Below are 55787 nucleotides of genomic sequence, written 5' to 3'. Positions count from 1 at the left end.
CTGAGTATCAGTCTGAGCTGTAACAAGAGGAAAAACCTTTCCCTTCCTGGCCGCTATAAAAAGCTTTAGCCAAAAAGTTTGCAAGATATTTTCAACCTCAGTAGGCGGCAAGATTAAAGCCAAAAGAGGCTGCCACTCACCTATCTCCTCAAGGAGTAAGGTGATAGGAAAATGATGGTAAGTTCCCTCATCATCATTCTGATATTCATCGTATCGCTTGGATAAAATCTCAAGAATTTTATTCAAGCCATCCAGCAAGCTTTTCGCCCGTTCCTTGTCACCCAAACCAATACCGTAAATCTTCGTCCCTTTGATGAGGAATTTTTCAATTCCTCGGTACATTGATTTACGCTTGTGGGAGTTTATAATTATCAATCGATGTCCTCGACTGATGCGACAACGAATCAACGCGCTCGTTAGAGTAGTCTTTCCCGATCCAGGGGTTCCAATAAGCTTCAAAAACCCTGCAAAAACTGCGCTACTGATTTGGCTTTTCAGCAAAGATTGAGTCAGGGAATCACCGGGTTCGATCGCACTTTTAACTTGTTCTCCGACATCAATTTTGTCACCTGGATTTGTAATGTCATCCAGTGTTCCCGGCTTACCGTGAGGTAACGCTGGCTGGGATGGCACTGGAGTAAATCCGATCGCCTCCTTGAATTTTTGCTGAAGCTGCAAAGTAAAAAGATCGATATCTGCCTGCGCCTCAAGTTGTAATTTTTTGAGGCGAACCCCTGCACCGATTTCGGCCGTTGTCTGATTTTCTTTTTGCTGGATATCGTCGCTGGCAACCTGTCCAGCCCAAAATAGCCGCTGTTCGCGTTCGTCACTGCCAGCGAAGTGTAGAGCAGCCCCAAAGCTAGCGAAGCTAGCTAACCCACCAAGCAGCCGAATCAAGCCGGAAGCGCCCTCAGTTTTGACAATCTTGCTATCGGGCTGGACTAACCAGTGAGGATAAGTTCGCTTGCCAAGTTTGGTGCGAATCGTTAGTTGGGTGTCAACCGGAAGGCTTGCGCCGGCAAGAACAAAGCCAGCGCAACCAGCAAGCAGAGCAAGTGAAATCTTAAGTCGAGACATTGCGACCTCCCCACAGCCACGCCACAAGGACACACACCATCAACAACCCAACCACGATCGACCCCCCGTACAAAGAGAGGAAGTCACCAACAGCACCAAAGATTGCCAAAATTGCATCCCACTCACCAGCCGCAGAGCCGAGAGCGATCGCGGTGGCAGCCGCCTGATATCCCTGATATCCAGGACGATCGTCGTCCGCGCCAAAAAGAGCCTCCTTGCCAACCACCGCGATCGCAATTATTCGGATAGCAAAACTGCCAAACGACAACCAGGGAATCATTCTAAAAATAAGTACCGCGGATGCAGTGCCACTGGCTATCAAGCCAAAATGAGCTACTCTGTAAGCATTCCGAGAAAATGCGATCCGCTTTTCTCCCGGCTCGGCAACTTGTGGTTTCGGTTGCTGAGCCTCCCAGTCCTCGTAAGCTGCGTACCCTTCAAGAGTTCCGTCCATCATCTTGCTCCAATACTTTTTTAGCTAAATCCATGCCGTCGTTGCCACCGCACCACCGTCGGCGTTTAATGTGTCCAAAACAACTGACATTTGACCAGTTATTTGGGTCAGCGTAAGCTTCCAAGACTCTGCGATAAGCCTCAAGCTTTTCGCGATCGCGATCTCTAAAAAATGGAAACTTCATACTTTAAACCATCCAGCCAAAGATTTAGAAATCGAGCCAAACAAGCCGCCACCCAAAGTTTTTTGGCCTCCAGAAGTAGTGGTTTCGCCTTTCCAGTAAGCTTCTTGCTGCTGGCGGGCGATCGCCTCTTGATTTTTGGCATCCGCACTGGCTTTAAGCTGTGGTTCTAAGGCGGCCGACTGAGTTTTAAAGCCAGCTTGGAGAAACTTGATATCAATGCCGTAGCGATCGGCTATCAAGCCGATTTCTCCGCCTGTCTTCGCTTGCGCGAATCCCATGTCGGCAGCAAATTGAGCCTCGGTTTTGAGTACAGAAAGCCTTGCTTGCTCCTTGCGGTAAAGTACCGCAGCCTTATATTTGGCTCCCCCTTCAATGCCCTTGGCAACAAGCCCCGTTATTTTTTCATCTGTATCAAATCCGTATTCAAGAAGCTCCAGCGCAAGCTCTTCGATCCTTTTGATGCAATCCAAAATCGCCTTTTGATTCGCAACATAAATCTTTGAGCGTCGGGCTTGCTGCTGCCACTTCTTCTTGTTAAGCGAGCTTTCGTGAACTTCTTGATCCGTGCAATTTGCTACTTTGGCGAGGCCGATGTCGCCTAAGTTTTGTCGGAGAACCGGCGACATAGGATTGTGACCGACAACCCGAGAGATACCACTTGTAATCATTTCTGTCCCTCGATTGGTTTTACTTCCGTGCTTCTTTCTCTTTCGTATTCCTTTCTCTCTTTTGTCGCTATCTCACCTTCGGACTCGTAAGAAACAGACCAACTATCTACTTCGCCTCTATCCGCTAAAGATCGGAAGCTCGCGTTGCCTATCTGCTCGACAACACCAGCGGGCAATAGATCCAATATTTTTCCGAACATATTCAACCTCTTAAACTTTGTACTTGACCTATAACCTCCACACCCTTAGCGTCAGTAATCCCCTCATCTCTCAATTGCAATACTGCTACTTGCAGAGCCTCCTGAGATTTGCTGGCAACAACATTGAGATGCTTTGGTGTATTACTTTCGCGCTGTACCCGAACCTTGTAAAAAGCCATCTTAAGAATCCTGTAAATCCGAAAGGGCTGCTTTAACTTCCTCAGTAAATCCCAGCTTTACTTCTGCTGCTGCCTGCTTGCCAAGCGCCCGCCCCAACTCGCGGTAGTTGTTCAACAAACCAGATTTAAAAGAAGCAATTTGAGTCAAATTACTATCAGCAACAGTTGCCGCAGTTTGGGCAATGGCATTGTGTTGGTCAACGAACACAATCGCCGTTGATGCTGTGGGAGATGGTACTACGGGTGCTTGCTCTACCAACTGGCGCAATTGAGTAAACTTGCCGGCATTGAGCAGTTTAGTTGCATCAAGAGCAAGCTGCGAGTATTCGGTTGCCCGGGCAGCACCACGGCGTAAAGTAGCAAGATTCAATCCGTAGACATCCTGAAGTTTGCAAATCGACTTCTGCAAGTCAGCTTTGCTCAACCGGAGGAGGGACATCATATACTGCGCCGAGTACCATTGTTCAATCGATTCAGGGAGAGAGGAATCGATTAATTCGCTGTCTACGTCAATCACGGCTTGGTCTTCAGGTTCCATTTTTCGCCTTTTTGCCTTTGAGTTTAAATCGATTCAAATCGATTGAATCGATTTGAATCGATTCGTATAGACAAAAAATAACCCGCCTTTGAGGGGCGGGTATACTATGCAGAGCATAATTTTACGCGGTGCATAAAACTTTGTGCAGTAATCCAAACAGAAGAGTTATTTGAGGCTTGGGTTCGCGATATCCAGGGGCTCCGGGTTCTCTCAGATAACAATAAAGGGTTTGTAAAGGAATGCCAGTTTCTCTGCTAATTTTGTAAACCGACCAGCCAGTTAATTTACGAAATTCCTGCGGCGAAAGTGATATTTCTGATATGATTTTCATACTATCCTCTGCTTGAAACTATTGGGATGGTCGCGCCCCTGGCTGTTGATGCAGCGCAGGGGCATTTTAATTTAATTAGTTCACTCAAAAGTAGAGCTTCAACTCATCGGCGAGACAAAAGCTGTCTTGGCTCACAACCCTTCTCTTTTGGCGGCTAAAATCGAGTAACCTTCAACGATCGCTACCTGTAAGATAGCCAATAGCTTCAGCCCCTCATTTCTCCCGACTCCAGCAGAGGTAAAGATGCCACAGGGCATATCTAGATCGCCGTTTACCACATTCCGCAAGTTATCGCGAAATGCGCCTCCTACACGCAGGCTATAAGCGATCGCTTCCACTAAGACTAATCGCTCCTCCTGAGTGGCGTCGCCAAAATCAGAGCCGTAAACATCACTCAAGACCTTAGAGACTGGGGGCGAAGTAATATCGCCGACGCGCTCATAATCAATGCGGGTATCTTCGGTAATCATGCAAACTCCTAAAAAATAAGCGATCGCACTTGAAGCAAACACGATCGCAAGAGACAGATAGGGAGAATAAACCCGTCTCTCTGGGTTGTCACACCACTTTTATTTATCTGGCAGGTGTCGCCAGTTCGTTAAAAGGGAATTGGGTCACAAGCCTCAGAGTCAGGATCAGAATTCGTATCTTTCTCTGAGGCTGAAGGTTTTGGGTTTGTCGTTTCTCGCACCTCACGCTTCACTTCGTCGTCGAATCGAACCACCAAGATAGCTGTCAACCTGATAGCGGCTTCGGCGAGCCTAGGGTATTCTTCGAGTTCGTATTTGCCGGAGGCAATCATTGCCGCCAACAATTGCGTTGCGACAAATTCACCGTGGGGTTGTGAGTAATTGGGGTCGTCAAAATAGTCACGGATTTTTAGTTTTTGTTCGGTAGTGAATTCTTCCATTTAGATCGAAACTCCCAAATACTATGCTTGTGGTCGTACTTAAATCCACAAGCTTTGATTTCGGCAAATAACTGATAAATCCTGATTTGACTCTTTGTAGGGTACAAATCTAACGCACCTAAAATCTTGACTCTGAGTGCTGGAGTAACTCTCCTGCCGATCGTGATTACATTAGGTGGCAATGGGAGGTTATTGGTAGGCGATGGCAGACCTTCCCGATCGGGGTCATCATCCACGAAGGGCTTCGATCGATAATCAGCAGAACAAATCAACCGCAGGTATCGCTTGGCGGCGAGCTCGCCGGAACCCAGATCGAGGTATTCGCTGTCGTCGTCGAAGAAGCGGGGGTGGTTGGGTAGGTCTGCCATGGCATCACTTCAGCAACCACTTACGATCGCTACCACTCCACCGATAACCGAGAGTCTTGAGATTGGCATAAAGGATTGATGGATCCCGATCCAAGCCCTTGCATCCTGGGAGGAGAGCAAGAGCCTGCTCGTATTTTTTGAGCTTGATTTTAGGCATAGGGTATGATTGTCAGTAGCTGGAAAAGGAAGGGCGATCGCCGGATCTACCCAGAGCGATCGCCCGTGTGCTTGGTTAGAGCGTTAATCTTGCGGTGTCACCCGCAAGTCTGGAGAGGCGTGTAGCGAGCCTCAGTATCTAATTGTCAATAAGCTTGGTTATCAAAAATGTCCCATTTTTGGGACATTTTTGTATGAATCATTCTTTTCAGACAAGGCTAAAAAACTGGAGCAAGAGCTTGAAAAACAGAGCTTTTGCTATTTCAGCATCGAGGAAATGCCTGATTATTTTCGCCACGGCCGCAGTAAAAATCATTGCCGCCACCGAGAGAGCGAAACCTTGATTGAGAAAGGTTCACGAAAAATGTCCCACTTTTGGGACATTTTTCGTAAACCTGCGTTATTTGCGTGGTTGCGCGGTTCCGCTGGTGGCTGAAATCGCTATAAAATCCAGAAACTAATACCTGGGTTTTAATATGAACTTCAAGAGACGAATCGAATGGCGCAAATGGCTAGGGGTGGCGGGATGGGTAGCGTTGGGCTACTTCATCGGGCGGCCGGAACAGCTCAGCCGGATGGCGCGGAATCTAGAGAATCACTTGGCGGGAAGTCGGACGCAGTATCTTGTACCAACTACCACAGGGACAGCGCCTCGACTGGTTCAGATATACCAGCAACCCCGGCAGTCCTTCAGTTCCACTTCCGAGCCTGGGCAGCAGGGATGGAACGATTTTTATGACCAAGACGGTCATTTTTCGATAATGGTGCCACCATACAAGGTCAAACAAGTAACAGATTCCAACGGCACAATGTACTCCATTGAGCAAGAAGGCGAGTCTTATACTTTTGGGTACACAGCAGTTGATGGGTCTCAATTTATTGCCCAAGACCGCAAGCTGACTCTCATGACGGAAGTCATCAACAAAAGATGGAATTCAGGTACTGCTTTTGGCGAGCAATTTTCGATCGTCGCGCAAAGACACTTTGGTCTAAATGGAAACCCAGGAATAGAAGTTCACTTGCAGCATAGGTCTAAACCACTCAAAATGACATTCCGAAAGATGATTGTCAGAAATCGCCTGTACATAATGGGTGTTGCCAGTCCTCACTCTCAAAACACGCAGACATTCCTAAACTCGTTTCGCCCGCACTAGGCACAACACTAAACAAGTGAAGTGAATAGCCGAGTCGGTAATATCAGCCTCCCCAGACACTAACTGGGGAGGCTTAACTATTTAGTTTTCAAGGTTCATACGAACGCCGGAGAAGCAAGCTTTTCGGACTTAGACAGACTTCCATGACCTAAGTAGTCAGGGAGTTGATCTAACGTTTTCCCGGTCAGCTTACATAAGCGTTTGACTTGCCAGAGTGTGAGCGCTATTTCGCTCAGACCACGCTCACATCGGCTAACAGTGGACGTGTCTATGCCTAGCGCAACAGCGAATTGAGCCTGAGTCATATCAAGTTCTTCTCTTATTGCTTTCAACGGCACAGACATTAGCTCCTGTTGTGATTGACTTTTTCGTTTCTTTAGCATAGCATAATAACTAGGCAAATTCACTAGGAGTAATTCCTAATTTCTTTGCCTAGTTGGTAGAACAACAAAGTAGGTGGGCCCGTGACGACAATCCTGGCCTGCCTACCTTAAATATAAGAGTTTCCGGCAGTCAGGCAGCCTCACAACTAGCCCCGTAAGTCTTGAACAGCATGGGCGGTAAGAAGCGGTTGGCTCCGGCAACTCACAGCATAACCAAGTCAAAGATAGCCTCTCACCTACGTCTTTCCACGTAGGCAAACCCTGCCTTTTAGAGGGTAATTCCGTGAAAATGCGGATTTTATTGATCGGGTCACGTGCCATTGCGGTATCAGTAGCCCTGATTTTCAGTGGGCGATTAGCGACGAACACCCCCGACACACCGCCACCACCGGGAAGCGGTCGCAGGGATTCCACAAAAGCAGAGGTGATGCCTATGACCTAATACCTGGACTGCCTATAAACTTCCTTCCTATCATTCGCCGGCGATCGCGCGGCAGGACGTGCGATCGCCTTTCCTTCCCCATTATTCAGGAACAAATAATGACCACACCCACATTCGAGACAGTCAAGACAACTCTCCACATCAAGCTCCAAATGAGAGACTTATCAATAAAACGTGTAACTATAGCCGTCCGCAGACCTCCGCGAATCATCCAGTGGAAAGACCATTACTTCTATCAAATTTGCGATACCTACTACGAAGAAGTAAGCGGGGAAGATTTAGACAATATCAAAGTCTAGCAACCGACAAAGTTAGCGATCGTGCGGCAGGACGTGCGATTGCCTTTTTTATCAACGAGCTAACCCATGGAAACAGCAACAAACACGACTAACTGGAATTGGTACGGAATGTGGTTTTGGGACTATCTAAATCTTGACAGAGGCGATTTCCGTACTGAGGCTTGGGAGGCTTTTGACATCTGGAAGCAAGCCTACACAAAAGATCACCCCGACCTGGCAGATCTTGCCGACTTGGACTTAGTAGAAAGCTACATGAACGCCATGAAACCCGTATTCGACTCATGGCTTTTCAAGGCGTGGGGCCTTTTTTACCTTCCAAGCAAAACGTTTCGGGCGATCGTCTGGAGACTCAAAGTACACCTGGTTTTACACATCCCCACTATCGAAAACCCATGAACACAGGACGAAGCATCGCCAACCACATAGCAATCAACGAAATCAGAAGAAAGGACATCTTAGAAATCCTCAAAGACGGCCCTAAAACAGCCTACAAAATCTCTCTCAAGATGCCCGGATTCTACTCCACAGGAACAACCATGTGCCGCCTACGCGAGTTACAGGCAGCAGGAAAAGTAACAAATTTCGGAGACGTATGGGAAATCAAATGAGTCAAGTCAACCCACTAGACACTTTCAAAAGCACCTACGACATAGACGACGAATTGGTCAAGATCCTTGTGCGAGATAGAACCACTCTCGGCTTACTTTTTCTCACGCTAGAAAAGCTCGCCTGGAACGAAAGAATGGCAGTGGGCTTAGCCGCCTATCACAGCATCGACCAAACCTCCGCGCAATTGATAGAAATCAAGCCGCGTCACGGCGAATTTGCGACACCTGTCGCGGAAGCAATGGAATTATTGAAAGCCCTTTCCCCGTCGGCACTGGCCGAATTAGCCGGGGATATTCTGCAAGATGACTTTGAACTTGAAGCGTAGTGCCAAACAGCATGGCGTGCGATCGCGCTCTAGTCGGTGCGATCGCCTTTCCTAATTACTAATAACCAACAACCCATAACCAATGGAACAACTAGAAGAAGATATCTACTATTTGTACAAAATCAAGATCGACTAACAGCAACAGAGGACGATCCGATTCACAAGAGGAAGTATGACGACTGGAACAGTATTTGCCGTCGGCGAATCAGTATCAATGCTGGTCAATAAAACAAAAAAGATAGGATTTATAGAGGAAATTTGTGGGGATTTCCTATTTGTCAGATGGGTTATATCAGGGACAAGAAAAATACGTTCATGGGGCTGGATATCAAGTCGCTGGGCATTAAAGAGGCATCCTTTAATCGTCCAGACAGATGAATTATCGATAAAATGGAGGCTTTAACATGACAATTACAACTGTCGATCGACCAGCACGCATCACCGAAATGGGGAGAGCAGAGGCAGATTCAATCACGCAGGATATCAAGGGTAACTTTGACAGCCTGGGTTCAATGCTCATAGAAGCAAGAGATCGAAAAGCCTACAAAGCCCTCGGGTACAGAACCTTTGAAAGCTACTGCAAAACTGAATTTGGCAAGTCAAGTTCCAGTGCTTACAGATTGATTGAGGACGCGAAAGTAGTAGCACGATTAGAGGCTGAAATTGCCAAACAATACGACGAACCGATCACCTTAAATATCCCCAGCGCTTGCCTTCGCCCCCTAAAAGAAATTCCAGATATCGGCAATAAACTTAAAGCGATCGAATATGCAAAAAATTTAGCGGCAGCGGAAGGTAAAAAGGCTACTAAAAAACATTTAGAAATAGCAGTATTTGAGATATCCGGTAAGCGCAGTCAGGATTACAAAGCCGCAATTCAAAGCTTAGGCTTTACGAAGGGCGTGCCAGTCGAGATAGTCGAGACAAAAGACGTAAAAAGCGACAGAGGATTAGTCAAAAAAGTAGACAAATTAGGCAAGATTCACGTCGCACTTTACAGCGGAGGAGTCTACCCAAAACCACTTGGCGCCAGTGACCTGAGAATACTAACGAAAGCGGAAAAGCCTACCACTCCACTGAACGAAATCACTGCCAGCAAGGGCGATAGAGTGTTGATTTTTGCCAAGGGGCTAGAAGGCAAAAAAGGAATTATTCACAAATGGAAAGATGAATGCCAAGCACTTGTCACAGTGGACGGGGAAGATGAGCTATTTACTATCGCCTATGCAGAGATGGAGTTGATTCGACGCGAACAAGAAGAGGCTAACTGGGAATCGGAATTGGTGTGGGAAGCCGGGAAAAACAGATATTATTATTTCCCGCAAGAAGACACAATATACAGCGATACATGGCCACAGGGCTTAGCTCTAAAACCTCACTCCCACGAACAAAGCCCAACTGAATTCATGAGGGAATGGGAAGATAAATTCGCGGGCGATTTACTCGAAAGCCTTACAAATCCGGCACGATTGAAGACACTAGCACTCGCGCAGGCGATCGAGCTCCCAGAGGATGAAGGTAAGGAATTCGCTGCTGATTTGATAGCCAGTCTGAATCAATTATTTCCCCAAGCGTCCAAGCCCAAGGCCATGGGAATAAGCTTTGCCTTGACAATAAACGAGTTGACTTCCGGCAAAAAAACGCAAACTCGGCGTGCGTGGCAAGATGATTACGCCAAAAACTTCATTAGATATTTCGACAAAAATATTGCCATCCCAGCACTAAATAAGGGCCGCCACCGTGGGGGGTACGAACTGGGATTTATTAAGCTTACTCAGCGCCCATACCAACAGTATCTGTCAGAAATGTCACCCATCGACCTGCAAGAAGAAGGTGGCATGGTTGCGACAGCACAAGAATTTATTGACACATATTTCGAGGGGCAGGACAAGTTAGTCTGGGTGCTGCACTTCGAGTTTCTGTCCACACCTGCCGGCGGTAACACATCTTTATTAACAGAGGAAAACCAGCGGCTGCGGGAACAATTGGCAGAGGCAGAATTAACAATTCAGACAATGAGAAATGTGGAAGCTGCATTTCTCGCGGACACCGCAGCGCACACCAAATTCTTAGTAGAAAATGCAGCTTCCACAGATTCAGTCGCGGACACCGCAGCGCACACCGAATTCTTAGTAGAAAATGCAGCTTCCACAGATTCAGTCTCGGACACCGCAACGCACACCGAATTCTTAGTAGAAAATACGACCGACAACTTAGCGCCAGGGGACACAGCAGACGCCGATTGGAAATCAATATTAACCTCAAACAACTTCACCCCCAATTATCACTACACTGACAACTGCACAGAAGAGTATCGAGGCTGGAAAATCTACCTCGATCCAAATGGAGGATTTAGTTATGTGGATTTAAATCATCCCGAAAAAGGTGCTTTCTGTTGCGACACACACTCCTTGAACATCGAGTCAGAAAACGAAGACGAAATCATCAAGTGGGCGAAGGAAGTTATCAATCAAGTCGAAACATTTTGTCCCGGTCAACTTTCACTAGATTTGAATCTAGAAGTCGAATCATTCCCACAGGCACTTTTGATTGCTATTTCGGCTGAGGAGGAGAAGATTTACAACATTATCGACAGAAAGGAATACCAACATCACAGCGCAAAGCTCACGAAAAGAGAGATAGCCGCTATTACGAAGAACAATTTACAAAGGTTGAGAAACTCGCTTCAAGAATTGATAGATTTTCGAGATTTGAGAATAGGACAACTTGTAACAAAGCGATTTCACCCAGAGTCAAAAGGAACAATTACAGGATTCGAGTTATCGGCAGGCGGGATGCCCTTAGTTTGGGTGAATTGGTTCCGGGATGAAGGGGAAGAGAAACGATCAACCGAACATTATCCACTAAAAAGCCTCATAGTGGAATCATAGTCAATGCTCCAAGTTTTACCAACACTACTATCACTCCCCGAACATTGGCCACTCGTACCAGTTCAAGGCAAACGCCCCTATCAAAAAGGGTGGACTTCCAGTCAACTTAACCGCCTAGAAATCCTCACCGAACTGCAAGCTGGCAAAGCTACAGGTGTCGGATTAAAACTAGGGCATGGACTCCTGGCAATCGATATCGACGGCGAATCAGCAGATAAATTACTAAAAAAACTAGCCGGAGAAAACAGCCTCGCAGATTTCTCTCGGACGACGGCATGGACAAGTGGCCGCCCTGGTAGAAAACAGTGCTTATTTTTAGTACCCGAAGCTGACTGGGACCGCATCAAGTATCGAAAAATACTAACCGGAGTGTCGGGCGATGATGGTAAAGAGGAATGTTTGGAATTTCGCTGGGGTGGTGGACATCAAAGCGTTCTGCCACCAAGCATTCACCCATCAACAGGTAAACCCTATGAATGGATCAACAGCCCGCTGCAATCGCCCCCGGTGCAAGCCCCGGAATGGTTGATCGAACTTTGTGAAAACTGGCATAGCGAGTATGTCAGCGACAAGGAGCTAGATTTGGTGCGCTTCCCGGCACGATTATTCCCGCATTTTGGCCGCAAACTAAGCGTCTGGCTGCTCGCGCGTCGCTTCGATATTTCGCGTTGGAGCCACGGCGGAAAATCCAAAGGATCGGGAATCGGGAAATTTTCGCTGGCAGCGGCGAGTAAAATTTTGGATCGCAGCCAGGGACATATCAGGAAGTTACTGTGCGTCGCGAAAAGATCGGGATTGATTCGTGACTATTCGCAGTCGGGGAACTGGGTCACAGTTTATTATGCAAGCTTGGAAAAAGCGATCGCTCTCACCGGGATAGAGAAACTCGGCCCGATCGCCGCCATAAATATTGATGATTTGGCTAACATCCACATACTCGCTACAGAAGTGGAAGCCCAGAATTTGCAACGAGCATCTCTCCACCGTCAGTGGCAGGAAGAGATCGAGCAAATAAAAGCTCAGGGTTTAGATCCTGGGCAAATTCCGAGTCAAATCCTGAAACCGATCGACCTGCACACCTGCGATTATCCGGCGCGGGTACTGGGAAAGGGCGATCGGTTCATTTATTGCAATTCGGATTTTCGATTCTATGGTGGGAGTCAGGAGGCGATCGCTAATTTTCGAGGAATTAGTCAATCGACTGTTAGTCGCCACCTTTCAAATAGTTACCGATTGGTAGCAGCACCGGTGCGAGGATATCGCCAGGAATTACCACCAATCGTGAAAAAGCAACTGGTAGAGAAGCTGCCACATCTCAAAAAGATGCCGTCGGCGTTGTGCATGGAAGATGGCTTATTTTCCATGCATGGCGACTGGTGGAAACCTCATTGCAATGTTTATCTATTGGATCATCGCCTGGTATCGGCCAGACGGCGGCGAGCCCAAATTCAAGGGCAAATAGATAAGGGTGACTTATTGTTTGAAAAAATTTCGCAGGACTTTTTAGAGGATAAGTTTCCTTTATGTATTTGTCTAAGAGCTAAGAAACAGCAAAGTTTATCCGGGGAAGAGCAAAGTCGGCTGCGCGAAAAAACTCAACAAAAAAACCGGAACAAGGAAAAGCAAAAATGATCATGGCTCAACAGTAAGCAAAAAACGTCCCATTTTTGGGACACTTTCCCTTGTCCAATTAGCACCCCTCGATCGGCGGAACGAAGCATTTTACTGTCTCAGCAACCCCATTCGTGCCGAGCTGTGCGATCGCAGCGCGAACACAGCGCACCGATCGAACTGCCGGATTTAGTTTGACCGCGCCGCCTTTTGTTATCCGCAGCTTACCTTCGGAAACAGACAAACCATCTATCAAATCTAGAATCCTTTCCGCCTCTTCCTCTGTCTCGGCACGCACACCAGATTTGATTTTGGAAGAGCCCCAAAGTAGTCGGCCGTAGACATTCCCCTTTGTGTAAATCAAGTTGTCGAAATCGCGGCACCATTCCAAATCCTCGCGGGGATTCGGGATTTGAGTGTGCCACAAACTGCCGGTTTGCTTGGGATAATTTTGCCCCCAAGTGAGCACCAATTGCCTCGGTACGTCAAACTCTGCGAATTCATCCCCGGGCTGGACTGGGTAGCAAGTCGGAGGCTCGCAGGCTTTGGCGTAAGACAATTTTTGCAGCTCGGTAAACGCTGAAATTTGGCTCGACAAGCCGGCAATCCCATCGCCGTTATAAAGCAAAACCTGTGTACCGCCATTGCAATCCACAAAATCAATTTCGCCAGCAATGTCAATATCGTCGCCGCAAACCTCCGCCAGTATTTTTTTATTTAGCGCCGTCAACTCTTCAACTTGGTCGCTCAATCCAAGCAAGCCAGCGCCGGAATAATCATAATTAAAAACAGTGCTACCACAGGCGTAAGTTCCGCCACCAAAAATATCAGGAAACGACGCCGAATATTCTATATCGCAAATTTTCTTGAGTGCCATCTTATTGACACCTAGAATCACATCTAACTGTTTGTGCAGCCCTACCAAACCCGGGCCAGAATAACTGTAAGGAATCGTCACGCCGTCGCATTCGATGGAACCCGAGTTTTTGAATTCTGGGAACCTGTCATCATCTTCTTTTTTCTTCTTCTTCAACTTGTCGGCAATATCTTTGCAGCATTTTTCTAATTCTTTCTTAGTCTCCTCCGCCGTTTTCTGAAGCTTCTTCAACTTAGTTTCAATGTCCGGATTAGGTAAGTCTGTCGCCACAGTCAAAGTCTGCGGAACTTCCACTTGCATCGCTAAGCCTTGGGGAACTTCTACTTGCATCGCCAAGCCTTGGGGAACTTCTACTTGCATCGCCAAGCCTTGAGGAACCTCCATTTGCATCGCCAAGCCTTGAGGAACCTCCATTTGCATCGCCAGCCCCTGCGGAACTTCCATTTGCATCGCCAGCCCCTGCGGAACCTCCACTTGCATTGCTAAGCCCTGCGGAATTTCTACCTGCATTTTTAGGTTTAACCCCTTAATAGTGTCTGTCAGATTTTCAAAAAGCGATTCTAGAATCAGAAGACCTAAAAGCAGGGGAGCTATTGTCTCAATCATAGCATCAGCATTCAACTGAGGAATTTTGATTACTCCTTCTAACGTGGTAGTAATCAAGCCGACAATAGGATTAAGCAGTTCGGTGATTCCAGACAAAATAGTTTTAGGTAGTTCCTTTACCTGTTCTGATATTGGATTAATCATTTGCTGGATTTGTTCCAACAATGGGCTAAAATCTGGATTTTTTAATTCTTGGATATCTAAATCTAATCCCTTCAGAAAGTCAACAATTGGAGTCAATAAATTAATCCCACCTTTCTCGACCTGATCGAGAGATGTAGGTGTAGACAGTCCTTGCCTAGAAGAGTCGATCGCACCTAAGTTTATCCGGCCTCCTGCTTTGCCACCGGGAATACTCAGCGCTCCTGCGGGTGTTGTATCGAGGCCCTTGATGGGAGACATTTTCGGCGATCGCGACCCAATCGTAGGCTCATCAAACTCAGGGGCGATCGGCGCGAAAGGATCTGCCCTTCCAATAGTTTGAGGCTGGGGTTGAGTTCGATTCGCTTGTCTGGGGTCGCTGATCGGCGATCGCGTTTGAGGCTGAGTTTGAGTTCGATTTGCTTGCCTGGGGTCGCCGATCGGTGCGCGCGTGGCAACTTTAGGTTTCTGATCTCCCTTCAAAGCTTGGTCTACTTGAACCGCCGCGACGCCTTTTAAGGCAGCGATGCCGAGCACCTGTCCAATTTTTCCACTACCAAGTCCAGCGGACACTTTGGCCGTCATGCCTGTTACAGCCGCACTTTTCAAGCCAAGCGGTACAGCACCGGTGACAACAGATACTTTGGCAGCGGCCGCCCCCGTGGCGACAACTTTCGCTACAGGGACGATCGGTGCCGCCGTCAGCGGGAGCACCCCAAGGCCGACTTTCGCTCCCACACCGGCGGCAGTCGCCACCTTAGTTGCAGTAGCCGCCTTAGCAGCACCGACACCGAGCTTAATTGCTAGCGGAATGAAAGCGAGTGGTGCTGGCATTTATACTCCATTAATTCCATTCCAAAGGTTTTTCTCAACCCGTTTAACTTCGTCAATTACGGGCTGCAAATCGAGATCCATATCAATATCTTGAAGCATTTTATTAATATGTTGCAATTGCTCGACAGCTCGGCTATCAATGTGCCCTTTAATAGCGTCAAGCAGTCTTTGCTTTTCTGCCATGTGTTCGGCAATTATCGAAGCAATAGTGTTACAGTCGCATCCGCACATTTTTCTAGGAGGGGGGGGAGGGGGTGAAGCAGTACCGCGGAGAATAAGAGAAGGAGGGGGGGTAGGAGCGGAAGGGGAAAAACAGCGAATTCTAGTATCAGGGTCGATCGTGAAATAATCGTCGGTAGAGCTTGCCCAATCTTGGTAGGCCCGCTGACATTCACCCAAGCTCGTGTAGCTATCGCCCTCATGGACTCGTTCTATGTAGCCAAACTCCCATCCCCATTCTATTTTGCCAGTGGGGAAATCAAACACAGTTCCATCAGGACGAAACCTAACTTCGTCGACGGGACGACCGCAGTAACACATAGGCTCTACCCTGCCTTGGACGCCGTCATAAGGATCGTTATAATGCCAGTTTACACAAAATCCGTTAGGGCAGGGATTTACCATAAAGCCATAACCGAATCAACGTCGGAGCCGTCGAAATATTTAGGTGGCAAAGTCGAAGGGGGAACGGAAGAGATCTGGGGAAAACACAGCAATCTAGTATTTGTATCTACAATGAAATAATCTTCAGGCATTCCAGTGCTGTTCCAGTAGAAAGATCCGTACCACGAATTTAAGGTGTCGTGTCTGACTCCATCATTCCAAGTGTCAGATACCCAGCCAGAAGAGTTCCAGCAAATACGCTGAGTAGACCATTGCCCCTCCCAGAGATTGTACAAAGTAACGCAAAAATCTCCACAAGATCTAAACTCCATTGCCCTATCAATTTGAGTTGCAGTTAGGCTTCCTAGTGGCAGGGAAGGAAAAGAAGTCAGACTAGAAGGAGAAGGAGAAGGAGAAGGAGAGGGATTAAGCAAAGGGGTGAGATCGGCAATATTTCCGCCCCATCCCTGACGAATCATTCCCTCGAAATCCTTACTAATATTATTGATTCTATTTATCAGGTCAAGGCCGACTTGACTAGACCGCTGCACACTCCCTTCGTTAGGGTCTATCAATACCTGAGTAATGCCCAGTTCCCTACCTGACTGGATATTGTTGAGTCTACTCATTAAATCAAGATCGACCTGTGTAGACCGCCGAATACTATCCCCCCCAGTTGGGGGCGCATAAACCCCAAGATTTCTATTTCCCTGCCTCCTCATACTCTCTCCGCTGAACTTACCCTCAACTGCGCCGTACCAGCCGAGCAAATAGCAGAAATTGCATTTGCAGCCTGACCAGAATCAACAATCAGTAAATTCTTAAAAAGTAAAGGATGCGAAGAATCAAGCAATGTCGCACCAGTTCCATATCTGATCCAAACCTCAGCCGAAGGGACTGTCAAAGACAAGCAATAAATCTTAATTATCCTTCTGTTAGGATTTGCAGTCAAAAGAGTTGTTGAGGATGTCGAAACAGTAACTGTCGTAGGAAAATCATCCGTCAAGCGTTCTATTGGACGCTCGCCAACAGAAACAGACGGGACACCAACACCTCGGTTAAGATTATTACAACAATTCATACAACATAGTTATAAACAATATTGTTGTGGTCTTGCAAAAAACTCGACTTCTCTACGACGTATCCGGTAATCGATACCCAGTCATTCTGCTGTCCGCCGGTATTATTTTGGAGCAATCCATGCCCTCGATCGACTACCATTGCATGGATTCTCCAACCGAACCTAATACCGTAGAATTCTAAATCAGTGAAAAATTCGTTAATCCCAGTAAGAAAAATTGGCTTCACATTGTAGAGGTCAATCATTCCCACTTCAAAGTTTTGACCGCTTGGATTTTGTAAGGAAACAAGCAGCCCTTTTTTGGGATTTGCACGAAACATCTGATTCTTTTGCTCTTTCTGTGCCAGCGTATCGGTAGCAAGGATCATCGGCGCAAAAGTTGGAGGTACTGAATCGAGATAGCAGGCTACTCGAATCACCGCCATATGCCCTTGGTAATTGATGTTTGTTCCGAGTACAGATGCGTTGCTTGGGGTATATAAAATCGCTTCCTGATTGCTAGTTGCCGGAGTGATTCTGGCTGCAATTTGAGAAAGGCGATCGGGCATATCGATCGCCATTTAATTCCTCCTAGCTCCGCTAGTAAATACCGGCCCAGTCCCGCCAGTAAGTGCCCGTTCAGGAGCCTTGGAAACAAGTGCCGAAGTCATCCCACCGCCACTGCCACTATTAAACTTTGCCTGAGGCGTCCCGCCACCAAAAGATGCGGAAACTTGTCCTGCAAGTTGCTGGCCACTTTTCAGGGCTTGTCCTGCAAGTTGTTGACCGGACTGAATTGCCTGGCTTCCAATTTTCGTCGCACCTCCAGCTAACTGAGCGGCGCCGCCACCTAGCAAGTTACTGACAGCTTTCCCGGGGTCTTTGCCAAATTGAGAACCTAGATTCTGAACAGCTTGTCCATACTGATCTACTCCTTTTTCAAGCTGTCCCACGAGCTTTTCTTCTAGAGGGCGAACTGCGGACTCAATAGCCGATCGAGTAAATTCCTGTAATCGAGCAACCTGCAATTTTTTAGCCTCAGCAAGAGAAGAACCTGGAGTCCACATCTCATGAGTTCCCGGAGCTTGTTCATCGGGGACATAATTCGGAGGATATGGTTTTCCTGTTTTTGGATCTGTAATAATCGGAGGTCCTGCGGTAACTGTGCCGATAACCTGATATGACTGCAATTGAGGTCCACCAATTGCCGTGTAGCCACCGCTAGCAGAGTCAAATTGACCGTAAACTGGTTGAGAGCCTGCTGCCATAATTTTCACCTGTCATTCACTTAAACTAAATAGAGTTCGGATTCGGCATTGCCACGCCTCGCGGCACTAAAATCCGAACTTGAAAAACGTACTGCTCGAAAGGCTTCGCGACGCCATCTGAGACAACTTCCACCAGCGAAACCTCTGGTCCAAATATTGACAGTTGAGAATCCTGGCTAGTATCTTGCTCTTCCCATGAGCGCAACAAGATGGCTGTAACCAAACTCTCGCCGGTGTTAATCAAGAGAGGTGCTAGGGCGGTAAAAGCTGGCGGAGTCCGCAAGCTTCGCAAGTCAGCCTTGGTGAAGGTTACAGTCGTCGCTGTTTGAGTCGCCGTAGCGCCGAAGAATGAAGTAAGAGGTTTATCGATCGCCATACTAAATTAAATTGGGATTAGGGAATGTGGAAACAGTATCATCCTGGAATACCTCAATCTCACTAACATACCTTCGCTGCCATTTGTTGAATCGAAATTCTAGGGTTTGTTCAAATGGCTTAATAACAAATTGAGAATCCGTACTTTGGTCTTGATTTCGCAGCCACCGCAGAATCAACGTGAGAGCTAATTGTTCACTGCGGTTGCTTACAGTAGGAGTAAAATCATAGCTAGGGGTCAGCCCGACTGGTGCAACTAAATCATTTTTTAGGATAATGACTTGGGTGGCGGTTTGGGTTGCGCCGGCGCCGAAAAAGTTTGTGAATAAAGGTTCAGAAGGCATGATTATTCATACCAAATAATAACTCTTACTGGTATCTTCAGGATCGACGCAGAATCAGTCGTTGTGCGAACAAGAAGAAAAGTATTCGATACTGACAGGAAGTAACTATGCCCTGGCAAACCAATGCCTCCAGGAAAAACACGGAGAGGCCCCGTAGTAGCGACTGCACTTACAGCCCTGATTCTCGAATAATCGAAGCCAGCGCCAAAAATCGGACTGAGATCGACACCCGTCTGACCCGACGCCGTAGCAGGAATAGTTGTATTTACAACTTTAAATTGAAGACCTGCTACACCACTATTTAAGTTAGTAATTGTCCCCATTAAACAGTGGCCTCGCTCATCATCACACTTGCCGTCCCAGACGCCGTAACCAAGCTCACAGCCCCCGTATAGCGAAAAGCACTTGGCTCACTATCATAGTGATACCCGGCAGGCACTGGCTGTCCATAAAGGAGAGGGGTTACTGTCGAACCCTCGCGCATAAAAATGGTGGCGGGACCTGCATTATAAAAAGAGAAACCCGCTCTGTTAGCATTAGCAGCAAGCGCAACCGATGCTGTTGTAGTAACACTGACAGCAACGGGGGTTTTTGCATTTCGAGATAGGGGGGGCTGCTGCTGAGACTGTGTGGGGTTTAAATTGTAAATTGCTCCCATTATTCCTCCGGTGGTTTATCAACGATAAAAAGCTTTTTTTTGAAACTTACGGCGCACAACTCTTTTTTCTTGAGCAATCGCAAAACCTGAGGCTTGCTCAAAAAATACTTGGCGCAATAATTCCGAAGCGAAATACAAGAGGGCGGATTTGCTTGCGCCCCGGCACCCGCATAAAAAGTGCTGGGATAAGTTCGAGCGCGCCTTTTGTTTTCTTTTTGCATCTATACACGATAAAAAAAATACCTGCCGATCAACCGACAGGTAACATAAATTGATATTTATAAAAATATTTATGTATTTAAATATTTATTTAAAGCGTCTGCCACGACTTCCCACATCTTCTTTTTTTCGTTCAGAGCTCGCTGTTTGAGCTTGAGCAGAAGGTCGCTCGTTATCTTTACCGTCATCAAGGTTGACTGCATAAGGGCTGCCTACAATAAATAAATATTTAAATAATTATGGCATGTTGTCCTATTACATATCAACGTCTGAAGCTAGCATCGCGAACTGGTCGTCGAGTGTTTTTACCTTTAAACCCGACGAGTCGTTTTTGCTTCAGAAAACGGACATAAACGGCGCTTTTCGCTAGGCTTAAAGAGTCAACAGATCGCTTCGACTTTCGATTTATGCAAATTGCACCGAACGAGATTTTCGCTGGATATACATTCGACACGGCCGCTGGCGAAATCCGTATTCCTCTCACATCTCTCCCCGGCCTCTCAGAGGCTGAGGCAAATGCCACTACAGGTAACGGGATGGAGGTGATTCGGCAAATTGTCGATCGCACTCACTCAGTATTAACGGCTCTAGCACCAACAGCGCGGCCTACCAAAGCGACGGTTACAAAGCCTAATCCGTCGATCGCTTCCGGGCTTAATGTAGCCCCTGGCACGTTAAGGCAGTCGTACAATCTGGCCTTCGATCTGATGCCAGTTGCACTTGAATTAGCAAGTGAGGTCTAACGATGGCAAGGCCTGAAGGCATTACCTTCCGGGGAAACAATTATCTTCCTGACTGGGGTACGGCGACTCAAACTTTTAATTACAAATACACGTTCAAGATACCGGACGGCACCACTGATGCAATGATTAATGCGATCATTGCCGCCGTCGGCGGAACCGTGATCAATACCAGGGGGGTGCCCTGCGAAGACGAAGAGGGATACTCGTGGAGCCCGAGAAAACTTAAGTTTTGGTTTGAAGCGGGGAAAACAGTGAGTATCCCTGTTCCCAGCAAAACTAACTTAGTAGCAGCGTCGGCTACTATTGCAGGCCAATTAAATCAAATTGCTCGGGTTATTTGCGTATCACTTGAAGGTGAGACTTGGCGGAATATCATCGATTTACTAGATCCCACATCAAGCGTGTTGCCTCCTGTGCCACTACCCATAACGGACACCGACGCAGGCGAGAAGGAAACGTCGTATGTGGGTAGCATGAACTACGAAACAGACGGCTCGTTTGAAATGGCTTCAAAAGCCTTCAAGATGGCTACCAACTTGGCAGGAAATATCCCTTATGCCCAGTACGCAACAGCAATCAACAACTGCTTAACTGCAAGTGGTGGTCCAATCAACACGTCAAGTGCCAGATGCCCTGGATTCAGACAAGTGACCTTCGAGCACAGGCGATTCAGGGTAGTGATGCTACAGAACCGCAGAGTTGTCGAGAAAGCTGATGGGGCTACCCCAGGTGCGGCTTCAGAGATCAAGGCCGCAAAATCTGAAATGCTCGTTCCCATGAGCAGTCGCGATCCTGAATTGATTAGGGCTTGTGGATTAGCGCTGCGAGCCGTGCCGCACACAATGTGCCTGGGATACAGAGGGGAGTGGGACAAGCGATTTTCCTCTAAAAATCCCGCTGCTCTCCCTGCTGCTACTCCGTAATGCTGTACCGGGCAAATTACGTCACGGACACGGGCAAAACTTATTTTTTCGCATCGTTATCGGTACTCGCGAAAGAGGCTTTTTTGCCCGAAATATTCAAAAGCAACTCTTCACAAAGCGCAGGATTTTGCGCTTTGCCACGAACAGTTCGACCAAGGGAAGCGCTACTCTGGGATGCTTCGGGGGAGGGACACAAAATCCAATATCCATTTCAACCCGGAACCCCGGAATGGCTTGATTTCTGGAATGAGATAAACCAAAATCCAGAAATTGTCACCAATAAAAATATTGGAGAACGCATTCAATTAAACTTGAGGGACTTATGAGATTTATCATACTCAAAACCGAATGCAATTCGGATGGTATCATTTCCTTTTTTGGGGCGAATCAATCCGTCCGGCGCGCGTCGGGCAATTCTATTAACTGGATAGATTTGCGTGAAGCTAAAACTAACACTATTGAGCCGGATTTGTGCGATTTGCTGTCGTTTGACGATGCCGAATCCGCCGTCGATTTCTTGGATGATACTGAGATGTCCGGCGTGGAAAACGTCTGTATCGTAGGTGTTGAGACTGAGTGAGTAGCGCCAGCAAGATTAAGACGCGCAGAACGGTCAGGGGTAGAGATTTAAAGATTAGATACACTCAGGACAACTTAGAGGACGCTTTAATTAACCAAAGGCAATACTACGATGAGAATGGCGACGAATTAACTCCCGTAACACCGTCACTCTTAGCCCGTCAAGTGGCAACCAACAACCCAACGATTGACCGTCTTAGCAATGCGGAACCGCGTCATATCTCCGCGTGTTTCGGCTCACCTGACAACAAGACTGGCGAGAGTAACTTTAAGATTGTCGTCCCTTACGCGCCAGGGGACAACAATCAAATCGAACAAATAAAAGAGGTGTACGATTATACTTCTACTAGCACATTCTTATCACCAAAATCCCCTTTGAGCTTGACCTATCACGGCGAAAACTATGGCTAAATGCCTGCACTTACTGTTATTATAGACACGCAAATCATCACCGCTACTCCGGTTTACACGGACTGGTTTCCGCCGAACACATTGTTCTTGGTGTTCCAGTCCGATGACACGGGTGAATATGTGAAAACAGGGGAATTCGTCGAGGTAGCGGTAGCTTTATTTTCTCGAATACAAGAAGCACCATTGATTGAAAGACTGTGTGCTTTTCAGGGCTCTATAAACACAATCGACTTCATTCGGATTCCAAGTTTTCGATATCGGAACGACCTGTTTTCGATGCGCCTATTGATAAACCCTTCGACAGGATTCCACTGTCGAATCATCGCTGTAAGTGACGATAGCAGCCCAGGTTTTGATGATATTATTGGGCAGTTAGAAGACATCACCGAACAACTTGAAAACCTAGTGGACAATCCACAACAAATACCTTAAAATAAACGAAGCTAGTCAACGTCAAAGATACGTTTGATAGCCAGTCAAGCAAACAATCAAACCCAGTTAAACCAATGGAACCAAGATTCGCACGGGTAATTTTAGCCGCAATTTCTGCCAACTTCAATTACACGAAACAAGTGGACGAAAGAACCGGGGGTTCTGGGCAAAACGAAGCCTCGCTTAACGAAGCCATCATGGCTTTAGAAAACCTAGTCAATCAGGTCGGCGAGCAGATTGATGCTCCAGTACAAACAGGACAGACTGAACAACCAGTCGCGTAGCACTTCCCAATTCAATGATGGCGAAATCCGTATTTCGCCATCATTGAATCAATATGGTCAGCAAGAAAAATGAAACCAATTGTAGTTGCAGAAACAGAGAAAGGGCGGGTAAAACTAACATACCCACACCTCCCAGACTTCGAGCTAAAGATGGACTTCAATCCAATAATTGACAAGTTCCACCTCGCAGGCAGTTTTTGCTTGGTGCACTGGCAAGCCAAGCCGTTTGGACTAAGAAGATGGGGAGTCTATGACGGCGGGAAAGACAAATACTACCCATTTACATGGAATGGAGCTCTTTGCTCAACACCTCCGAGATTTCTTCAGATAGATGAAGAACTGGTGAAGTCAGTACCTACAGCGGCCCTACTTTTCATTAACACAACAGTGGTTGTAAAAGAATACCTGACCCTTCAAAATGCAGAAGCTCGTTGACCTAATCAAGGCAGATATTGCTACCACCGTAATTGCTTCCCTTGGGCTAATCGTCGCTTTTCTTGGGTTGTCGATAAGTTTCTGGCAAGCCAGAAAACAGCAAAGAAAAGAACACTTAGAAGAAATTCGATTAAGGGAAATAGAGATAAAGGAAGCAGTCAAGCAACGGGAACACATGGCGCAGCAAATGAAATTGCAAGCTCAACAGGTGAAATTCCAAGGGGAACAAATAGCTCAAATTCTCGATTGGGTCTCCAAAATTACATTCCAGAACAGGAAAGACTAATGGACAAAATCTCACTACGTATTGCATTGTTTTGTATATGTCTTTGCGCTTTCGTTTCTTGCCTAGGACTGATAATTGTAATATTAGAGGCGCAGCCAATTCCACCAAGCTTAATTGAATTAATAATTACAATAATTGCCGTCATAGGAGCTTTCTTGGCTCCGTCACCCCTGCAAAAATAACGGAGTTATATGAAGCGCCATTCACTCGCCTTTACGATGTCTTTAGCGGCATCTAACGACTTAATCTATGGAAGCCTGAAATTAACTTATCCCGACAAGGGATATATTGAATATTCAGCCACCTCAGGATGCACTCAGTGGCAACAACCAGGCGATGAATGGGCGAGAGGAAAAGGCCCGATTCCTAGTGGTTTCGAGTACCAAATCCCAACGGTGCCTTATTGGCTCCCCACACGAGGAATTGAAGGATTTTTCTTTCACATAACACCTGACCCGGTATCAGAGTCCGGTCATGTCAGAAGCGAGCTAGGCATCCACTTTGATGCTAACGTGCCGGGAAGTGCAGGGTGCATCGTACTGAAAAATTTCCCGGGATGGCAGAGATTTTGCGATCGCATGGGGGCGATCGCAAAATCCGGCATCAAGTCAATTCCACTCTCGGTTAACTATAACTAAGGCAATTGTGGCTGATTTATAACGTGGCCGTAGTGCTGAAGGATCATTTTACCGTCGCGATGCCCAGCAATTTGAGCAACTTGTGGCACCGACAAGCCACTTTCAAGGGCTTGACTCAGAAGAGTGTGTCGCGTAGCGTAGGGCTTTCTGTAAGGAATATCCAAAAACAATAATGTGGGCATCCAACATTGAGAACGAAAATTGCCATGATCTATAATTTGCCCCTTGGGGCTTTTAAAAATTAGACCACAAGCATTCTCGGTAATTATTGAGCTAAAAAGAACAAAGACACGATCGGACATCTTCAAAGTGCGGACAGATTCTTTGGTCTTGGGAGATTTACAAATTTTCTGGTATTTCCCCCGCTGCCGAGACACCGACTGCCTGATAAAAATCAGGCGCTTTTCTAAATCAACACTGTCCCAAGTTAACCCGACAGCTTCCCCAGTCCTCACTCCCGAAAAAAGTAAAAATCGCACAAACGGTGCGTAAGTGATATAGACCCGATCGACGTAATTTAATATTTTTTCGATTTCAGCGTCTGACAATGGCGCTTTTTTCTTGTCCGATCGCTGTCGCTCATCTTCTGTTGCCGTGCGAGAGCGAACCCTTTTCAAAGGATTATCCGCTGGCTTAATCAAGCCCTCTTCTACGGCCCACAACAAGCACGATCGCAACATAGACAATCTGCGATTAAACGTGCTCGCAGCCAACTCACTAATTTGCAGCCATTCAGTATTATCAAGCGAAGGATTTCCCGATTTTACAAGCATGGCTCGGACACAAGCATAATGATCTGCTGCGGTTGAAATTGGCAAGTCAAGAGAAACAACCCAAGCATCCCAAAGTTCAAGCCAGCAAATCTTGGGATTAGCTTTTACCCGAAGCGGAGTTTGAGCGGCAGATAACTTGTGGCGATACCTTCCTAGGGATGGATCAAAATTTCCAGCAAGAATATCATTTTCGATTTTTGTGGCGATCGCTGCGACCAATTGCCGATCGCGCTTATTCTCCCATTTTCCACCGGGCAAAGGCGAGAACGAAAACCTAGCGCCCTCAACAGTAAATTGAAGCCGGATCGCTTTCCTATCTTTTGACGGATTAATATTCATTTTGAGCGGATTTTGAGCGCAAACTACGTTAGCGGTAGATCCGACAAATCTATCAAAACTTTAAAAGCTTTGCTACGAGAGAACGGGACAGACGGGGCTCGAACCCGCAACTTCCGCCGTGACAGGGCGGTGCTCTAACCAATTGAACTACTGTCCCTCGTTTTGCCTTTGTTTCAGGCACAATTTCTATTATGCAGATAACTGCACCGTTTGTCAAGAGGTTTTTTGAACTTTTATTTGGAAGCCCAAAATTTGAGTCTCTTGCAGGGGACTGAAGTTGTTGTCGCTTACCAAAATCAGGCCTCTGGTACCATCGGCTAAATCGGGGCCAAATGTCAAGCCCTCAATGTTGTCTAGGGGAATTTTCAGAGTTTCCAAATCCAGCAGCAGCCGTTTTTGGGCGGGGGAAACCTCGCTGATACGGGTTTTGAGGCTTGGGAGTGCTTCAATGCGATCGGCTTTTTCCAAAGAAATCTCAAAAATTCTGATCGTCGTGCCGGTTTCCAGGGAGAAAGCGCGCTCTAAACTCAGCAAGCGCTTGTCGTCGATCGCCAATAAATCCACTAAACCGTTGCTAGTTAATTTTCCCACAGGATTGGCACCAGGGGGTAGCGGTTCCGTGATGTAGGCAAAGGAGGCATCTGGATTGCCACTCGCAGCATCGTACCGCAAAATCCGGCACGGGCTGCCTTTTTCTAGGGAAGTTACGGCGCCATCTTGAACTGTAGCGTTTTCGGTGGCGGTGAATAAGTATTTGCGATCGGCAGTTAGAGTCAAGTTTTCAAAGGCGAGATTGTTGCGGATGCCTTTAGTACCTTTGGCATCGGGCAAAAATAGGTCAGGAATTGGTAGCGTTTTGAGCAGTTTACCATCCAGGGAGAATTCTTTGATGAAAGGAGCGATTTGGCGATCGACATCTCCCTCAGAAGAAACAAACACGCTTTTGCCAGTAAAAGTTATCCCTTCGGGATCTAAACTGAATTCGGGAAAACTTTTACCGTTTTCATCTAATAAAGTCGTCACACCAGTAAATTCAATATTGTCTTTCTCCAGCTTACCAGATGCCAAGTTAATTTTCAGAGAATAGAAGCGCGCCGGAGCCTTGCTGCTGCGGTCATCAGAAATAGCATAATAAACTTGTTTCTCCGCATCATAGGTAATTCCCGAAAGTCCGCCAATTTCTGTCCCCCCAAAGGGAGAACCTGTTGGAAATATTGCCCTACCGATAAAATCTATTTTGGTAACAGCGAAAGATTGGGCCGAAAGATTGACAAAAATAGCAACAGTTGCTGCCATCAAAAAACAGGCAATAAATATAAGTATTTTCCCTAAATTGTGCATCTTACTATCTTCTTATCTTTCTTGCTTCGCGGCCTTTGCGTCTTCGCGGTTCGTTCAATCAGAAAATTACTGTTTCTGACTCAACAAAAAATTAGTCAACCAATCTTTAACGATGTAAGTAGCGCGACAGTCGTCCTCATTGTAGCGGACGATCGCCTCCAAGAGATCGCGATCGCCCGTTTTGAGCCAATCATCGTACCAACAGACACACTGAGCACCGTTAGCCTTAGCATCGCGCCAGTCAAAACCCAACCAGCGCGCAATGGGTTTGAGTGCGTAACTTTCCACCGGCATAATCGCTTGCTGCGTCACTTGCTTGTGAATATCCACAAACCTTTTCAGCACAGGCTTCCACAAGTAAGCTGGAGTGTTGTAAAGTTTAGCCAGTCGCTTAAAAGTCTTGACTTCGTAGTCACAAAAGTGGAAAATCGGAGCAATGGGATAAGCCCACATTAGTTCTAAAAATTGCTCCCAGATTGCACCTTCCTCAGCCGGTGATTCTGCAAGGAAGCCGTGGAATTTTTCAGTGTTGTTGTACCTGTCAACAACTAATACTCCGTGGAGATAATCTAAATTTAACTCCGGTTCGGCTTCAATATCAAAGTATAGTTCAATTGGTGCGATCGGCAAAAAGACAGATTGTGAATAAGGAATTGGTTTTTTGCGGAGAATCGGCGCAGGTATAGAAGGTGCAGCAGATTTATTTTCTGTAATCTTTACGGACTCAATTTTAGCTATTACTAAACTATTCCCTGCAACTTCTGGTATTCTGATAAACTGATTAACCGCTGTCGTTGCCGAACCTCTATCTTTAACATCCGTTAAATCCGTTACATAATCCGCTGCCGAACTTCCTTCTTTGACATCCGTTAAATCCGTTACAAAATCCGTTGACGAACTTCCTGCTTCTCGCACAAACGGTTGATTTAACAAAGTCGATCGCGCTTGTTGCACCACATCGACAGCCACTCCCGCCACAAACTCAGGATAACTCGCTAATAAATCGGAATTAGCATTAGCCAAAGATGCTAAATCAGTCAATCCTAGAACTTTTAATATAGCATATCGCTTAGCCGTAACTCCCGGCAATAGCGAAAGATGTTTAATCGATTCGGCTTCCTCGTGACAAGCCGTATACCAACCGCAAAGAGTACACTTTTGCCGAGAAATGAAAACCTCCGGTTTCTGCCGATTTTCTAACATCTCAATGCACTCATCCAAAATCTGGAACATTTGAGGCATTCGCTGGTAGAGATTCACCGCCCAAAGCCCTTTTGTCCGCAGCATCAGCCACGCAGTTTCGGGCATTGTTCCCTGCATGGAAGCTAAGACTTTCGCATGAAAAGCAGCAATAATTTGATAGTCTAGTTTTGGTTTTTTACTTAACCACATATCGGCTGTCGCATAACTCCAATTACCAAAATTGGAATCTCCAGGCTGTTTGATTAATAAGTGCGGGCGACTGACGAGAGTGATTTCGGAAGAGTGCAGGATTGAGGAGGAAAGATGCACTGAAGTTTCGGGAATCTCGCCAATGTCTGGCAAATATTGACCGTCAATCCCTGATATAGAAGCTGTTTCACCATTGGTTTTACCTAATTCATCTTGGCAAAGGACTCCTCGATAAATGCGATCGACTCCTTGCTGCATTAAACTCAAAGTAGCCGCCGCACCAGCCGCCCAATCCCCTCTAGGATAATATGGTTGTTCGTAGGTTTCGGATTCTAAAGTTTGCTGCTGGTATGTCGAGCTATCTCGCATCAATTTTAGCAAAAAGTCACTTGGTGGATCTTGTTGTTTCCAATCTCCCAATATATCTAAAAATGCTCGGAGATTACATCGTTGATAGGAAAGTAGTAGTTTGTCAGTTATTAACATTTAGTGTTTACAGAAGGTTCGTCAACGGATTGTGTCACGGATGTCACGGATGTAAAAGATAGAAGGTTTGGCAATCGATTGATTATATAACGGATGTAACAGATGTCATGGATGTAAAAGATAGAAGTAAGAAGGCTTTTTGAGAGAAGTTTTTGACATTAATATTTATTCAATCTGTCATGCCGCACACACAGTCCATATATAGTATTTTGTAGAGGCAATCCCCGTAGTTGCGTATTCCTAGGGTTATTGTGTAAGTTCTATCAATATTAACGTTATCAATTAATTGCCCAGAAAAAATGACAAAGGACAAACACCGGCAACAATTTCCAGCTTTGGCCAATAAAGCTTATTTTAACTACGGCGGACAAGGGCCGTTGCCTGAGACTGCTTTAGAGGCGATTTATGAGGCCTATAAGCGGGTGCAGCTTGGGGGGCCGTTTTCGGGGGAAATCGGTGCTTGGGTGGCTCAGGAGGCGATGCTGACGCGACGTGCGATCGCAAACGAGTTAGCTGTCCCTCCCGAAACGATCGCCCTGACTGAAGATGTCACCGTCGGCTGCAATATTGCTCTGTGGGGCATTGATTGGCATCCTGGCGACCATTTATTGCTTTCTGACGGAGAACACCCTGGCATTGTAGCTAGTGTAATGGAATTGCAGCGCCGTTTCAACCTTGAGGTTTCGATTTGTCCGCTAGTGGCTACTTTGAATCAGGGCGATGCGGTGGCGGTAATTGCTAATTATTTGCAGCCGAATACTCGTTTGTTGGTAATCAGTCACATCTTGTGGAATACTGGCCAAGTTTTGCCTCTGACTGAGATTGTGAAAGTGTGCCATGAAGGCTATGAACCCCCCCTAACCCCCCCTTGCCAAGGGGGGGGACAAGAGGAATTTGCACTAATTTCATCGGGGGGACAAGAGGAATTGCTGGCTACAAAGAAGAAAGTCAGAGTATTAGTTGATGCGGCTCAATCTGTGGGAGTTTTGCCTTTGAATTTGATTGAGTCGGGAGTTGATTTTTATGCTTTCACGGGTCATAAATGGTGGTGTGGCCCGGAAGGTTTGGGTGGACTTTATGTGAGTGCAGAAGCTTTGGCAGATTTGCAGCCGGTGTTTATCGGTTGGCGGGGAATTGTGACGGATGCTAATGCTAAACCGATTGGCTTAAAACCGGGAGCTCAACGTTACGAAATTGCGACTTCGGCTTATCCTTTGTATGCGGGTTTGCGAAGTGCGATCGCCCTGCAACATGAATGGGGTACAATCGAGGAAAGGTATGCAGAAATCTGCCGTTTGAGCAAGTATCTCTGGGAACGTTTGTCGGAAATTAGCCATGTAGAATGTTTGCGGACTTCGGCACCGGAAGCGGGTTTGGTTTCGTTTCGATTGACTAACGGGATGCCGCATAAAAAGCTTGTCGATTTGTTGGAGAAGCAGGGAATTATGGTGCGGACAATTCTGAATCCTGATTGCGTGCGGGCTTGCGTTCACTATTTCACCACTGAGGCAGAGATTGATAAGTTGGTTGGGGAAATAGCCATTCAATTAGTATAGTCGAAGTGGGTTTATCTATAGTCCTGGACGCACGGGTAATCAGAAACCGGGTTTTTGCGAGAATACTCGGTTACAGTCGCAGAAACTGTGAAAAACCCGGTTTCTTTGGTCGGACTGCGTAAGTCCTGTCCTATTATTTTAAGCTAAAATTAATTACCCGTTGTTTTTTCGTTGGGTTTACGTTAGGATATAGTAAGGAGGTTAAACTATGCAGATTAAAAATAAAAAATTTAGGTTGCGAAGCGGTGCAAACTGGACATCCTTTGAGAAGTTTCGTTTGCAGGGCGCAGAAGCACTTAGTTCGATCGCCAATGGTGTCATTGCTACCCTCCAAACCAAAACAGGACAGTACCGGATTATTGAGGAAAATGACTTTCAAGCAATGTATGGACTAGCCCGTGATGTCGATCGCATGAGAGGAGGATTGCGTATCGTCATCTTGGCTGTGCGCGCAGCACAAAAACACCCCGATCCAGAGAATCTGAATCTACTTGCTGAAGCAGTTGCTATGCTGGGAGATTTGCCTGAGCTTCCTACCCGCAATAGCTTCGAGCGATTAGTTCCAGAGAATTTCGGCTTGGATGAGGATGATGAAGTGATGCTCGATCAAAAATGAAATTGATCGTCCTTTGCAATCTGAGAATGCGATCGATTTTGATGGAAGATTTTAGAGGGTGTGAGGGAAAGTGAGCGATTTTTCCGATGAGGAGATTTATCGAGAGATTGGTGCGATCGTCAGCCAGTACGATATCCTTAAATGTGACCTGTGTGCCCAAGCCGTGTTAAAATGGCTAGCAGAAAATGGAATTGCGGGTAAGTTACTCAAGCTCAAAACTAAGTATAGAGAAGAATTTATCTTAAGTACACGCTTAGAAATATCGGAAGGTACAAATGAGTCTATTACAACGAATGGAACTCACTACGGAGTTGAACTACGCGGGCTAGTTTTTGATAATTTGTCAACTGAGGGACTGTCTAGAGAAGATTGGGTGAATGATTTTTCCTGTCGCAGAGGAGAGTTTATAGTTGAAGAATTAGACAGTTTATAAAAGTGTTTATTGAAAAAAAAAGGAGACTATTGAGATGAGCGGACTTTTTGAGATGTTGAATAAAATTCATAAAAAACCAGGAATGTATATCGGACGGGCTTCTGCAAGCGATCTTTTTATGTTTATAGTCGGTTATAGAACGGCTAGAGAAGAGTTGGGATTTGAACCCACAGAAAAGGAAATGCAATTTTATGGCGATTTTCAACCCTGGTTGCAAAAGCGATATGAAGTATCAACATCAGGTTCATGGGCAAGAATAATCGAGTTTTATACTAACAATGAAGAACGAGCATTTTATCGTTTTTATGAGTTGCTTGATGAGTTTTTGCAGCGAGATAACCATTCAGAAGTAGCGCAAGTTAAGGAAAAAGTCGGTAATGTCAAAACTGCATAGTCAATTGTCAAATTTTGGCGCTCAATGCCGGATCGAAGAAACCTGGTTTTTTTCCCAAGTTTCGCACTGTCACCATAATTCGAGCGTGTCACCAAACTTCATTACCCACAGCAACTCCACTATCAATCTCATTATGAATGTTTTCAGGTGCGATCGGCTCAACCAACTCCTCAAGCGAATATCGCCGACGAGCGATCGGCTTCGATAATTTGCTCGGCGGCAATAGATGCGTCTATTTCCTGAGAGTGAGCTGCATAAAAAGCGAAAACTTCGTTAACTTGAGCTTCATTGTAGGGAGCGATTTTACTCTCGTTTGAGGCTCGTCACTTAGCGGTTTACCCCAAATTATTGAGCGGCTACAAAATGTAGGGCTATTACTATTGGCAATGCCAATCGGAAGATCGTATGCTAGACTGGATACAAACTACTACCAAACTGTAAATTATGGAACCTGTATCATTGACAGCTACAGCGCTTGCAACCTTGGTCATAACGAAAGCTGCTGAAAAGACAGGTGAAAAGATTGGGGAGAAGGCACTTGAGCAGGGTGGCAAGTTAGTGCGACTACTCAAGGAGCGCTTTCCAGCCACAGCAACTTCCATAGAACTAGCCGAACAACAGCCCTTAGATGGTGGGCAAGTAGTTCTTATTCAACAACAAGTAGAAGACGCGGCAAACGCAGATCCAGAAATTGCTCAAGCAGTTCAAGCCGTAGCAGGCGCTGTTCAGTCTCAAGCGACTAGCATCTATAATTTTGCAAAATTAGCAGAAAAAATTGGGATGGTTGTACAAGGAGGCACTGTTAATAATCCTTCCTTCAATTTCTGACTGACGTTTCCAGAACCGCTCGCAGAAATATCGAAAGAAGAGATAGTAAACTATGCGGCTAATGCTATCAAATGGTCTACCAACTATTACGAGAGTATGTGGGGTGGGAAGTATATCTCACTGCAAGGTTTGGTAGATCCAGTCACTTCTTTAGATCCTAAAATTACAAATAAGCTCAGTAACGATTCCTCAGTCTCTGTATCCATTGAAAAGCCAGTTTTTGATTTCATTAATGAATACCAAAAACTTTTAATACTTGGTGAAGCTGGATCTGGAAAGACCACTGTACTTTTGGAGCTTCTACGTCGGGAGTGTGGTTTGATTTTGGACTATCAGGCATTTTCATCAATTCCTGTATATGTTCCTTTGTCTTTGTTGAGTCAAAAAAATGATATCTTAGAACTTCTGGATGCAAGTCTTTCACAAAATGGTTTGTCTGTACCAAATAGTATCCTCTGTAAAATGCTGTCAAATGGACATTTCACTGTACTTTTGGATGGCATAAACGAAATTCCTTTGTTTCTACGAGAATCTGGTGTTGAGCGTAATATTTTAACGTTTATCCATAAATACCCAAAAAATAAATATTATCTTACGAGCAGAATTCATGATTTCCGAACAAAAATAAAAAAAGAAATTAGTTCAATTACTATACAATGTCTGACGGCAAAAAAACAAATAGTTTTTGTTCAAAATTATCTAGATAAAAAAGATACTAATAGATTTTTTGAAATAACAGGATTTAATTTAAAATCAGATTTTCAAAGCACAAATTCACCTATTAATATACTGCGAAATCCTTTACTTCTTTGGATGACAATTCAAATATTTAAGCAAACAAAAGAAAGAACCTATCTATCAAAAGGAGGTATATTTAAGAAATTTGTCGATCATGTTTTCCAAGACAGAGAGGATTGTAGACCTAACAAATACTGCATACAACTCAAAATCCAGCTTTTGGCAAGTCTTGCATTTGAAATGCTCAAGGATGGGTATATAGTGACTGCAACTTACGATTTTGTAATGTTTATATTTGCTACCTATGCAAAATCGCATAATCAGAATACAGAAAATATAAAATATTCATCACAAGAAATATTGGAAGAAATCCTTTTACATGGATTTTTACGTCAAGTAACCAGTCAAAAAATTGAGTGGAATCATCAAGCATTTCAAGAATATTTTGCAGCCGTTAAACTCACGCAAATTTTTGACTCAGGAGGTAATATATCACCCCAAATTAGTAATAACGAATGGAAAGAAGTTATTATCATAGCAGCAGATATTGTTAAAGAACCAGAAAAATTCATCAAAAATATAATGTATGGTTGGCTTGGTATCACTGGAATATTTACTATGCCAGGTCAACGAGACGTATTAGCTCGTGCAGCAATGTTAGCCAGTGAAGAACGCTATTCTAAAGAATTTAGACAACAAGTAATAGAAAATAACCATCGGCTGAATAAAAACTTGCAACAACGATTTGTTGATTTATGTGAAACAGATTTATTCATAGGTAATCGGCTAATAATTCTGATTGGTAAATATCTAATTCAGCTAGATAAATTTGAAAACATAAAAGCTTTTGGCATCTGGTTAGTAGGAATATCGAAGAATACAGAAATGGCTTCAGAACTTCTGATACATTTACAGGATAGACGATGCAATATCCGATGGATCACAGCAAAGTCCTTAAAACTTTTGAAGAGTTGCGAAGCAGTTGATGCTCTAATTCATTGCTTGAGAGATACGGATGGGGATGTGAGATGGATTTGCATGCGTGCATTAGCAGATATTGGAGACAAGAGGGCAGTTATGCCTTTGGTTGCATTTCTTGATCATGAACATCCTGTAACAAGAGCTGCTGCGGTTTGGGCACTAAGTGATATAGGAGCATCTGAAGCACTAAGCGCTCTTGAAGAAGCCAAGCAAAAACCAGCTAATGCAGTGATGCTTTGGTGGGGACAAGCATTGGACGAAGCTATTGAAAGTGCAATAGTACATATAAAAACAAAGAATACCATCAATAGTTTTTCGTATTATTTATTGTTTAGCCTCTCCTATTTAGGTTGATACACTTCGATTTTATAGCTAGTGTGAACACTCTAAGGATTTTTTTAAAAGATATATCTACAGTTTAGCGACTAAGCATATGTCTGGCAAGCATAGAAAATCTGATAAAAAAGCCGATCGCCCTTTCCCTAAAAACACCAAAGTGGGTAAATTAATCTCGATTTACCCACTCCCACAAAAAAAGAAACCGGGTTTTTACCGAATCTGTCGTCTTCAACGCAGTATTATCGCAAAAAACCCGGTTTCTAAGATCCTAATTAATGATTGTGCCCGTGGCCACCATGATTATGCCCATGATCGCCGTGAGAATGCCCATGATCCCCATGATTATGCCCATGATCCCCATGAGAATGCACGTGATCCCGAACCACCAAATTCGGATTAACCGCGATCGCACTTTCACTCAACAACGCTTCAATTTGAGGATTTGCCCACTCTGCCGCCATTTTCAGGAACTCAGGATGGTCGTTAACACAAGGCAATTTGCGGTAAGTAACTCCTTGACGTTGCTTCTGTAAACCCTCAATAATGTGGTCTACATCTAACAAAGTTTCGTGGTTTTCTGTCGCAAATCCGATCGGCATAAACACGATCGCAGTTGCACCCAAATCAATCAAATTCTTCGCAGCCAACGTCGCATCCGGCTGAGTCCATTCAATCAGCGGCGTGTCATGATTCAGCCAGCCCACCGAAATCAAAGGATAACGATACATCAAACGTTCCCGCACGCGATCGTACAAAGCTTGACTTTCCACAATCCCCGAAGTGAAGCCCTTCGCCTTGTGCGGACAACCGTGATTCATCAGCACAATCCCAATCTGAGAAGGCAAATGTGCTACAGCTAAATCGTTTTTAATTTCCTCTTCAACCAAATCCGCCATTAGCTGGATGTAAGCTGGTTCATCGTAAAAAGAAGGAATATAACGCTGTCCTGTTACCCAATGTTCTTTACCATCAAAGGTTTGTGCTAAAGCATTGTTTACCTGTTCCACAGCAATCCCGCTAGTGAAAACAGAATCAACAACCAACAGCGGATAAATCAGAATTTTGTCAAATCCTTCTGCTTTAATTTGCGGGATTACTTGTTCCGGCAAAAACGGCGCGCAAAAGTTAAAAGCTTTGAACACTTTTACTTTATCGCCCCATTTCTCCTGCAAATTCTGTTCAATCCCCGCCCGTTGTTGTTCAAAAATTGCATTGTGGGGCGACACGAATTTACCGTGTTGGTGACTCCACTCGTGCAAGTCAAAAATTGCCAAAATCTTCGCCAGTGGCGGATAAATCCAATTTGGTACTGGCGCAAACTTTGCCGTCAGTAAGTTTAAAGCTTGTTCGTTGTAATTCGCAAAATCGTCGTAGCTTTCGACTTCGCCGTAACCCATCAGCAAGACGGCTACGCGATCGCTGTTTGCCGGTGCGGCAGATGTTTTGAATTCAATTTTTTCTGGAGAAGCAACCACTTTGTATTCCTCAATTTTATTTATTCTAAGAGATCCAGACAGGATGAAGAGTGGATCTGAGATTTTTGATTGTTGGCGATCGCACGAGTTGCGCGCGCTGGGCTGATTCCCGGTTTCTGCACCGATAATTCCGGGCTAAACCTCTGATTTATCCTAGAAACCGGGTTGATGAGTGTCAGTCGTGAATCGGTTTTTTGGTTCCGACCCGAAACTCGTAGGGTGACTAGAACTAGAATCAGACTTTATTCAGCCTGACAGGGAATGGGGTTAGGGGGGATAAGTTTTATGTTTTCTTAAGACTCTTTCGCCTTGCCTCGGATTCCGCAGGTTTGCAGCGTTCCCAGCGTTTATTTTGGGGGGATATTCTTCAAACTTTGCGCTATCATGAGTTTAATATCCTATCCCCCCGTATGGCATATAATTAGTTATGGTGTACAATAAAGTAAAGTTATGTTAAGCTCTTGATTAATTTTATTGAAGCACAATGAGACTGGTAATTTGCCCCGGAATCCACGACCCAAAACTCACTGATTGTTTCCTAGAGGGACTTTCGGAAGTTTGGGGAAACGTAGAACCTCGGCAAAATATCCAAAGATCTTACTCTGTTAAGATTTTCCCAGCTCATAAACAGCCACCTTTTTCAGCCCTTGACATATTCCACTTTTTGTGCAGTCAAGAGTTGACAGGAGAAAGTCTAGTATTCGTTAGTTTTTCGGCTGGAGTAGCCGGGGCGATCGGGGCTGCGTGGATGTGGCAACAAATCGGCGGGAAAGTCGCTGCATTCATTGCTTTGGACGGTTGGGGAGTACCCCTGGGGGGCAATTTCCCGATTCACCGGATCAGCCACGATAGCTTTACACACTGGAGTTCAGCTATTCTCGGTGGCGGTGAAGACAGTTTTTATGCCGATCGCCCCGTTGAACATTTAGATTTGTGGCGATCGCCCCAAACCGCGCAAGGTTGGCAAATCAGTCAAACAGCCGATCGCATCGAGACGACGAAACCAGCCACCGCAGCAACATTTTTAGTTCACTTATTGAAACAGTACGGAGTCCAATCAGTTGTTTAACTTTAATTTATTATCATCGGCGATCGCATCTACTGCTACTTTTACCGGCATAGAAAATCCTGTATCTTCTTCAGATAGAAGCAAGAGCATTCAGCAGTGGTTGGTATTTGGCGCATCAGCATTTTTAGTCTCAATTCCAGTCTTTGTGCAAGCACCATTAGTGCGTTTGTATCCCACCATCAGTTTGCTATCAACTATCCCCTGGTTCGTACTTAGTTTAATCTTAATTTTCCGCCCAAAAACTCAACTTTGGGGAGACTTATTATTGGGATTTGCCGGATGTTGGCTGGCTGGTTCGATTTATTGGGGCTGGTTTAGATGGGAACCAATTTTGCACTTACCGATAGAAGCAATTGGTTTGCCATTTGCGATTTGGTGTTTGGGTAAATCTTGGGGGAAAGTTGGAGCATATTTTTATTTAGGTTCGTTACTGGGAACCGCTATTACCGACATATATTTTTACTTGACAGGTTTGATGCCTTACTGGAGACAAGTGATGCACGCGGAACCGGAATTGGCTATGCCGATTTTCCAAAGTGCGATCGGGCAAATTGACACTCCTTGGGGTATTGGTTGTGCGATCGTTTTAATTGCTGTACTTTTGACTGTGGGTTTGATCAGTTTGCGCGATCGTCAATTACACTGGCGCGCCTTCAGCGGAGCAGTTTTTAGCACGCTGTTAGTAGATGGTTTATTCTGGTTGGCCGCTTCGGCAGCTTAAGCTTTATGGTTGGTTTCTATGTGTATGATTTTTGACCGCAGATGTGGGCGGATTGACGCAGATTAACGCAGATTTTTGGATAAATGTAGTTTTGAGATTCCTGACTTCTTTAAGAAGTCGGGAATTTGGGTATTTAGTGAACAATTATGAGTTAGAATCTAAAATCTAAAATCTAAAATCAATATCATGTCTTTCATTTCAGTTCGCGGTGTAGAACATTATTACGAGTGGATAACAGCAGACAATAGCGCCCAACCCAGCGGCAAACCAGTTATGGTATTTCTCCACGGCTGGGCTGGCTCAGCCCGCTACTGGGAAAGCACTGCACAGGCGATCGCCAATGACTTTGATTGTTTGCTGTACGATATGAGAGGTTTTGGTCGATCGCCCTTACCGCCATCACCTCCTGAGTCCAGTTACGAGCTCGAAACCTACGCCCGCGACTTAGCCGAATTATTAGAAGCTCTGAATTTAAGCCGCGTCTTTCTCAACGCTCACTCTACAGGAGCATCTATTGCTACTTTATTTCTCAACCTTTACCCCGAAAAAGTAGAAAAAGCCATTCTCACTTGCAGCGGCATTTTTGAATACGATGAGAAAGCCTTCACAACTTTTCATAAATTCGGCGGCTATGTAGTCAAATTTCGCCCGTCTTGGCTGGCTGCTATTCCGTTTGCCGATCGCATCTTTATGGCTCGGTTTTTGCGCCAATCTCTCCCCACAGCCGTCAGTTTAGCATTTCTCAAGGATTTCTTAATGGCAGACGAGGAAGCTGCGATCGGTACAATGGTGACAGCAGTTAGCAAAAGAGCAGCCGAGGAAATGCCCCAGGAATTTGCACGGTTGAGTGTGCCCACACTGCTGGTAGCTGGAGAATTCGATCAAATTATCCCCGCCGCCATGGGAGAACAAGCAGCCTCCCTCAGCAAAAAAGTAGAATTTGTTATAATTCCCAATACAGCTCACTTTCCAATGCTGGAGGATGCCGCAACATATTTGCAGCTAATCCGAGACTTTTTGCCAGCAGCAGCTTAGCTGAGTTATAGTTCATCCAATGTACGATCGGACAAACAAGCTTTTATAGCCGTTTTTGCTCCGATCTTAATTTTTAATTCCTAATTTCTTAAAGCGAAAGGTGGTAATATGAACGACCTCGATCAATACTATAGAGTGCTGGGACTATTACCGGGAGCTTCCCGAGAAGAAATTACTCAAGCTTACAAGGATTTAGCGTTCATTTGGCACCCCGATCGCATCCCTAAAGATAATCCTAGACTACTCCAGAAAGCTGAAGAAAAGATTAAGGAAATTAATCAAGCTCGGGAACAATTGCGATCGATTCAGCCAAGAGGTCAAAATCAGAACACTCAGCATAAAAATACTCAGCACAAACACACCCAGCAGCAAAACACCCAGCAACAAAACACCCAGTACAGAAATACTCAGTATCAAAACACCCAGCAACAAAACACCCAGTACAGAAATACTCAGTATCAAAACACCCAACAACAAAACACCCAACAACAAAATACCCAGCCACAAAACACTCAGTACAGAAACACCCAGCCACCACCAGCAACGCCAAAAGAGCCACGCTACTCTTCCGAACCCTATTCAGGAAAACCTGCTGGTAATTATGCGGGAAATTATGGTGGAAACTATGCTCCAAATCCGACGGGGCCTTATTCCGATGCCTCCCGCTACCAATCGCCACAGCCGCAGCCATCTCAATCTTACCGACAAGCTGCGCCGCAAGCTCCCGATTTGAGCGGTTCCAACTTCAAAGGAGCTTCCTTAAAAGAAAAGGATTTTTCAGGGAGAAACTTGAGCAATGCAAACCTGAGTGAAGCCGACTTAAGCGATACTTTTCTCCACAACATCAACCTCACAGGTGCGAATTTACAAAAAGCTAACTTGTTTAGGGCTAACCTGTTAGGAGCTTGTTTGATTAATGCCAACCTGAGAGAAACCAATTTAATCGGAGCGGATTTGAGCGGTGCAGACTTGAGCGGTGCGGATTTGACGGGTGCTAAAATCGGTTATGGCGATCGCGTCATGGTAAAACTCACAGGAGCTAGATTAACAGGTACAATCTTGCCCGACGGTACCGTACACAGTTAAAGGATTGAGTTTTTCCTCAATTCTGAAGCCAAAAATCTAGTTTCGGCAAATTGTTACTCCCAACTTAGATAGTGTCACCTAAAACAACCCCCATAAAATCGGTTCGTAGTGAGGACTTTAGTCCTCTTCAAATTGAGAGGACTAAAGTCCTCACTACGAACCTATAGCGGTTAAGTTATGTCAAATTATAAGCTGTTCCACATTTAACTTGCACACTTTAGTATTACCTTTATGTTTGAATCTTATCCCGATTTCTTCATCTGCTGCTTGCTCGCAGACAGGTAATACCAACCGATAAAACTCATTAAAGGAAATGGGTTCAAAACTTGAAAGAACAGCATTTCATTGTTTCGATCCAAAAATTTCATAGCTGATGCCAAAAATCCTCTTCGGGACTTACCAGAAAGAATTGGTTGAAAGCCCGCCCGCCTTCGAGAGAGAAATTAAAATCAGACTATTCATTACTCCAATCCTCGGACTTATAGGTAGAGGTCGCTCTCAAACTGTCAACTGTCAACTGTCAACTGTCAACTGTTGAAGCCCTCCGATGGAACAAACCGCGTTTTTTCACACAAATATTCGCTGGGAGTCTTTAATATCGGTAACAAACCCGGTTTCTGGGTTCCCATGCGTAAGTCCTACTTTTTTTGTGATAAAACGTTAGGAATTCGTGGTTGGTGGTAATTCGGTTGTCTCAGATTGAAACAAAAGTTTGCCCTCGCAGGGAACTAAAGTCTGGTAGAAAAACTTTTTACAACGATTGTGTTCATCGGCAATTACTACTCGCGCCTCGTGCCCGGTGCGAAATACCTCAGCGCGATCGCATTCTTCATAGGCAGCAATAATTACAAAATCTCCAGGATCGCACAAATGAGATGCTGCACCGTTGAGACAAATGATACCACTTCCCGGCTCTCCTGGCAACACATAGGTTGACAAGCGGTTCCCATTGCTAACATTCCAAATTTCCACCTCCTGTAAAGGCAGAATTCCCACCTTATCGATCAATTCATTGTCAATGGTGACGCTGCCTACATAATTAACATTTGCATCGGTTACGCGCACTCCATGTAGCTTAGCGTGCATCAGTCTAATTCTAGCCATTGTTTTTTTCCTGTACTGTATATGTCAGTCGATTTTGTATTTTATATTTTAGATTTACTTGCAGCATTAAATCTGGGAGCTTGAACTTGAGTCTCGAATCTAAAATTGAAGAATTTCTACTGTCATATAACCAATAGCAAACAATTCTCTCTAAGAGTAGCTTACTCCATCCTTTCCTTCACAGCACTACCTGGAATACTTCCATGTCATTGTCAAATTCTTGGATTTTCAGACGCTTGAGGGAAGTACCTGCTGGGAATTCTCTCTCAATTGTAACTGTTTTGATTGGGGTTAGTTGTTGCCACGCTGAATTAATAATATCTATAGCCCAATACGGTTAACTTAAGAGATGATATCGTTTCCGGTTGCATCGGAATTATTAACGGAAATTAGGAGACGGCAGTGCCGTGTCCCTACGATTAATCACGGTAGGGACACGGCACTGCCGTCTCCTCTATATCATAAGGAGTGCAACCGGAAATGATATGACAAGAGGGAAAACTCATGAAAAATAGATACTGGGTTGGCGCGTGCCTGCCCGTTGGCGAAGCTGCCCTGAAAGGGCTAGGGCTTATGCTTCGTTCCTCTCTTCGGACCATCTTAAGTGAACCGTATTGATCTATAGCCGGCAGCGAATTTTCCATTCCCAAAATCTCCCCCAAGAGATGTACTGCAAGTTGGATCTGACTTTTCACCTTTTTAGGCTTTTGGGGGAGGCTTTTCTCACAATTATTATGTCAAAACTTGGGAAATTGATTGGGTTTGCAAACTAATAATTTTACATACTTAACCATCTTGATTTTTTTTGATTGAACGCTTCCGTGATTGATTATTTCCGGCGACGCAACTTTCGTCCAGCAGCCAGCATAGCACCTCCCGCCATCAAACCTCCGACCGTCATCGGTTCTGGAACTGGCTCAGCTTCTACCGTCTCCACAGAACTGTCTTTAATCAATACAGCCACCGATTTGGGAATTGTATCAGCTTTGATCGTTCCCACAGAACCGCCTTTAATAAATACAGCCGAATCAAAATTACCGTCGCCCACATCTTTCATGCGGATGCTGAGAACATTTGTCTGATTTTGCTTGAGCAAACCCTCAAACCCTAAAACTTTAGTAAAACCGTCTAGCTTAATGATGTTAGCAGCAATACCCATCAAACTTGGGTTGTTAATATAGTCTGAGTGATCTGTAGAGCGATTATTTGGATCGGGAACGAGATTATTAATTGTAACTGTTTTGCCGTCGCTCAATTTTGCTAAGTTACGACCATTCAGCAACAGTTCAAAATCGTCATTATATTCAGAACCGCCGAACTCAGGAAACTCCTCTGAACCAAATACATACTCAAAAAACAATTTTTCAGCAGTGTCGTCAGCAAAAAATCTGAGGTCTAGCTGAGTTAAATCCCCAGATTCGCCCTTTACTCCAAAGTCCGTGTTTAGATCGCTGCCGTTGGTCATTAGGTTATCTTTCCGATTCTGGCCCGGTATATCGGTGACTTTGCCAGTGCTGAGAACAACGCCTGACTGCAAACCAAAAGGGTCATTAATAAAAGTACCAAAGGCAGCCTGATTTCCGGTAATTAAAACAGAGAAATCACTCAATCCTGCTATGTTATTTCCTAACAAATTATTTTTCAAAATCTCAGTGTTATTAGTTGCCCCTACCGAAAATGCCATTACTGGTGATGCCAAAAAGCTCAGAGCAGCAGTCAAGGTAGCTGTTAAGGCAGCAATTTTGTGATAACTTATCATATATTTTTGTTTAAAAGACTAAGATTGTTTAATGTCTAAATTCATTTTTACATTAGATAAGCATCAATGTCTAGTGCCTTTACAATGACTTTACATCTACGTAATTTTACGGCTTGGATGGTTAATATTTTGGGTATTTCTTAGCAATTATTCAATCAATAAACTTCAGGATAAAATACTAATACCAAAATATACGTACACAGACTAATAATTTGAGGAAGTAGGCACAGGATACCCAAGAAACCTGGTTTTTATGAGGTTTACGATCGCCCTTGACAAAAGATTTTGCTAAAATAAAAAACCGGGGTTTTTGGGTAAATCCGCAATTGATATCGAGTGGGGTCGATCGACTCCACCTGATATCAAAACAAATGACTGATGACAAATGACTGATGAGAAAGTTCGCGAGCGGGGACAGCACTAATCACCGATCGCTAAAACCCCCTTGCTTCTCCTTCCCCGCGCGGATCGGCAGCCCCTTCCAACCAACCGTCATCAGTCAGGACGATCGCATTTGCATTTCCCCAGCCGTCACGTTCGACAATCTGGTGTCCCCGCCTGCGTAACTCCTCAAGCGTCCCAGCCTCAAAACCTCCGCGTTCCACCATCAGGCGATCCGGCTGCCACTGATGGTGCACCCGGGGAGCAGACACAGCCTCGCCCACATTCATGTCGTAAACCAACAGGTTGAGGACAATTTGCAAAACCGTGGTAATAATCGTGCTGCCTCCAGGAGCCCCCGCAGCAAGGCGAAATTTGCCATTTTCCGTCACGATAACCGGTGTCATGCTGGATAAAGGAGTTTTAAGAGGGGCGATCGCATTTGCCTCACCGCCCACCAAACCAAACAAATTCGGCACTCCCGGCGCAGCAGCAAAATCATCCATCTCATTGTTGAGCAAAATTCCCGTACCCGCCGCCACAACCCCAGCCCCAAAACCTCCATTCACCGTAAACGTCAAACTAACAACATTGCGCTCTTTGTCAACTACCGTCAGGTGCGTAGTTTCCGGCGACTCGTACACAAAGCGGCTCAAAGTTTGAGCATCAACAGCTTTTACTTCGCTCGAAGGTTTGGCTTTGGAAATTTCGATTTGCGATCGGCGAAATTTCCCATAATTTCTGTTAGTCAGAGCTTTGACAGGTACGCTGACAAAATCTGGATCGCCCAAATATTCGGCCCTGTCAGCATAGGCAATCCTCATCGATTCCGCCAGCAAATGTAGCGCATCCGGGCTTTTCCTTCCCAAACTCTTGAGATCGGTATCGCCTAGAATATTGAGGATTTGCAACAAATGAACGCCACCGGAAGAGGGAGGCGACATCGCGCAAATTTCGTAAGTGCGAAACTTGCCACAAACCGGATTGCGCCAAATCGGCGTATAGTTTTTCAGGTCTTCGAGAGTGATAATGCCACCATTTTTAGCCATGTCGGTGGCGATCGCCCGCGCAATATCTCCGCGATAAAAACTTTGGGGATTTTGTGCAATTTGTCGCAATGTCCGCGCCAAATCTCGCTGCACCAAAACCTCCCCCGGTTGGTATAAAACATCACCACGAGTGAAAATATCCCGTGCCGCCCGATTCTTGTTAATCGCATCCTTTCGTTGCAGAGTAGCCTTTGTGAAGCGGGAACTTACTGGAAAACCCTTTTGGGCAAGGGCGATCGCCGGAGCCACCACCTGCGCCCAAGGTAACTTACCATACTCGCGGTGCACCGTATAAAGTCCAGCCACAGTACCCGGAATGCCCGCCGCCAAATGCCCGTCCAGACTTGCCCGCTTGCGTACCTTACCTTGCTTGTCCAGGTACATATCGCGCGTTGCTCGTTTGGGCGATCGTTCCCGGAAATCCAGCGCTTGCACAGTCCCCGTTTCGGCCCGTCGCAGCAGCAAAAAACCTCCGCCGCCGATACCCGCCGAAAAAGGCTCCACCACCGAAATCGCCAAAGCCGTAGCAGCCGCCGCATCCACCGCATTGCCTCCCTGTTGCAGCACGCTCAGCCCCGCGGCGCTCGCCAGGGGGTGAGCCGAAACTGCCATGACCTGTTTGCTGCGCTGCTGCTGCAAGTTTGGCTGTAGCTGCTGGTGGCACCCACCTAACAGTATTACCGTGATGAAACAAGTATAAATACGCACTTTATTGCTTAACTTTGAAAACATTTCTCCCCGCTTTGTCAGTAGATATTACCGTGATGAAACAAGTATAGATACGCACTTTATTGCTTAACTTTGAAAACATTTCCCCCCGCTCTCTTAGGAGATATTACAGTGACAATTAAATGACATCATCCTAAAGACATAGATTTAATTTCACTTCAGCGAAGAATCATTAACAGCCACAAGTTTACTCAAACTCAAATATGTTCAGTAGGGTAATTGTTAAATACACTACATGGTAATTTAAATGATCAGAAATATTAAGCATTATCAAAAAAACTTATAGCCAAAAGTGTTGCAGCCGAGTGGGAAGAGTGCTACTATGGCTACATTAATTATTAATTTTTTATTAACAAATATTCTGAGCAAAATTTTGGGTTATTTTAAGGCTCAAAGTCCTATCTACTTCAACAGTTGACAGTTGACAGTTGACCGCTTGACAGTTGACAGTTTGAGAGCGACCTCTACCCTTAAGTCAGAGGATTGGAGTAATGAATAGTCTGATTTTAATTTCTCCCGATCGGGGTTACGGCTTTCAACCAATTCTTTCTGGTAATAGGCTGGATCTTTTTTAAAAGTCAGGCCGTAGACCCAACTTTAAAAAAAAGCGCAATCCTTGAACTTAAAAAAACAAAAAGTTTTAGTGAGCAGTTTACCAAACTGTCCGGAGTGTTAGTTAATCGGAATCTATTGAAGCAAACAATCATCTCAAATAAACATCTCCATCAAGCTTTATGAACGCAAACAACATCGGCGCATTCATCCCCGGATTTAATCTCAAAAACATCAAGAATAGAGATATGGGAGGTGCAATCGATAACAAGTTAAACACAGGAAAACTCAAAACTGCGTCGCCCACTATTCTCGCACCCAGGATTGTCAGAAAAGCAGCATCACTTGCCATTAGCACAAATTTTTCCCGCGAAAAAGTTAGCATCATCATGCCGGCATTCAACGCCAAAGACACTATAGGCGAAGCGATCGCCTCCGCACTCCAGGGGACTCACCGGAATATAGAAATCCTAGTGATTGATGACGGTTCCACCGACGGCACCGACAAAATAGTTACTGACATGGCGGGGCAAGATCCGCGAATTAAGTATTACAAAAATCCGAAAAACCTAGGAGCTTACAAATCTAGAAATTTAATGCTCGAAGCAGCAACCGGAAAATTTATCGCATTTTTAGACAGTGACGACACCTGGGAACCAAACAAACTAGAAGAATGTTTGAATCTCCTCAAAAAACACCCAGAAGTTAAATCAGTCGGTCACGCCCTCCGCTATCTCAACAAGGAAGGCGAGAAAGTCAGCTACATTCCCACGTATCCCACAAATCGGGAAGAATTGCAGGATGTTCAAGAAAACGGCGCGCTTCCTTGGGTTTTTCCTACAGCTTTAGTAGTAGAACGAGAAGCTATCCTAGAAATCGGAGGATTTTTAGACGACTGGAAAGTAGGTGCAGATACCGAACTGATGGCCAGACTAGCTCAAAAGCACGGGATGCTAAGCACAAAGATGCCCTTAGGAAACTACCGAGTTTTGGGCAATTCGTTAACCGATAAATATTGGTTTAACAAGCGTCTAGCGATAGACTGCGTTAAAGAAAACCAGCAACGCAGAATTCGCGGTCAATCAGAGTTAACCTTGAGCCAATACCAAGAAATCTTTTTCCAAAATCTGTCGCCGTTAAAAAAACTCAATAAGTTAAGAGAGATTGTGGCAACTCGCTTCATGAGAAAAGCCGGAGAAAGCTGGTTAAATCGTGAGATTTTGCCTACTCTAATTTACGGAATTGCCACAACAGTGCTGAACCCTCAAGCCACTGTACACAAAATTCAGTGGATGAAATATCAGAAGCGATTAAATCAAGAATTTGACTAATTAGCTATTGGGCTGCTACATATAGCCTACCGAACTCTGCCACTTTCTAGCAGTAGCTGAACAGTTAACTGGACTCAGCTAGAGATTCGACTTCTAGGGTAGATAATAGCCGCCTGTTTGTTGACAACTCGACTGGTGGACAATCTCTGCATCAGTCGAGTTGTTAATAAAAATTGGTTCTTTGCATAGGCCCTCTAAAATGCGATCGCCCTGACAAAAGCCCTCAAAGGATTGAACAGAGGGGAATTCGCCAAAAAAATTAGCTGTCAAATCGGCTGCGATACCCATATTGAGGGTTTTCCCCCCGCTAGGCTGATCCCACTCAGGCTTCCAGCCTGTTATATTGGCTATAGGTAAATAAGCGCAGTACGGCTGTATAAATCAACAGCCTAGCTACTAAGTAGCGGAAAACACGGCTAAAATCCAAATTTTCCCACTATTCCCTAGCCAACTCTGTTTCTGCTACACAAAACTTAGCTAAACTTTCTCAAGTCTCACTATTCAATCAAAAAAACAATTCTAGCGGTCGCTATTAGCCATGAGTCACCCACTATTTTCAGCCAATTTAACGAGTTGTGGACTTCCTTCTCGACCTTAACAGGCTGGCTGGTACTGACAGAACTGCGGTTTACAAACCGGATAATTGAGCCTTGGTTTTCGGCATTCCAGATATTATCTCAATTCTAGACTTATCTTGTCCAGCAAGCTTTGATTAAGTTTAGATAACTATTTCGCCCTGTAAGTTAACCTCTTCTTTCCCCCAAGGCAGGAAGTTTGATATAGGAAGTTAATTTTCTTAATTTCCTGTCATAAAACTTAATAAAGCTGTATAATCCTTTGCGGAAAGCACTGTTGATTCTATGTAGATATACGAACGCTCAGAAACAGCATCCTATTTTTGCCCTTGCTGGCATACACGCCAGGGGGTGGAAGCTCGAATCATCTAGCGCCGGACATTATGCTTTGCAACTTAACTGCTCAAACGCGAGCTTTCATCGCACTAGATCCCAGTCAGTGCGTTTCACAGCCAGCAATTTTCAGTTTCAGCGGAAAATCCTTACTTTCTTCGTATTCTAATTTCAGGGGTCATATGTGGCGAAGACTATACTTCGGCGAACAACTACCAAAACACAACTAATTCAAGTTATGAACAGCCCAAAAGTCAGTGTAATAATTCCTGCATTCAATGCAGCCGAAACCCTGGCCGAGGCCGTTGCCTCCGTAGTTAATGGCAGCCACAAGCATCTAGAAATTTTAATTGTTGATGACTGCTCGACAGACGATACTAGAAAAATTGGTGCTAGGCTGGCCAAGCAAGATTCGAGAATTAAGTTCTATAGAAATCCCCACAATTATGGGGTTTCCAAGTCAAGAAATTTAATGATCAAGCGGGCAACCGGCAAGTATGTAGCGTTTCTAGACAGTGACGATACCTGGGAACCCAACAAGCTAGAAGTTTGTTTGAAGATGCTCGCAGACAATCCCGAAGTCAAAGCAGTTGCTCACGCTTTGCGGTATTTAGACAAGCATGGCAACAAGTTGAGTTACGTTCCTACCTATCCTACAACTAAAGCCGAAATGCAGGCGATTAAGGAGACAGGCGAAAGTCCTTGGGTTTTCCCGTCTTCTGTGGTAGTCGATCGCTTCATTTTGCTCAAAGAAGGTGGCTTTGCAGAAGATTGGGAGGTAGGAGAAGATACAGAGTTATTTACCAAAATTGCTCAAAAGCACGGCTTGCTAGCCGCGACAGCACCTTTGGGAAATTATCGAATTAGAGGAAACTCTCTCACAGACAAGCACTGGCTGAAAAAGCGCATAGCTTCTGAATGTGTCAAGGAAAACCAACTGCGGCGCTTGCGGGGAGAAAAAGAGTTATCGCTCAACGAGTACGAACAGTTGTGCTTTAACAATTTGCCCCTTTTGCCAAGGCTCAACAAATTCCGAGAAGTTTTGGCACTGCACTACATGAGAAAGGTGGGACAAAGTTGGTTGAATCGGGAGATTGTACTGACTCTGATTTATGGCATCGCTACGACAGCCCTCAATCCTCAAGCTACTCTGAACAAGTGGAAATGGATGAAATCTCACGAGAAGTTGAGCCGTCAAACGACAGAAAGCACCCGTCATGCAGCAGAATTTAATCCCCAGCGATCGTCGGAAGTCAGCGGTTTTTCCTAAAGGCTCTTGTATTTGTATGCAGGTTTTAATCTAAGACGGTTCGATCTGAACCGTCTTGGAGATAAAAGCCTCTGAAAAATAGATACGCTCGATCGCTCTGGCGTCGCGCGATCGCAACAAAGCGTTAACCATCGCGTATAGTGTTATATTCAGCCGCCAGCCTCAACCCGAGCGAGCCGGAAATAGCAGCCTGTGCCCGCCGTGCTATTTGCTGCCAAAACAATTAAAATAGATAAGGTTTCATTCAGTTGACAGTTGACAATTGACAGTTGACAGTTGACAGCAGTTGACAGTTGACAGCAGTTGACAAAGAAGGAAGAGGATTGGAGCAATCAATCGTCTTTTTTAAATTCCTCCCGATCGGGGTTCCGGCTTTAAACCAATTATTTATGGTAAGTAAAAAGCCAAGTTTTGTGAATAAAAATGGGTAGGAAACCTATTTGTTAGGCAGAAAGTAAAAGCAAAAAAGTAACAAAAATTATGCTTTCTACCTTTTTACCTGATACCTTCAGAGAACGATCGCCTTTTTACTTTGAACTAGACTAAATTTATGGACTGGCAAGAAATTTCTGGCAACTGGGTATTAATTCCCTCAAACTCGAAACCGATCGCGATCGTACATTTTCTCGGCGGCGCATTTGTAGCTGCTGCACCGCAACTGACCTATCGGTGGCTGTTAGAGGCCTTGGGGAATCAAGGATATGTGGTAGTAGCAACCCCGTTTGTCAATACTTTGGATCATATTGCGATCGCCCGCGATGTCCTCAACAAGTTTGAAAATGCCCTCGATAGGTTGCGCGCCAAGAAATTGCTCAAATCTTCCTATCTGCCTGTCTACGGCATGGGGCACAGCATGGGATGCAAACTGCACTTGCTGATCGGCTCGGTGTTTGACATAGAAAGAGCCGGCAATATTCTGATCTCTTTCAACAATTATGCAGCATCCGAAGCAATCCCGATCGTCGAGCAAATTTCCCCCGTCTTTAACGTAGAGTTTACCCCTTCCCCCCAAGACACCAACCGCCTCGTGCAAGATAGCTATCAAATCCGGCGCAATCTTTTAGTCAAATTTAACAGCGACAACATCGACCAAACCCTGCTGTTAAATGGTCTGCTAAAACAAAGATTTTCCGACATGATTACAGTTCAGACACTGGCCGGCAACCATCAAACGCCATTAGGTCAAGATGTTAGCTGGCCTGTCGGTCAAATTTTTACACCCTTCGACGCGATCGGCCAATGGGTAAAACAAGAAGTGTATCGAGAATTAAATCAATTAAAACGGACAATTCTGCTGTGGCTAAACCCTCTGTCGCGCGTTTAACAGCCGATGAGCCGATCAACCCAAAAGTTCGTCCGGCAACTGCAAAATATCATCTTCGTCGTCCGTCTCGGGGATAGGAGTATAGTTTTTGACGATCGACAGACAGTTACGACCATCAGCCGTTCTCGTATAACTGAGACTGTCTGCGATGTCTTTCATCAACTTGAGGCCCCGCCCGCCCGAAGCTTCAGGATCGATCGTTTTCGACATATCTTGAATTTTTTGCTCTAAATCAAAGGGAGAGCCCGAATCCCAAATTTTAATCTCTACAGATTCAGTAGACACCGCCACGTCAATCTCCACCGGCAAATCCGGCCGTTGGCCCTTGTGGGCATGACGCACCGCATTTGTAAAGCCCTCAGCCAAAGCCAACTGACAGCGTATCCACACACTTGTAGGAATTCGCTGCTCGTACAACTGGGCAAACCAGGACAAAACTGGCTCTAAAGCACTCTGGCCAGTATTGACTTGAAGAGCCGCTTTCTTTAGGACTTGCAACTTTTCGGAACCTTTTAATTCAATCACGCTCAGCCACTAAAATTATAGTTCCGTGACATACTCCTACACTGATTGCAAGCAATACAGTGTAGGCTTCTCATCCAATCCAGCTATTGCTTCGGAGGCGATGAGCTTTGTTTTAAGTCCACGGAATGCCCTACCGCAGACTGTAAATTTCTTACCTTGTACCCTACAAATTTTACTGCCCTGGATGAGATGCTGGCTGATTCGCACTATCGGACAAACCCGGAGGTAATTTGCATTAATCAAGATGTGCCTACTTGCTTCTATGCTGTGCAACGGAGTCGCTTACCAATAATCGCAATGCTACTGGACAGAGGCTGATCAGACACCGATAGGGGTGAAGTTAACCAAATTTATTCTATCAAATTTATGGGTACAAACAAAATATGACAGCTCATTTCCGACCTACCCTCTTCCCTCGCCTCCGGCATTGGTCAGAGGATTGTCGTCAACTCGCTCGCAATTCATCTCATCACCTCCCTATCGGGCAGGTGAAAGGCTTCTTGCTGTTTTATTAGCTAAAATAGAGGCAAATATTATACTGCCTGTACTTTACGTTGTTAACTTTTTTGCCAAAATGCGGGCAACTGCTAGCGCCAACATCACCCATCGCAGTTCTTCAACGGCAGCGTCATTTTCCAGTTGCTGCTGCGGCGGCTGACCGTGTAAAACCAGGCAAAATTGAATGGGAGTTCGACTGTACTGGCTTGTACTGCTAAAAAAATAAATGTCAAATCGAGTAATTAGCTATTTACGATACCAGAAGTCGCGCCCCGATGTCAATTCGCCCCTGCTGCCAAAAAAAATCTATCAAAGTTTATGTTCTGAGGATAAACTGGGTGAAGTTCGACCCAACCAAAATTTGCATCAAATTTAAAGGTAAATTGAACTCGATGGCTGGCCGGCAAAAGCATTTACCTGAAAAGCGATGTTATTAGACTATACTCAATCTCAGACAATCGCCCTCACAGGATATATTTTAAATGACCCCCAGACCTTTGAAAGACTTGTAGTACCCGAGTGCCATGTTTCAAATTCTGGTTATTGACGATGATACGGCTGTTCAAGAACTGCTGAGAAGAACCCTGAAAAAACAGGGTTACGAAGTGACAGTAGCAAGCAATGGCGAAGACGGCGTGGCCCAGGCGCAAAAATTGCGTCCGGCGCTGATAATTTGCGATTGGATCATGCCGCGTTTGACCGGCATTGATGTTTGCCGTCGAGTTAAGGCTGATCCGGAACTGTCAACTACACAATTCTTTTTGTTGACTTCTTTGGGTTCGATCGCCGATCGAGTCAAAGGGCTTGACGCCGGTGCCGACGATTTTATCTCCAAGCCGATCGAACTCAACGAATTGCAGGCGAGAGTACGCGCAGGATTGCGGCTGCACCAACTCAGCCGAGATTTGAAAATTGCCAAGCAAAGCCTGGAAGCAGAGTTAGCCGAAGCAGCGGAGTACGTGCAATCGCTGCTGCCCGATCCGATGACGGAACCTGTCAGCATCGAGGCAAAATTCATTCCCTCCCGGCAGTTAGGCGGAGATTGCTTCGACTACAACTGGCTGGATGCCGATTATTTGGCGATTTACTTGCTTGACGTAGCCGGTCACGGTTTGCGGGCGGCGCTGCCTTCTGTGGCGGTGCTGAATTTGCTGCGATCGCGCGCACTGCCCAACATTGACTACTACAAACCGAGCGATGTTTTGCGAGCCCTCAATACCACCTTCCAGATGAGCTACCAAAATGACAAATATTTCACCATCTGGTATGGCGTTTACAACCGCATTACTCGCCAGCTAACTTACGCCAGCGCCGGTCATCCCCCGGCAGTGTTGATTTCCCAGTCCCCTGCGAGCACGGCTAAAATCAAGCAATTAAAAACCCCCGGAATGCCAGTCGGGATGTTCCCCGACGCCCGCTATGTCGATAATTGCTGCGATGTCGAGGATTTAAGCACTCTCTACATCTTTAGCGACGGGGTATACGAGATTCACCAACCTGACGGCAATATCTGGGGGCTAGACCCTTTCATCGACCTGCTAGCATCTTACAACGGTGCAACTGCCGATCAGTTAGAACTGGTTCTGAACTACATTCAAAAGTTGAACGCTAAAGCAGTTTTTGATGATGATTGGTCTTTACTCAAGATCAACTTTGGCTAGCTGACCTCTTGCATCACATTTGCAACCAAATGGCAAGAAGACAGCAGCCAAAAGAGTTAGTTAGTGGAGACAATTTTGCGATTAAAAGCATCCCGGGTCGGAAAGATCTCGAAAACTCGATCCATGCTGGTGAGTTCAAATAAAATGCGGATTTGCTCGTTGATAGAACAGACGACTAATTGACTCCCAGCGGCCCGGACTGTTTTGAGCGCTAATACTAAAGCGCCCAAACCAGAACTATCCATAAAAGTCACATCAGTGAAGTCTATCAATACCACATCGGCTCCCGCTTCCACTAGGTCGCTAATCTCTTGGCGGAATTGACTTGCCTTGGTGCCGTCTAAAATGCCAGAGGGCTGAATAATTTTAACTACAGGACTCATATTTTGCGATGGGAATGTCAGAATTTCTAGCCAGACTAGGCTAAGTATAGCTGCGAGATGGACTCCGATCCAAATAAGAGAAACGGAAAATCCGAGAACGGGAGAATATTGTTGAGTGCAAGAGATGGCGCTCTTTGCGGATGGGAACGCCGATCGGACTCGCAGCGCTTCGCCACCGCGAGTGAATTGTGAGAGGGGGACAATTTTTGTTCTGCTGAATACAGAATGGCATCAAACTAAGCTAACTTTGGCGCGGTAGAGGAGTTTATCGCCTTGTGTGTAGCCTGTATAGCGGACTTTGACGGGTTCTCCGGCCTGGGCTGTTCCTTCGATGAGCTGGTGCTGTTGCGGGTTGTAGGGAATCTCTGCTCCGACTGGGGCGATCGACTCTATGCCCCAATGCTGCAATAACTGCTCGACGGGGCGCAGCAACGGCAGCAGTTTCTGAGCCCGCAAGTGGTGATTTTCCTGAGCTTTGCTGGCAGCAGTCGGCCACTGCAACATCCAAGATTCTAAAATTTGTACGCTAGCAAGCTGGAATTCCTCCATCAAAGACGATCGCTGCTGTGCGATCGCAGCTTGGAGGCGCTGATATTCTTGTTCTAAGGCTGTGGGTGGTGCCTTTTCTAACTCTACAAAGTCTGGCGCCAAGGTTGCGAGCAGTTCGGTTAAGGAAATTTGCAAAGCTTGACTGATTTTGAGCAGGATGTCGGCTCGGGTTTTCAAAGCTAAGCCGCGACGCAGGCGGATGACCTGAATTTCGGGAACTCCTGCTTTTTGGCTGAGTTCTCGATCGCTCGAAATCCCGGCCTGTTGCATCAGCCGTTGCAGTTGAGGAGCATAATCTGGAATATTAGCTGCCACGAAAATTTCATCCAAATTAATAAATGGACATATTCTCGATCGTAAACTGTCGGGAGCCGATCGGAAATACATCTTTGGGGCGGGCTAGGAGCAACGGCCCACAAACAGAAAGCCTGTGGCGGGCTCTCCGGCCCACCCCACAAAAGTTGTGGCACAGGCCAGAAAGCCTGTGGCGGGCTCTCCGGCCCACCCCACAAAAGTTGTAGCTATTTGACGGCAACTTTCTCAGCGACGGCTGTTGCAGTTGTCGCAGAAGCTTGCAAATGCGCTTCTAGGAACCACAAACGTTTGTCAATTGCCCGGGAGATTTCGGTGTACAAGTCGGCTGTATCGGCGTCGCCGAGTTCTGATGCTTTGTCGATCGCCACTCGCAGATGTTGGGCGTAGGGTGCATAGCGATCGGCTAAAGCAGTGACGTATTCCTTGCCATCTAGAATGTCGAAAGGAAATTCTGGCAAAATCGAATCTGCGGCGGCTGTGCGGGCTGTTCCGACAGCCAAACCGCCCAAAGCAGTGACTCGTTCAGCAACCGTATCGACGTATTCTTCGAGTTCCCCGGCCATTTCGTCAAACAGCAAATGCAACTGATAGAAGTCCATGCCTTTGACGTTCCAGTGAGCTTGCTTGACTTGAGTTTTTAAGTCCAGAGTGGTTGCTAGCGTGGCGTTGAGCAGCCCGACTATTTGAGAGCGGGTGGCGGCTGACATATCGATGCGCGTCGGGTAAAGGTGTTGTTTGTGGTTGTTGGTAGTCATAGGTTTTTAGGTTGTTAGTGGTGATTGTCGATCGAATATCTGAGACTGTTTTGACAGTTTTGGCTGTTTTGGCTGTTTTGGGCGATCGAATATTTGCCTGTCGTGAATTGCTCAGGCTAGGTGCATCTGCAACACAGCACGGGGAGCTCGGCGGATTTTGCACGGGATAGTTTCTAAACCGAGGCGCTGGCAAGCTTCGTACCGGTGGCAGCCGGAAAATCCGTAATACTGGCCATCTACTTCTAGCACGTCGATGGGTTCGTTTAAACCTACCTCCCGGATGGATTCCATGAGGGCGGCTACTTTAGTTCGATCGTTGACTCGGGGCAGGGGGCGGCGAATCTGGTTGAGGGGTATGGCTTCGATCCTCATGGTGGGTCTCTTTTTTGCTTCTTGTTAAATCATACTCGTAATGACTTCGACTTGGCAAGAGAAATGTCGGGAAATTTTGAGCTTGGGAGAACGGGGGCGTGCGATCGACCGTTTGCTGTAGTGTTTGAGGTATAACAAAAAGACAGAGGTCAAGCCTGTTTTTAGCGGTAAACGCGTTCAGCGTGGTTTATATAGAGCCTCAACTGGCAAAACAATCAATGCTGA

The 55787-nt window shown here is 45.5% G+C and carries 63 protein-coding genes and 1 tRNA gene (1 of these 64 running past the window's edge); 32 read left to right on the top strand and 32 right to left on the bottom strand.

What is annotated here, in order from left to right; all coding sequences use genetic code 11:
- From JGK07_RS06460 to JGK07_RS06420, 9 genes are all read right to left on the bottom strand, one after another.
- Window positions 1-1077, bottom strand: partial view of a hypothetical protein gene (locus JGK07_RS06460; protein WP_293213905.1) — the 5' portion only. It extends 552 nt beyond the left edge of the window; 1077 of the gene's 1629 nt are visible here — the first part of the coding sequence; its start codon is at window positions 1075-1077; its stop codon lies off the left edge, out of view.
- Window positions 1064-1534 carry a hypothetical protein gene (locus JGK07_RS06455; RefSeq protein ID WP_293223648.1) on the bottom strand — a complete coding sequence of 157 codons (471 nt, stop codon included), beginning with the start codon at window positions 1532-1534 and terminating at the stop codon, window positions 1064-1066. The genes JGK07_RS06460 and JGK07_RS06455 overlap by 14 nt, the downstream gene beginning before the upstream one ends.
- On the bottom strand, window positions 1515-1715 hold the full coding sequence (locus tag JGK07_RS06450; protein ID WP_293179486.1) for a hypothetical protein: 201 nt from the start codon (window positions 1713-1715) through the stop codon (window positions 1515-1517). Before JGK07_RS06450 ends, JGK07_RS06455 begins: the two co-directional genes overlap by 20 nt.
- Window positions 1712-2383, bottom strand: coding sequence for a hypothetical protein (locus tag JGK07_RS06445; RefSeq protein ID WP_293223645.1), 672 nt, complete (start codon window positions 2381-2383; stop codon window positions 1712-1714). The genes JGK07_RS06450 and JGK07_RS06445 overlap by 4 nt, the downstream gene beginning before the upstream one ends.
- Window positions 2384-2585: 202 nt before the next feature.
- The gene (locus JGK07_RS06440) at window positions 2586-2762 is read right to left on the bottom strand and encodes a hypothetical protein (protein ID WP_293223642.1); all 177 of its coding nucleotides are present in this window, start codon (window positions 2760-2762) and stop codon (window positions 2586-2588) included.
- A 1-nt stretch (window position 2763) separates the two neighbouring features.
- A complete protein-coding gene (locus JGK07_RS06435) occupies window positions 2764-3300 on the bottom strand; it encodes a hypothetical protein (protein WP_293223639.1) in 537 nt (178 codons plus the stop codon).
- A gap of 462 nt (window positions 3301-3762) precedes the next feature.
- Window positions 3763-4143, bottom strand: a complete 381-nt coding sequence (locus JGK07_RS06430) for a hypothetical protein (RefSeq protein ID WP_293223636.1) — start codon at window positions 4141-4143, stop codon at window positions 3763-3765.
- An 86-nt stretch (window positions 4144-4229) separates the two neighbouring features.
- On the bottom strand, window positions 4230-4541 hold the full coding sequence (locus JGK07_RS06425; protein WP_293223633.1) for a hypothetical protein: 312 nt from the start codon (window positions 4539-4541) through the stop codon (window positions 4230-4232).
- Complete coding sequence (locus JGK07_RS06420) at window positions 4511-4909, bottom strand: hypothetical protein (RefSeq protein WP_293223630.1); 399 nt, start codon at window positions 4907-4909, stop codon at window positions 4511-4513. The genes JGK07_RS06425 and JGK07_RS06420 overlap by 31 nt, the downstream gene beginning before the upstream one ends.
- A gap of 346 nt (window positions 4910-5255) precedes the next feature.
- On the opposite strand from JGK07_RS06420, the gene JGK07_RS06415 reads away from it, so the two are divergent.
- Both JGK07_RS06415 and JGK07_RS06410 read left to right on the top strand, forming a co-directional pair.
- Window positions 5256-5501 carry a hypothetical protein gene (locus JGK07_RS06415; protein WP_293223624.1) on the top strand — a complete coding sequence of 82 codons (246 nt, stop codon included), beginning with the start codon at window positions 5256-5258 and terminating at the stop codon, window positions 5499-5501.
- Window positions 5502-5541: 40 nt separating this feature from the next.
- A complete protein-coding gene (locus tag JGK07_RS06410) occupies window positions 5542-6219 on the top strand; it encodes a hypothetical protein (RefSeq protein WP_293223621.1) in 678 nt (225 codons plus the stop codon).
- Between the two features lie 95 nt (window positions 6220-6314).
- Here JGK07_RS06410 and JGK07_RS33120 read toward each other — a convergent pair whose 3' ends face one another.
- Window positions 6315-6563, bottom strand: a complete 249-nt coding sequence (locus JGK07_RS33120) for a helix-turn-helix transcriptional regulator (protein WP_366516845.1) — start codon at window positions 6561-6563, stop codon at window positions 6315-6317.
- Between the two features lie 579 nt (window positions 6564-7142).
- Here JGK07_RS33120 and JGK07_RS06405 point away from each other — a divergent pair.
- The 6 genes from JGK07_RS06405 (at window position 7143) to JGK07_RS06380 (ending at window position 12800) form a co-directional block, all read left to right on the top strand.
- Entirely contained in the window at window positions 7143-7343 is a 201-nt protein-coding gene (locus JGK07_RS06405) for a hypothetical protein (RefSeq protein ID WP_293179456.1), read from the top strand.
- A 66-nt stretch (window positions 7344-7409) separates the two neighbouring features.
- A complete protein-coding gene (locus tag JGK07_RS06400; RefSeq protein ID WP_293179453.1) occupies window positions 7410-7739 on the top strand; it encodes a hypothetical protein in 330 nt (109 codons plus the stop codon).
- Entirely contained in the window at window positions 7736-7951 is a 216-nt protein-coding gene (locus JGK07_RS06395) for a hypothetical protein (RefSeq protein ID WP_293179450.1), read from the top strand. The genes JGK07_RS06400 and JGK07_RS06395 overlap by 4 nt, the downstream gene beginning before the upstream one ends.
- Window positions 7948-8277, top strand: coding sequence for a hypothetical protein (locus tag JGK07_RS06390; RefSeq protein WP_293179447.1), 330 nt, complete (start codon window positions 7948-7950; stop codon window positions 8275-8277). The genes JGK07_RS06395 and JGK07_RS06390 overlap by 4 nt, the downstream gene beginning before the upstream one ends.
- A gap of 404 nt (window positions 8278-8681) precedes the next feature.
- On the top strand, window positions 8682-11168 hold the full coding sequence (locus JGK07_RS06385; protein WP_293179444.1) for a hypothetical protein: 2487 nt from the start codon (window positions 8682-8684) through the stop codon (window positions 11166-11168).
- 3 nt (window positions 11169-11171) lie between these two features.
- Window positions 11172-12800 carry a bifunctional DNA primase/polymerase gene (locus tag JGK07_RS06380; protein WP_293179441.1) on the top strand — a complete coding sequence of 543 codons (1629 nt, stop codon included), beginning with the start codon at window positions 11172-11174 and terminating at the stop codon, window positions 12798-12800.
- 58 nt (window positions 12801-12858) lie between these two features.
- Here JGK07_RS06380 and JGK07_RS06375 read toward each other — a convergent pair whose 3' ends face one another.
- The 7 genes from JGK07_RS06375 to JGK07_RS06345 form a co-directional block, all read right to left on the bottom strand.
- The gene (locus JGK07_RS06375) at window positions 12859-15237 is read right to left on the bottom strand and encodes a hypothetical protein (RefSeq protein WP_293179438.1); all 2379 of its coding nucleotides are present in this window, start codon (window positions 15235-15237) and stop codon (window positions 12859-12861) included.
- Window positions 15238-15861: a hypothetical protein gene (locus JGK07_RS06370; RefSeq protein ID WP_293274665.1), complete on the bottom strand. Its 624-nt coding sequence runs from the start codon at window positions 15859-15861 to the stop codon at window positions 15238-15240.
- Window positions 15855-16469, bottom strand: coding sequence for a hypothetical protein (locus JGK07_RS06365; protein WP_293179429.1), 615 nt, complete (start codon window positions 16467-16469; stop codon window positions 15855-15857). The genes JGK07_RS06370 and JGK07_RS06365 overlap by 7 nt, the downstream gene beginning before the upstream one ends.
- A 448-nt stretch (window positions 16470-16917) precedes the next feature.
- A complete protein-coding gene (locus JGK07_RS06360; protein ID WP_293179426.1) occupies window positions 16918-17481 on the bottom strand; it encodes a hypothetical protein in 564 nt (187 codons plus the stop codon).
- On the bottom strand, window positions 17482-18168 hold the full coding sequence (locus tag JGK07_RS06355; RefSeq protein WP_293179423.1) for a hypothetical protein: 687 nt from the start codon (window positions 18166-18168) through the stop codon (window positions 17482-17484).
- Window positions 18169-18193: 25 nt separating this feature from the next.
- A complete protein-coding gene (locus tag JGK07_RS06350) occupies window positions 18194-18544 on the bottom strand; it encodes a hypothetical protein (RefSeq protein WP_293179420.1) in 351 nt (116 codons plus the stop codon).
- 1 nt (window position 18545) lies between these two features.
- A complete protein-coding gene (locus tag JGK07_RS06345) occupies window positions 18546-18887 on the bottom strand; it encodes a hypothetical protein (protein WP_293179417.1) in 342 nt (113 codons plus the stop codon).
- 1284 nt (window positions 18888-20171) lie between these two features.
- Here JGK07_RS06345 and JGK07_RS06340 point away from each other — a divergent pair.
- The 9 genes from JGK07_RS06340 to JGK07_RS06300 all read left to right on the top strand — a co-directional run bounded on the left by JGK07_RS06340 (window position 20172) and on the right by JGK07_RS06300 (window position 24495).
- Entirely contained in the window at window positions 20172-20507 is a 336-nt protein-coding gene (locus JGK07_RS06340; protein WP_293179414.1) for a hypothetical protein, read from the top strand.
- 2 nt (window positions 20508-20509) lie between these two features.
- Window positions 20510-21430, top strand: a complete 921-nt coding sequence (locus tag JGK07_RS06335; RefSeq protein WP_293179411.1) for a hypothetical protein — start codon at window positions 20510-20512, stop codon at window positions 21428-21430.
- 322 nt (window positions 21431-21752) lie between these two features.
- Window positions 21753-22010 carry a hypothetical protein gene (locus JGK07_RS06330; RefSeq protein WP_293179407.1) on the top strand — a complete coding sequence of 86 codons (258 nt, stop codon included), beginning with the start codon at window positions 21753-21755 and terminating at the stop codon, window positions 22008-22010.
- Entirely contained in the window at window positions 22007-22420 is a 414-nt protein-coding gene (locus tag JGK07_RS06325; protein WP_293179404.1) for a hypothetical protein, read from the top strand. The genes JGK07_RS06330 and JGK07_RS06325 overlap by 4 nt, the downstream gene beginning before the upstream one ends.
- Entirely contained in the window at window positions 22421-22852 is a 432-nt protein-coding gene (locus tag JGK07_RS06320) for a hypothetical protein (RefSeq protein WP_293223612.1), read from the top strand.
- Window positions 22853-22926: 74 nt separating this feature from the next.
- Window positions 22927-23136: a hypothetical protein gene (locus tag JGK07_RS06315; protein ID WP_293213943.1), complete on the top strand. Its 210-nt coding sequence runs from the start codon at window positions 22927-22929 to the stop codon at window positions 23134-23136.
- Window positions 23137-23205: 69 nt separating this feature from the next.
- On the top strand, window positions 23206-23571 hold the full coding sequence (locus JGK07_RS06310; protein ID WP_293213945.1) for a hypothetical protein: 366 nt from the start codon (window positions 23206-23208) through the stop codon (window positions 23569-23571).
- A complete protein-coding gene (locus JGK07_RS06305) occupies window positions 23555-23857 on the top strand; it encodes a hypothetical protein (protein WP_293179392.1) in 303 nt (100 codons plus the stop codon). Before JGK07_RS06310 ends, JGK07_RS06305 begins: the two co-directional genes overlap by 17 nt.
- A 191-nt stretch (window positions 23858-24048) precedes the next feature.
- Window positions 24049-24495 (top strand): L,D-transpeptidase, encoded by a 447-nt coding sequence (locus JGK07_RS06300; protein ID WP_293223609.1) that lies wholly within the window; start codon window positions 24049-24051, stop codon window positions 24493-24495.
- Here JGK07_RS06300 and JGK07_RS06295 read toward each other — a convergent pair.
- From JGK07_RS06295 to JGK07_RS06280, 4 genes are all read right to left on the bottom strand, one after another.
- Entirely contained in the window at window positions 24492-25607 is a 1116-nt protein-coding gene (locus JGK07_RS06295) for a site-specific integrase (protein ID WP_293179386.1), read from the bottom strand. The two genes, JGK07_RS06300 and JGK07_RS06295, sit on opposite strands and share 4 nt — an antisense overlap.
- A gap of 83 nt (window positions 25608-25690) precedes the next feature.
- Window positions 25691-25764 (bottom strand) — tRNA-Asp (locus JGK07_RS06290).
- 56 nt (window positions 25765-25820) lie between these two features.
- The gene (locus JGK07_RS06285; RefSeq protein ID WP_293191310.1) at window positions 25821-26948 is read right to left on the bottom strand and encodes an esterase-like activity of phytase family protein; all 1128 of its coding nucleotides are present in this window, start codon (window positions 26946-26948) and stop codon (window positions 25821-25823) included.
- Window positions 26949-27014: 66 nt separating this feature from the next.
- The gene (locus tag JGK07_RS06280; protein ID WP_293223606.1) at window positions 27015-28826 is read right to left on the bottom strand and encodes a TM0106 family RecB-like putative nuclease; all 1812 of its coding nucleotides are present in this window, start codon (window positions 28824-28826) and stop codon (window positions 27015-27017) included.
- Window positions 28827-29125: 299 nt separating this feature from the next.
- Between JGK07_RS06280 and JGK07_RS06275 the strand changes: the two genes are divergently transcribed.
- The 7 genes from JGK07_RS06275 to JGK07_RS06245 all read left to right on the top strand — a co-directional run bounded on the left by JGK07_RS06275 (window position 29126) and on the right by JGK07_RS06245 (window position 34726).
- A complete protein-coding gene (locus tag JGK07_RS06275; protein ID WP_293191306.1) occupies window positions 29126-30382 on the top strand; it encodes an aminotransferase class V-fold PLP-dependent enzyme in 1257 nt (418 codons plus the stop codon).
- A gap of 208 nt (window positions 30383-30590) precedes the next feature.
- On the top strand, window positions 30591-30998 hold the full coding sequence (locus JGK07_RS06270) for a hypothetical protein (protein ID WP_293179374.1): 408 nt from the start codon (window positions 30591-30593) through the stop codon (window positions 30996-30998).
- 70 nt (window positions 30999-31068) lie between these two features.
- Window positions 31069-31431, top strand: coding sequence for a papain fold toxin domain-containing protein (locus JGK07_RS06265; protein WP_293179371.1), 363 nt, complete (start codon window positions 31069-31071; stop codon window positions 31429-31431).
- Between the two features lie 34 nt (window positions 31432-31465).
- A complete protein-coding gene (locus JGK07_RS06260; protein ID WP_293179368.1) occupies window positions 31466-31825 on the top strand; it encodes a hypothetical protein in 360 nt (119 codons plus the stop codon).
- Window positions 31809-32033, top strand: coding sequence for a hypothetical protein (locus JGK07_RS06255; protein ID WP_293179365.1), 225 nt, complete (start codon window positions 31809-31811; stop codon window positions 32031-32033). The genes JGK07_RS06260 and JGK07_RS06255 overlap by 17 nt, the downstream gene beginning before the upstream one ends.
- A gap of 236 nt (window positions 32034-32269) precedes the next feature.
- Window positions 32270-32653 carry a hypothetical protein gene (locus JGK07_RS06250; RefSeq protein ID WP_293179362.1) on the top strand — a complete coding sequence of 128 codons (384 nt, stop codon included), beginning with the start codon at window positions 32270-32272 and terminating at the stop codon, window positions 32651-32653.
- 129 nt (window positions 32654-32782) lie between these two features.
- Window positions 32783-34726 (top strand): HEAT repeat domain-containing protein, encoded by a 1944-nt coding sequence (locus JGK07_RS06245; RefSeq protein WP_293179359.1) that lies wholly within the window; start codon window positions 32783-32785, stop codon window positions 34724-34726.
- 257 nt (window positions 34727-34983) lie between these two features.
- Here JGK07_RS06245 and JGK07_RS06240 read toward each other — a convergent pair whose 3' ends face one another.
- The gene (locus JGK07_RS06240) at window positions 34984-36186 is read right to left on the bottom strand and encodes a ferrochelatase (protein WP_293179356.1); all 1203 of its coding nucleotides are present in this window, start codon (window positions 36184-36186) and stop codon (window positions 34984-34986) included.
- A 484-nt stretch (window positions 36187-36670) separates the two neighbouring features.
- On the opposite strand from JGK07_RS06240, the gene JGK07_RS06235 reads away from it, so the two are divergent.
- From JGK07_RS06235 to JGK07_RS06220, 4 genes are all read left to right on the top strand, one after another.
- Window positions 36671-37255, top strand: coding sequence for a hypothetical protein (locus tag JGK07_RS06235; protein ID WP_293179353.1), 585 nt, complete (start codon window positions 36671-36673; stop codon window positions 37253-37255).
- On the top strand, window positions 37248-37976 hold the full coding sequence (locus JGK07_RS06230; RefSeq protein ID WP_293179350.1) for a DUF3120 domain-containing protein: 729 nt from the start codon (window positions 37248-37250) through the stop codon (window positions 37974-37976). Before JGK07_RS06235 ends, JGK07_RS06230 begins: the two co-directional genes overlap by 8 nt.
- A 186-nt stretch (window positions 37977-38162) precedes the next feature.
- The gene (locus JGK07_RS06225; RefSeq protein WP_293179348.1) at window positions 38163-39011 is read left to right on the top strand and encodes an alpha/beta hydrolase; all 849 of its coding nucleotides are present in this window, start codon (window positions 38163-38165) and stop codon (window positions 39009-39011) included.
- 108 nt (window positions 39012-39119) lie between these two features.
- Entirely contained in the window at window positions 39120-40097 is a 978-nt protein-coding gene (locus JGK07_RS06220) for a pentapeptide repeat-containing protein (RefSeq protein WP_293179345.1), read from the top strand.
- A gap of 660 nt (window positions 40098-40757) precedes the next feature.
- Here the strand turns inward: JGK07_RS06220 and panD are convergent.
- The 3 genes from panD to ggt form a co-directional block, all read right to left on the bottom strand.
- Entirely contained in the window at window positions 40758-41201 is a 444-nt protein-coding gene (gene panD / locus JGK07_RS06215; protein WP_293179342.1) for an aspartate 1-decarboxylase, read from the bottom strand.
- Window positions 41202-42030: 829 nt separating this feature from the next.
- Window positions 42031-42960, bottom strand: coding sequence for a choice-of-anchor L domain-containing protein (locus tag JGK07_RS06210; RefSeq protein ID WP_293179340.1), 930 nt, complete (start codon window positions 42958-42960; stop codon window positions 42031-42033).
- Between the two features lie 434 nt (window positions 42961-43394).
- A complete protein-coding gene (gene ggt, locus JGK07_RS06205) occupies window positions 43395-45122 on the bottom strand; it encodes a gamma-glutamyltransferase (protein ID WP_293179337.1) in 1728 nt (575 codons plus the stop codon).
- 731 nt (window positions 45123-45853) lie between these two features.
- Here ggt and JGK07_RS06200 point away from each other — a divergent pair.
- A complete protein-coding gene (locus tag JGK07_RS06200; RefSeq protein ID WP_293179334.1) occupies window positions 45854-47002 on the top strand; it encodes a glycosyltransferase family 2 protein in 1149 nt (382 codons plus the stop codon).
- 93 nt (window positions 47003-47095) lie between these two features.
- Here the strand turns inward: JGK07_RS06200 and JGK07_RS06195 are convergent, their stop codons facing one another.
- Complete coding sequence (locus JGK07_RS06195; RefSeq protein ID WP_293179331.1) at window positions 47096-47290, bottom strand: hypothetical protein; 195 nt, start codon at window positions 47288-47290, stop codon at window positions 47096-47098.
- 858 nt (window positions 47291-48148) lie between these two features.
- On the opposite strand from JGK07_RS06195, the gene JGK07_RS06190 reads away from it, so the two are divergent.
- Complete coding sequence (locus JGK07_RS06190) at window positions 48149-49180, top strand: glycosyltransferase (protein WP_293187033.1); 1032 nt, start codon at window positions 48149-48151, stop codon at window positions 49178-49180.
- A gap of 149 nt (window positions 49181-49329) precedes the next feature.
- On the opposite strand, the gene JGK07_RS06185 is transcribed toward JGK07_RS06190, so the two are convergent.
- Complete coding sequence (locus JGK07_RS06185; RefSeq protein ID WP_293187034.1) at window positions 49330-49512, bottom strand: hypothetical protein; 183 nt, start codon at window positions 49510-49512, stop codon at window positions 49330-49332.
- Window positions 49513-49730: 218 nt separating this feature from the next.
- Between JGK07_RS06185 and JGK07_RS06180 the strand changes: the two genes are divergently transcribed.
- Entirely contained in the window at window positions 49731-50504 is a 774-nt protein-coding gene (locus tag JGK07_RS06180) for a DUF1350 family protein (RefSeq protein ID WP_293187035.1), read from the top strand.
- 15 nt (window positions 50505-50519) lie between these two features.
- Here JGK07_RS06180 and JGK07_RS06175 read toward each other — a convergent pair whose 3' ends face one another.
- On the bottom strand, window positions 50520-51029 hold the full coding sequence (locus tag JGK07_RS06175) for an ATP-binding protein (protein WP_293241582.1): 510 nt from the start codon (window positions 51027-51029) through the stop codon (window positions 50520-50522).
- 1022 nt (window positions 51030-52051) lie between these two features.
- On the opposite strand from JGK07_RS06175, the gene JGK07_RS06170 reads away from it, so the two are divergent.
- Window positions 52052-53188 (top strand): SpoIIE family protein phosphatase, encoded by a 1137-nt coding sequence (locus tag JGK07_RS06170; protein WP_293187038.1) that lies wholly within the window; start codon window positions 52052-52054, stop codon window positions 53186-53188.
- A 56-nt stretch (window positions 53189-53244) separates the two neighbouring features.
- Here JGK07_RS06170 and JGK07_RS06165 read toward each other — a convergent pair whose 3' ends face one another.
- The 4 genes from JGK07_RS06165 to JGK07_RS06150 all read right to left on the bottom strand — a co-directional run bounded on the left by JGK07_RS06165 (window position 53245) and on the right by JGK07_RS06150 (window position 55562).
- The gene (locus tag JGK07_RS06165) at window positions 53245-53571 is read right to left on the bottom strand and encodes an STAS domain-containing protein (RefSeq protein WP_293187039.1); all 327 of its coding nucleotides are present in this window, start codon (window positions 53569-53571) and stop codon (window positions 53245-53247) included.
- A gap of 231 nt (window positions 53572-53802) precedes the next feature.
- Window positions 53803-54507 carry a helix-turn-helix domain-containing protein gene (locus tag JGK07_RS06160; RefSeq protein WP_293193837.1) on the bottom strand — a complete coding sequence of 235 codons (705 nt, stop codon included), beginning with the start codon at window positions 54505-54507 and terminating at the stop codon, window positions 53803-53805.
- Window positions 54508-54641: 134 nt separating this feature from the next.
- Window positions 54642-55190, bottom strand: coding sequence for a DNA starvation/stationary phase protection protein Dps (gene dps / locus JGK07_RS06155; RefSeq protein WP_293187041.1), 549 nt, complete (start codon window positions 55188-55190; stop codon window positions 54642-54644).
- Window positions 55191-55301: 111 nt separating this feature from the next.
- Window positions 55302-55562, bottom strand: coding sequence for a sulfiredoxin (locus JGK07_RS06150; RefSeq protein ID WP_293214370.1), 261 nt, complete (start codon window positions 55560-55562; stop codon window positions 55302-55304).
- Window positions 55563-55787: the final 225 nt, after the last annotated feature.

This window comes from Microcoleus sp. PH2017_24_DOB_U_A (assembly GCF_020738205.1).
Taxonomy (GTDB): domain Bacteria; phylum Cyanobacteriota; class Cyanobacteriia; order Cyanobacteriales; family Microcoleaceae; genus Microcoleus.
The sequence above is the reverse complement of the archived record's forward strand: the minus strand, read 5'-3'. Positions and strand labels throughout refer to the sequence as shown.

What these genes read in the sequence shown, in the direction of transcription:
- JGK07_RS06420 (WP_293223630.1), bottom strand. Translation starts at nt 4,909, where the DNA reads ATGGCAGACCTACCCAACCACCCCCGCTTCTTCGACGACGACAGCGAA.
- JGK07_RS06380 (WP_293179441.1), top strand. Translation starts at nt 11,172, where the DNA reads ATGCTCCAAGTTTTACCAACACTACTATCACTCCCCGAACATTGGCCA.
- JGK07_RS06235 (WP_293179353.1), top strand. Translation starts at nt 36,671, where the DNA reads ATGAGACTGGTAATTTGCCCCGGAATCCACGACCCAAAACTCACTGAT.
- JGK07_RS06210 (WP_293179340.1), bottom strand. Translation starts at nt 42,960, where the DNA reads ATGATAAGTTATCACAAAATTGCTGCCTTAACAGCTACCTTGACTGCT.
- JGK07_RS06170 (WP_293187038.1), top strand. Translation starts at nt 52,052, where the DNA reads ATGTTTCAAATTCTGGTTATTGACGATGATACGGCTGTTCAAGAACTG.
- JGK07_RS06350 (WP_293179420.1), bottom strand. Translation starts at nt 18,544, where the DNA reads ATGGCGATCGATAAACCTCTTACTTCATTCTTCGGCGCTACGGCGACT.
- JGK07_RS06300 (WP_293223609.1), top strand. Translation starts at nt 24,049, where the DNA reads ATGAAGCGCCATTCACTCGCCTTTACGATGTCTTTAGCGGCATCTAAC.
- JGK07_RS06360 (WP_293179426.1), bottom strand. Translation starts at nt 17,481, where the DNA reads ATGGCGATCGATATGCCCGATCGCCTTTCTCAAATTGCAGCCAGAATC.
- ggt (WP_293179337.1), bottom strand. Translation starts at nt 45,122, where the DNA reads ATGTTTTCAAAGTTAAGCAATAAAGTGCGTATTTATACTTGTTTCATC.
- JGK07_RS06150 (WP_293214370.1), bottom strand. Translation starts at nt 55,562, where the DNA reads ATGAGGATCGAAGCCATACCCCTCAACCAGATTCGCCGCCCCCTGCCC.
- JGK07_RS06370 (WP_293274665.1), bottom strand. Translation starts at nt 15,861, where the DNA reads ATGGTAAATCCCTGCCCTAACGGATTTTGTGTAAACTGGCATTATAAC.
- JGK07_RS06260 (WP_293179368.1), top strand. Translation starts at nt 31,466, where the DNA reads ATGAGCGGACTTTTTGAGATGTTGAATAAAATTCATAAAAAACCAGGA.
- JGK07_RS06330 (WP_293179407.1), top strand. Translation starts at nt 21,753, where the DNA reads ATGAGATTTATCATACTCAAAACCGAATGCAATTCGGATGGTATCATT.
- JGK07_RS06295 (WP_293179386.1), bottom strand. Translation starts at nt 25,607, where the DNA reads ATGAATATTAATCCGTCAAAAGATAGGAAAGCGATCCGGCTTCAATTT.
- JGK07_RS06390 (WP_293179447.1), top strand. Translation starts at nt 7,948, where the DNA reads ATGAGTCAAGTCAACCCACTAGACACTTTCAAAAGCACCTACGACATA.
- JGK07_RS06385 (WP_293179444.1), top strand. Translation starts at nt 8,682, where the DNA reads ATGACAATTACAACTGTCGATCGACCAGCACGCATCACCGAAATGGGG.
- JGK07_RS06225 (WP_293179348.1), top strand. Translation starts at nt 38,163, where the DNA reads ATGTCTTTCATTTCAGTTCGCGGTGTAGAACATTATTACGAGTGGATA.
- JGK07_RS06455 (WP_293223648.1), bottom strand. Translation starts at nt 1,534, where the DNA reads ATGATGGACGGAACTCTTGAAGGGTACGCAGCTTACGAGGACTGGGAG.
- JGK07_RS06315 (WP_293213943.1), top strand. Translation starts at nt 22,927, where the DNA reads ATGGAACCAAGATTCGCACGGGTAATTTTAGCCGCAATTTCTGCCAAC.
- JGK07_RS06285 (WP_293191310.1), bottom strand. Translation starts at nt 26,948, where the DNA reads ATGCACAATTTAGGGAAAATACTTATATTTATTGCCTGTTTTTTGATG.
- JGK07_RS06310 (WP_293213945.1), top strand. Translation starts at nt 23,206, where the DNA reads ATGAAACCAATTGTAGTTGCAGAAACAGAGAAAGGGCGGGTAAAACTA.
- JGK07_RS06200 (WP_293179334.1), top strand. Translation starts at nt 45,854, where the DNA reads ATGAACGCAAACAACATCGGCGCATTCATCCCCGGATTTAATCTCAAA.
- JGK07_RS06450 (WP_293179486.1), bottom strand. Translation starts at nt 1,715, where the DNA reads ATGAAGTTTCCATTTTTTAGAGATCGCGATCGCGAAAAGCTTGAGGCT.
- JGK07_RS06405 (WP_293179456.1), top strand. Translation starts at nt 7,143, where the DNA reads ATGACCACACCCACATTCGAGACAGTCAAGACAACTCTCCACATCAAG.
- JGK07_RS06180 (WP_293187035.1), top strand. Translation starts at nt 49,731, where the DNA reads ATGGACTGGCAAGAAATTTCTGGCAACTGGGTATTAATTCCCTCAAAC.
- JGK07_RS06365 (WP_293179429.1), bottom strand. Translation starts at nt 16,469, where the DNA reads ATGAGTAGACTCAACAATATCCAGTCAGGTAGGGAACTGGGCATTACT.
- JGK07_RS06440 (WP_293223642.1), bottom strand. Translation starts at nt 2,762, where the DNA reads ATGGCTTTTTACAAGGTTCGGGTACAGCGCGAAAGTAATACACCAAAG.
- JGK07_RS06425 (WP_293223633.1), bottom strand. Translation starts at nt 4,541, where the DNA reads ATGGAAGAATTCACTACCGAACAAAAACTAAAAATCCGTGACTATTTT.
- JGK07_RS06400 (WP_293179453.1), top strand. Translation starts at nt 7,410, where the DNA reads ATGGAAACAGCAACAAACACGACTAACTGGAATTGGTACGGAATGTGG.
- JGK07_RS06305 (WP_293179392.1), top strand. Translation starts at nt 23,555, where the DNA reads ATGCAGAAGCTCGTTGACCTAATCAAGGCAGATATTGCTACCACCGTA.
- JGK07_RS06340 (WP_293179414.1), top strand. Translation starts at nt 20,172, where the DNA reads ATGCAAATTGCACCGAACGAGATTTTCGCTGGATATACATTCGACACG.
- JGK07_RS06445 (WP_293223645.1), bottom strand. Translation starts at nt 2,383, where the DNA reads ATGATTACAAGTGGTATCTCTCGGGTTGTCGGTCACAATCCTATGTCG.
- JGK07_RS06375 (WP_293179438.1), bottom strand. Translation starts at nt 15,237, where the DNA reads ATGCCAGCACCACTCGCTTTCATTCCGCTAGCAATTAAGCTCGGTGTC.
- JGK07_RS06335 (WP_293179411.1), top strand. Translation starts at nt 20,510, where the DNA reads ATGGCAAGGCCTGAAGGCATTACCTTCCGGGGAAACAATTATCTTCCT.
- panD (WP_293179342.1), bottom strand. Translation starts at nt 41,201, where the DNA reads ATGGCTAGAATTAGACTGATGCACGCTAAGCTACATGGAGTGCGCGTA.
- JGK07_RS06345 (WP_293179417.1), bottom strand. Translation starts at nt 18,887, where the DNA reads ATGCCTTCTGAACCTTTATTCACAAACTTTTTCGGCGCCGGCGCAACC.
- dps (WP_293187041.1), bottom strand. Translation starts at nt 55,190, where the DNA reads ATGACTACCAACAACCACAAACAACACCTTTACCCGACGCGCATCGAT.
- JGK07_RS06395 (WP_293179450.1), top strand. Translation starts at nt 7,736, where the DNA reads ATGAACACAGGACGAAGCATCGCCAACCACATAGCAATCAACGAAATC.
- JGK07_RS06355 (WP_293179423.1), bottom strand. Translation starts at nt 18,168, where the DNA reads ATGGCAGCAGGCTCTCAACCAGTTTACGGTCAATTTGACTCTGCTAGC.
- JGK07_RS06270 (WP_293179374.1), top strand. Translation starts at nt 30,591, where the DNA reads ATGCAGATTAAAAATAAAAAATTTAGGTTGCGAAGCGGTGCAAACTGG.
- JGK07_RS06165 (WP_293187039.1), bottom strand. Translation starts at nt 53,571, where the DNA reads ATGAGTCCTGTAGTTAAAATTATTCAGCCCTCTGGCATTTTAGACGGC.
- JGK07_RS06255 (WP_293179365.1), top strand. Translation starts at nt 31,809, where the DNA reads ATGTCAAAACTGCATAGTCAATTGTCAAATTTTGGCGCTCAATGCCGG.
- JGK07_RS06195 (WP_293179331.1), bottom strand. Translation starts at nt 47,290, where the DNA reads ATGGGTATCGCAGCCGATTTGACAGCTAATTTTTTTGGCGAATTCCCC.
- JGK07_RS06250 (WP_293179362.1), top strand. Translation starts at nt 32,270, where the DNA reads ATGGAACCTGTATCATTGACAGCTACAGCGCTTGCAACCTTGGTCATA.
- JGK07_RS06280 (WP_293223606.1), bottom strand. Translation starts at nt 28,826, where the DNA reads ATGTTAATAACTGACAAACTACTACTTTCCTATCAACGATGTAATCTC.
- JGK07_RS06160 (WP_293193837.1), bottom strand. Translation starts at nt 54,507, where the DNA reads ATGTATTTCCGATCGGCTCCCGACAGTTTACGATCGAGAATATGTCCA.
- JGK07_RS06190 (WP_293187033.1), top strand. Translation starts at nt 48,149, where the DNA reads ATGAACAGCCCAAAAGTCAGTGTAATAATTCCTGCATTCAATGCAGCC.
- JGK07_RS06410 (WP_293223621.1), top strand. Translation starts at nt 5,542, where the DNA reads ATGAACTTCAAGAGACGAATCGAATGGCGCAAATGGCTAGGGGTGGCG.
- JGK07_RS33120 (WP_366516845.1), bottom strand. Translation starts at nt 6,563, where the DNA reads ATGTCTGTGCCGTTGAAAGCAATAAGAGAAGAACTTGATATGACTCAG.
- JGK07_RS06275 (WP_293191306.1), top strand. Translation starts at nt 29,126, where the DNA reads ATGACAAAGGACAAACACCGGCAACAATTTCCAGCTTTGGCCAATAAA.
- JGK07_RS06320 (WP_293223612.1), top strand. Translation starts at nt 22,421, where the DNA reads ATGCCTGCACTTACTGTTATTATAGACACGCAAATCATCACCGCTACT.
- JGK07_RS06220 (WP_293179345.1), top strand. Translation starts at nt 39,120, where the DNA reads ATGAACGACCTCGATCAATACTATAGAGTGCTGGGACTATTACCGGGA.
- JGK07_RS06435 (WP_293223639.1), bottom strand. Translation starts at nt 3,300, where the DNA reads ATGGAACCTGAAGACCAAGCCGTGATTGACGTAGACAGCGAATTAATC.